Origin of the sequence: Mycobacterium rhizamassiliense (assembly GCF_900157375.1) — a bacterium.
Classification (GTDB): Bacteria; Actinomycetota; Actinomycetes; order Mycobacteriales; family Mycobacteriaceae; genus Mycobacterium; species Mycobacterium rhizamassiliense.
In genome coordinates this window covers 4,972,816-5,030,486 of sequence record NZ_LT721901.1, presented here as the reverse complement: position 1 = coordinate 5,030,486, position 57,671 = coordinate 4,972,816, and the positions used below count along the sequence as shown (strand labels likewise).

The 57,671-nt window shown below is 69.6% G+C and carries 41 protein-coding genes (2 of these 41 only partly in view); 35 read left to right on the top strand and 6 right to left on the bottom strand.

Annotated features, from left to right (window positions below):
* The 14 genes from pheT to MRAB57_RS23880 form a co-directional block, all read left to right on the top strand.
* On the top strand, nucleotides 1–1,434 hold the 3' portion of the coding sequence (gene pheT, locus MRAB57_RS23945; RefSeq protein WP_077089552.1) for a phenylalanine--tRNA ligase subunit beta. Its footprint begins 1,062 nt before the window's first position; only the last 1,434 of its 2,496 coding nucleotides appear in the window; its start codon lies off the left edge, out of view; the stop codon is at nucleotides 1,432–1,434.
* 52 nt (nucleotides 1,435–1,486) lie between these two features.
* Complete coding sequence (argC, locus tag MRAB57_RS23940) at nucleotides 1,487–2,530, top strand: N-acetyl-gamma-glutamyl-phosphate reductase (RefSeq protein WP_077089551.1); 1,044 nt, start codon at nucleotides 1,487–1,489, stop codon at nucleotides 2,528–2,530.
* Complete coding sequence (gene argJ / locus MRAB57_RS23935; RefSeq protein WP_077089549.1) at nucleotides 2,527–3,741, top strand: bifunctional glutamate N-acetyltransferase/amino-acid acetyltransferase ArgJ; 1,215 nt, start codon at nucleotides 2,527–2,529, stop codon at nucleotides 3,739–3,741. Before argC ends, argJ begins: the two co-directional genes overlap by 4 nt.
* Entirely contained in the window at nucleotides 3,738–4,679 is a 942-nt protein-coding gene (argB, locus tag MRAB57_RS23930) for an acetylglutamate kinase (RefSeq protein WP_077089548.1), read from the top strand. The genes argJ and argB overlap by 4 nt, the downstream gene beginning before the upstream one ends.
* Complete coding sequence (locus MRAB57_RS23925) at nucleotides 4,676–5,866, top strand: acetylornithine transaminase (RefSeq protein WP_077089547.1); 1,191 nt, start codon at nucleotides 4,676–4,678, stop codon at nucleotides 5,864–5,866. The genes argB and MRAB57_RS23925 overlap by 4 nt, the downstream gene beginning before the upstream one ends.
* A complete protein-coding gene (gene argF, locus MRAB57_RS23920) occupies nucleotides 5,863–6,786 on the top strand; it encodes an ornithine carbamoyltransferase (protein WP_077089546.1) in 924 nt (307 codons plus the stop codon). Before MRAB57_RS23925 ends, argF begins: the two co-directional genes overlap by 4 nt.
* Nucleotides 6,786–7,280: an arginine repressor gene (locus MRAB57_RS23915; RefSeq protein ID WP_077089545.1), complete on the top strand. Its 495-nt coding sequence runs from the start codon at nucleotides 6,786–6,788 to the stop codon at nucleotides 7,278–7,280. Before argF ends, MRAB57_RS23915 begins: the two co-directional genes overlap by 1 nt.
* Before the next feature lie 31 nt (nucleotides 7,281–7,311).
* Nucleotides 7,312–8,520 carry an argininosuccinate synthase gene (locus MRAB57_RS23910; protein ID WP_077089543.1) on the top strand — a complete coding sequence of 403 codons (1,209 nt, stop codon included), beginning with the start codon at nucleotides 7,312–7,314 and terminating at the stop codon, nucleotides 8,518–8,520.
* Nucleotides 8,517–9,926, top strand: a complete 1,410-nt coding sequence (gene argH, locus MRAB57_RS23905; protein WP_077089542.1) for an argininosuccinate lyase — start codon at nucleotides 8,517–8,519, stop codon at nucleotides 9,924–9,926. The genes MRAB57_RS23910 and argH overlap by 4 nt, the downstream gene beginning before the upstream one ends.
* 121 nt (nucleotides 9,927–10,047) lie before the next feature.
* Nucleotides 10,048–11,109: a type III polyketide synthase gene (locus MRAB57_RS23900; protein WP_077089541.1), complete on the top strand. Its 1,062-nt coding sequence runs from the start codon at nucleotides 10,048–10,050 to the stop codon at nucleotides 11,107–11,109.
* A gap of 221 nt (nucleotides 11,110–11,330) precedes the next feature.
* Nucleotides 11,331–17,726 (top strand): type I polyketide synthase, encoded by a 6,396-nt coding sequence (locus MRAB57_RS23895; protein WP_077089540.1) that lies wholly within the window; start codon nucleotides 11,331–11,333, stop codon nucleotides 17,724–17,726.
* Between the two features lie 18 nt (nucleotides 17,727–17,744).
* Complete coding sequence (locus tag MRAB57_RS23890; RefSeq protein ID WP_077089539.1) at nucleotides 17,745–24,110, top strand: type I polyketide synthase; 6,366 nt, start codon at nucleotides 17,745–17,747, stop codon at nucleotides 24,108–24,110.
* Between the two features lie 22 nt (nucleotides 24,111–24,132).
* Nucleotides 24,133–27,204: a type I polyketide synthase gene (locus MRAB57_RS23885; RefSeq protein ID WP_077089538.1), complete on the top strand. Its 3,072-nt coding sequence runs from the start codon at nucleotides 24,133–24,135 to the stop codon at nucleotides 27,202–27,204.
* 145 nt (nucleotides 27,205–27,349) lie between these two features.
* Nucleotides 27,350–28,411: a type III polyketide synthase gene (locus MRAB57_RS23880; RefSeq protein WP_077089537.1), complete on the top strand. Its 1,062-nt coding sequence runs from the start codon at nucleotides 27,350–27,352 to the stop codon at nucleotides 28,409–28,411.
* A gap of 19 nt (nucleotides 28,412–28,430) precedes the next feature.
* On the opposite strand, the gene MRAB57_RS23875 is transcribed toward MRAB57_RS23880, so the two are convergent.
* Nucleotides 28,431–30,221, bottom strand: a complete 1,791-nt coding sequence (locus tag MRAB57_RS23875; RefSeq protein WP_077089536.1) for an ABC-F family ATP-binding cassette domain-containing protein — start codon at nucleotides 30,219–30,221, stop codon at nucleotides 28,431–28,433.
* Nucleotides 30,222–32,079: 1,858 nt separating this feature from the next.
* Here MRAB57_RS23875 and MRAB57_RS23870 point away from each other — a divergent pair.
* Entirely contained in the window at nucleotides 32,080–35,076 is a 2,997-nt protein-coding gene (locus MRAB57_RS23870; protein ID WP_077089535.1) for an acyl-CoA synthetase, read from the top strand.
* Nucleotides 35,069–35,296 (top strand): Trm112 family protein, encoded by a 228-nt coding sequence (locus MRAB57_RS23865; RefSeq protein ID WP_077089533.1) that lies wholly within the window; start codon nucleotides 35,069–35,071, stop codon nucleotides 35,294–35,296. Before MRAB57_RS23870 ends, MRAB57_RS23865 begins: the two co-directional genes overlap by 8 nt.
* Here MRAB57_RS23865 and MRAB57_RS23860 read toward each other — a convergent pair.
* The 4 genes from MRAB57_RS23860 to MRAB57_RS23845 form a co-directional block, all read right to left on the bottom strand.
* Nucleotides 35,262–35,888, bottom strand: a complete 627-nt coding sequence (locus tag MRAB57_RS23860; RefSeq protein ID WP_077089532.1) for a TetR/AcrR family transcriptional regulator — start codon at nucleotides 35,886–35,888, stop codon at nucleotides 35,262–35,264. The two genes, MRAB57_RS23865 and MRAB57_RS23860, sit on opposite strands and share 35 nt — an antisense overlap.
* 43 nt (nucleotides 35,889–35,931) lie before the next feature.
* Nucleotides 35,932–36,747: an ABC transporter permease gene (locus MRAB57_RS23855; protein WP_077089531.1), complete on the bottom strand. Its 816-nt coding sequence runs from the start codon at nucleotides 36,745–36,747 to the stop codon at nucleotides 35,932–35,934.
* Nucleotides 36,684–37,445: an ABC transporter ATP-binding protein gene (locus MRAB57_RS23850; RefSeq protein ID WP_077089530.1), complete on the bottom strand. Its 762-nt coding sequence runs from the start codon at nucleotides 37,443–37,445 to the stop codon at nucleotides 36,684–36,686. The genes MRAB57_RS23855 and MRAB57_RS23850 overlap by 64 nt, the downstream gene beginning before the upstream one ends.
* Nucleotides 37,446–37,541: 96 nt before the next feature.
* The gene (locus MRAB57_RS23845) at nucleotides 37,542–38,810 is read right to left on the bottom strand and encodes an ammonium transporter (RefSeq protein WP_077089529.1); all 1,269 of its coding nucleotides are present in this window, start codon (nucleotides 38,808–38,810) and stop codon (nucleotides 37,542–37,544) included.
* A 73-nt stretch (nucleotides 38,811–38,883) separates the two neighbouring features.
* Here MRAB57_RS23845 and MRAB57_RS23840 point away from each other — a divergent pair, with 73 nt between their 5' ends.
* The 14 genes from MRAB57_RS23840 (at nucleotide 38,884) to xerD (ending at nucleotide 52,958) form a co-directional block, all read left to right on the top strand.
* Nucleotides 38,884–39,507, top strand: a complete 624-nt coding sequence (locus MRAB57_RS23840) for a DNA-3-methyladenine glycosylase (protein WP_108638133.1) — start codon at nucleotides 38,884–38,886, stop codon at nucleotides 39,505–39,507.
* A 105-nt stretch (nucleotides 39,508–39,612) separates the two neighbouring features.
* On the top strand, nucleotides 39,613–40,875 hold the full coding sequence (gene tyrS, locus MRAB57_RS23835) for a tyrosine--tRNA ligase (protein ID WP_077089527.1): 1,263 nt from the start codon (nucleotides 39,613–39,615) through the stop codon (nucleotides 40,873–40,875).
* Between the two features lie 366 nt (nucleotides 40,876–41,241).
* A complete protein-coding gene (locus MRAB57_RS23830) occupies nucleotides 41,242–41,616 on the top strand; it encodes a DUF732 domain-containing protein (protein ID WP_077089526.1) in 375 nt (124 codons plus the stop codon).
* 62 nt (nucleotides 41,617–41,678) lie between these two features.
* Nucleotides 41,679–42,500 carry a tetratricopeptide repeat protein gene (locus MRAB57_RS23825; protein ID WP_077089525.1) on the top strand — a complete coding sequence of 274 codons (822 nt, stop codon included), beginning with the start codon at nucleotides 41,679–41,681 and terminating at the stop codon, nucleotides 42,498–42,500.
* Nucleotides 42,493–43,512 (top strand): HAD-IIA family hydrolase, encoded by a 1,020-nt coding sequence (locus MRAB57_RS23820; RefSeq protein ID WP_077089524.1) that lies wholly within the window; start codon nucleotides 42,493–42,495, stop codon nucleotides 43,510–43,512. The genes MRAB57_RS23825 and MRAB57_RS23820 overlap by 8 nt, the downstream gene beginning before the upstream one ends.
* Before the next feature lie 24 nt (nucleotides 43,513–43,536).
* On the top strand, nucleotides 43,537–43,722 hold the full coding sequence (locus MRAB57_RS23815) for a hypothetical protein (RefSeq protein WP_077089523.1): 186 nt from the start codon (nucleotides 43,537–43,539) through the stop codon (nucleotides 43,720–43,722).
* An 8-nt stretch (nucleotides 43,723–43,730) separates the two neighbouring features.
* Nucleotides 43,731–44,540, top strand: coding sequence for a TlyA family RNA methyltransferase (locus tag MRAB57_RS23810; RefSeq protein WP_077089522.1), 810 nt, complete (start codon nucleotides 43,731–43,733; stop codon nucleotides 44,538–44,540).
* Nucleotides 44,537–45,460 carry an NAD kinase gene (locus MRAB57_RS23805; protein WP_077089521.1) on the top strand — a complete coding sequence of 308 codons (924 nt, stop codon included), beginning with the start codon at nucleotides 44,537–44,539 and terminating at the stop codon, nucleotides 45,458–45,460. Before MRAB57_RS23810 ends, MRAB57_RS23805 begins: the two co-directional genes overlap by 4 nt.
* Before the next feature lie 22 nt (nucleotides 45,461–45,482).
* The gene (gene recN, locus MRAB57_RS23800; protein WP_077089520.1) at nucleotides 45,483–47,234 is read left to right on the top strand and encodes a DNA repair protein RecN; all 1,752 of its coding nucleotides are present in this window, start codon (nucleotides 45,483–45,485) and stop codon (nucleotides 47,232–47,234) included.
* A 129-nt stretch (nucleotides 47,235–47,363) separates the two neighbouring features.
* Complete coding sequence (gene steA, locus MRAB57_RS23795) at nucleotides 47,364–48,545, top strand: putative cytokinetic ring protein SteA (protein WP_077089519.1); 1,182 nt, start codon at nucleotides 47,364–47,366, stop codon at nucleotides 48,543–48,545.
* Nucleotides 48,546–48,578: 33 nt separating this feature from the next.
* Nucleotides 48,579–49,523 (top strand): copper transporter, encoded by a 945-nt coding sequence (locus MRAB57_RS23790; protein ID WP_077089518.1) that lies wholly within the window; start codon nucleotides 48,579–48,581, stop codon nucleotides 49,521–49,523.
* Nucleotides 49,524–49,652: 129 nt separating this feature from the next.
* Nucleotides 49,653–51,404: a CTP synthase gene (locus tag MRAB57_RS23785; RefSeq protein ID WP_077089517.1), complete on the top strand. Its 1,752-nt coding sequence runs from the start codon at nucleotides 49,653–49,655 to the stop codon at nucleotides 51,402–51,404.
* Nucleotides 51,397–52,020 (top strand): NUDIX domain-containing protein, encoded by a 624-nt coding sequence (locus MRAB57_RS23780; RefSeq protein WP_077089516.1) that lies wholly within the window; start codon nucleotides 51,397–51,399, stop codon nucleotides 52,018–52,020. Before MRAB57_RS23785 ends, MRAB57_RS23780 begins: the two co-directional genes overlap by 8 nt.
* Nucleotides 52,017–52,958, top strand: coding sequence for a site-specific tyrosine recombinase XerD (gene xerD, locus MRAB57_RS23775; RefSeq protein ID WP_077089515.1), 942 nt, complete (start codon nucleotides 52,017–52,019; stop codon nucleotides 52,956–52,958). The genes MRAB57_RS23780 and xerD overlap by 4 nt, the downstream gene beginning before the upstream one ends.
* Nucleotides 52,959–53,042: 84 nt before the next feature.
* Here xerD and MRAB57_RS23770 read toward each other — a convergent pair whose 3' ends face one another.
* A complete protein-coding gene (locus MRAB57_RS23770; protein ID WP_077089514.1) occupies nucleotides 53,043–53,795 on the bottom strand; it encodes an O-methyltransferase in 753 nt (250 codons plus the stop codon).
* A 124-nt stretch (nucleotides 53,796–53,919) separates the two neighbouring features.
* Between MRAB57_RS23770 and MRAB57_RS23765 the strand changes: the two genes are divergently transcribed.
* The 5 genes from MRAB57_RS23765 to MRAB57_RS23745 all read left to right on the top strand — a co-directional run.
* The gene (locus tag MRAB57_RS23765; RefSeq protein ID WP_077089513.1) at nucleotides 53,920–54,984 is read left to right on the top strand and encodes a PrpF domain-containing protein; all 1,065 of its coding nucleotides are present in this window, start codon (nucleotides 53,920–53,922) and stop codon (nucleotides 54,982–54,984) included.
* A gap of 132 nt (nucleotides 54,985–55,116) precedes the next feature.
* A complete protein-coding gene (locus MRAB57_RS23760) occupies nucleotides 55,117–55,980 on the top strand; it encodes a ParA family protein (RefSeq protein WP_077089512.1) in 864 nt (287 codons plus the stop codon).
* Nucleotides 55,977–56,804, top strand: coding sequence for a segregation/condensation protein A (locus tag MRAB57_RS23755; RefSeq protein WP_077089511.1), 828 nt, complete (start codon nucleotides 55,977–55,979; stop codon nucleotides 56,802–56,804). Before MRAB57_RS23760 ends, MRAB57_RS23755 begins: the two co-directional genes overlap by 4 nt.
* Nucleotides 56,804–57,523, top strand: coding sequence for an SMC-Scp complex subunit ScpB (gene scpB, locus MRAB57_RS23750; RefSeq protein ID WP_077089510.1), 720 nt, complete (start codon nucleotides 56,804–56,806; stop codon nucleotides 57,521–57,523). The genes MRAB57_RS23755 and scpB overlap by 1 nt, the downstream gene beginning before the upstream one ends.
* On the top strand, nucleotides 57,523–57,671 hold the 5' end (the start) of the coding sequence (locus tag MRAB57_RS23745; protein ID WP_077089509.1) for a pseudouridine synthase. The gene runs 595 nt beyond the window's last position; only the first 149 of its 744 coding nucleotides appear in the window; its start codon is at nucleotides 57,523–57,525; its stop codon lies beyond the right edge, outside the window. Before scpB ends, MRAB57_RS23745 begins: the two co-directional genes overlap by 1 nt.

Below are 57,671 nucleotides of genomic sequence, written 5' to 3'. Positions count from 1 at the left end.
CGCACGCAGCGCCGGCTGCACCTGCCCAGCGAGGCCGCCCGCCGCTACGAGCGCGCGGTGGACCCGGTCATTTCGGTTGCGGCCCTGGATCGTTGCGCCGCGCTGCTCGCCGACATCGCCGGGGGAGTCGCGGAGCCCACTCTGACTGATTGGCGGGGTGAGCCGCCCCGCGAGGAGTGGTCGATGCCCGCGATCCGGATCGCCGCCGACCTGCCCGACCGCTTGGCCGGAGTGGAGTACGCGCCGGGCGCGACCGCGCGCCGGCTGACCCAAATCGGTGCGACGGTCGCCCAAGACGGCGACGCGCTGATCGTGACGCCGCCGAGCTGGCGGCCCGATCTGCTGCAGCCCGCCGATCTGGTCGAGGAGGTGCTGCGGCTGGAGGGGCTGGAGGCCATCCCGTCCGTGCTGCCGGCGGCCCCCCCGGGTCGCGGGCTGACTGCCGGCCAAAAGCGTCGCCGCGCGATCGGCAAGTCGCTGGCCGGCTCCGGGTATGTCGAGGTGCTGCCGGCGCCGTTCCTGCCGGCCGGCGTGTTCGACCTGTGGGGCCTGCCTGCCGACGACCCCCGGCGTGCTACCACCGAGGTGCTCAACCCGCTGGAGGCCGACCGCCCGGCCCTGGCCACCACCCTGCTGCCCGGGCTGCTGGAGGCGTTGGGGCGCAACGTTTCTCGCGGCTTGGTCGACGTCGCGCTGTATGCCATCGCCCAGGTGGTCCAGCCGACCGAGCAGACGCGCCGCCTCGAGCTCATCCCCGTGGATCGCCGCCCGACCGACGCCGAGATCGCGGAGCTCGACGCGTCGCTGCCTCGGCAACCGCAGCACGTGGCCGCGGTTTTGGCGGGGCTGCGTGAGCCGCGCGGCCCCTGGGGCCCCGGCCGCAAGGCGGAGGCCAGCGACGCCTTCGAGGCGGTGCGAATCATCGCCCGCGCCAGCGGGTGTGCCGTCACGCTGCGCGCCGCCCAGCAGCTGCCGTGGCACCCGGGACGGTGCGCCGAGGTCCTCGTCGGCGACACGCCCGTCGGCTACGCCGGGCAGCTGCATCCGGCCGTCGTCGAACGCTCGGGCCTGCCGAAGGGCGCCTGCGCCATCGAGCTGAACCTCGACGCGATCCCGATCGTCGAAGCGTTGCCGGCGCCGCGGGTGTCGCCGTTCCCGGCGGTGTTCCAGGACGTCAGCCTGGTGGTGCCTGCCGACGTGCCGGCGGCCGCGGTGGCGGATGCGATCACCGATGGCGCCGGGGAGTTGCTCGAGCACGTGGATTTGTTCGACGTCTTCACCGGCGCGCAGGTCGGCGAGGGCCGCAAGTCGCTGACGTTCGCCCTGCGATTCCGCGCGCCGGATCGCACGCTGACCGAGGACGACGCCAGCGCGGCCCGCGATGCGGCGGTGCGGCGCGCCGCCGAGGTGGTCGGCGCAGAATTGCGCGCCTGACCGACTCGGCATGGATTTGCAAACAACTGCATAACCATGCAGAATGGCCCGAATGGCCGACGTGAAGAAGGTGGCGGTTGCCGGTGCGAGCGGCTACGCGGGTGGCGAGATTCTGCGCCTGCTGCTCGGGCACCCGGCCTACGCCGACGGCCGGCTGACGATCGGAGCGCTGACCGCGGCGGCCAGCGCCGGCAGCACGCTCGCCGAGCATCATCCGCACCTGACACCGCTGGCCCAGCGCGTGGTCGAGCCCACCGAGCTGTCCGTGCTGCAGGGCCACGACATCGTGTTTCTCGGCCTGCCGCATGGGCATTCGGCCGCGCTGGCCGAACAACTCGGTCCCGAGACGCTCGTCATCGACTGCGGGGCGGACTTCCGTCTCACCGACGCGGCGGCGTGGGAGCGGTACTACGGGTCGCCGCACGCGGGCAGCTGGCCCTACGGGCTGCCGGAGCTGCCCGGCGCACGGGAGCGGCTGCGCGGCGCCAACCGGGTCGCGGTCCCGGGCTGCTACCCGACCGCGGCGCTGCTGGCGCTGCTGCCCGCGCTGGCCGAGGACCTCGTCGACCCCGCGGTGACCGTCGTGGCCGTCAGCGGCACCTCCGGGGCGGGCCGCGCCGCCAAGACCGACCTGCTCGGCTCGGAGGTCATCGGGTCGGCCCGCGCCTATAACATCGCCGGCGCGCACCGGCACACCCCCGAGATCGCCCAGGGCCTGCGGACCGTCAGCGACCGCGAGGTCACCGTGTCCTTCACCCCGGTGCTCATCCCGACGTCCCGGGGCATCCTGGCCACCTGCACCGCGCGCACCCGCTCGCCGCTGTCGCAGCTGCGGGCGGCCTACGAAAAGGCTTATGACGCAGAGCCGTTCGTTCATCTGCTGCCGGAGGGGCAGCTGCCGCGCACCGGTTCGGTGATCGGCAGCAACGCCGCCCATGTCGCGGTCGCGGTAGACGAGGACGCCGAGACGTTCATCGCGATCGCGGCGATCGACAACCTGGTCAAGGGCACCGGTGGTGCCGCGGTGCAGTCGATGAACCTGGCGCTGGGTTGGCCGGAGACGGAAGGACTTTCGGTTGTCGGAGTGGCGCCATGACTGAGGCAGTGGCCGCGCGGCTGGTACGCGCCCAGGGCGTCACCGCACCCGGCGGATTTCGGGCGGCCGGGATCGCGGCCGGGATCAAGAAATCCGGGGCCCGCGACCTCGCGCTCGTCTTCAACGAGGGACCCGACTACACCGCGGCGGGGGTGTTCACCCAAAACCAGGTCAAGGCCGCGCCGGTGCTCTGGAGTCAGCAGGTGCTGACCACCGGGGCGCTGCGCGCGGTGATCCTCAACTCCGGCGGGGCCAACGCCTGCACGGGGCCGGCCGGCTTCCAGGACACCCACGCGACCGCGGAAGCCGTCGCCGCCGCGTTGTCGGACTGGGGAACCGAGACCGGGGCCATCGAGGTCGCCGTCTGCTCGACCGGGCTGATCGGCGACCGGCTGCCGATGGACAAGGTGCTGGCCGGGGTCACGAACGTCGTGCACGAGATGGCCGGCGGCCTGTCCGGTGGGGACGAGGCCGCGCAGGCCATCATGACCACCGACACCGTGCCCAAACAGGCTGCGCTGCACCATCCGGAAAACTGGACGGTCGGCGGCATGGCCAAGGGCGCGGGCATGCTGGCGCCCTCGCTGGCGACCATGCTGTGCGTGCTGACCACCGACGCGGTGGCCGACCACGCGGCGCTCGACGGGGCGTTGCGCCGCGCTTCGGCCCGCACGTTCGACCGGCTCGACATCGACGGCTGCTGTTCGACCAACGACACCGTGCTGTTGCTCGCGTCGGGCGCCAGCGGAGTCGCTCCGGCACAGGAGGATCTCGACGACGCCGTGCTGCGGATCTGCGACGACCTGTGCGCACAGTTGCAGTCCGACGCCGAGGGTGTCACCAAGCGTGTCACCGTGACCGTGACCGGGGCGCGCTCGGAGGACGACGCGTTCATGGCTGCCCGCTCGGTGGCCCGCGACAGCCTGGTCAAAACCGCGATGTTCGGCTCGGACCCCAACTGGGGCCGGGTGGTGGCGGCCGTCGGCCTGGCGCCCGGAGTGATCATCGAGCCCGATCGAATTACCGTGTCGTTCAACGGTTCCGTCGTATTCACCGACGGCACGGGTACCCCGGACTCCCGCGAGGTCGACCTGTCGGGGCCCGACATCCAGGTAGTCGTCGACCTCGGCCTGGGCGACAGCCAGGTCTCCATCCGGACCACCGACCTCTCGCACGCCTACGTCGAAGAGAATTCGGCCTACAGCACATGAGCACCGAAACCGACGCGCTCTCCACTCAGGTCAAGGCCCAGGTGCTGGCCGAGGCCCTGCCCTGGCTCAAGCAGCTGCACGGCAAGATCGTCGTGATCAAGTACGGCGGCAACGCCATGACCGACGAGGCGCTGCGCCACGCGTTCGCCGCCGACATGGCGTTCCTGCGCAACTGCGGTGTGCATCCGGTGGTGGTGCACGGCGGCGGCCCGCAGATCACCGCCATGCTGCGTCGTCTCGGCATCGACAAGGGTGACTTCAAGGGCGGATTCCGGGTTACCACACCGGAAGTGCTCGACGTCGCGCGGATGGTGCTGTTCGGTCAGGTGGGTCGCGAACTGGTCAACCTGATCAACGCGCACGGCCCCTACGCCGTGGGCATCACCGGCGAGGACGCCCAGCTGTTCACCGCGGTGCGGCGCAGCGTCACTGTCGACGGTGTGGCCACCGACATCGGCCTGGTCGGCGACGTCGACACCGTCAACACCGCGGCGGTGCTGGATCTCATTGCGGCGCGGCGTATTCCGGTGGTCTCCACGCTGGCGCCCGATGCCGAAGGCGTGGTGCACAATATCAACGCCGACACCGCCGCCGCGGCGTTGGCCGAAGCCTTGGGAGCGGAGAAACTGTTGATGCTCACCGATGTTGAAGGCCTCTACACCAGCTGGCCGGACCGGGGTTCGTTGGTCAGCGAAATCGACACCGCCACACTGGCGCAACTGCTGCCCACCCTCGAGACGGGCATGATCCCGAAGGTCGAGGCATGCCTGCGGGCGGTGACCGCCGGCGTGCCCAGCGCCCACGTCATCGACGGCCGCGTCGAGCACTGCGTGCTGGTGGAGCTGTTCACCGATGCGGGTACCGGCACCAAGGTGGTGCGCGCCGGCGACGATGCAGAGCGCAGCGATGAGGAGGAGCGGCGCAGGTGGAAAGCATGACGAACACCGACACCATGAAGCAGCGCTGGGAAGCCGTGATGATGAACAACTACGGCACCCCGGCGGTCGCGCTGGCCAGCGGTGAGGGCGCCGTCGTGACCGACGTGGACGGACGTGACTACCTGGATCTGCTGGGCGGCATCGCGGTCAACGTGCTCGGTCATCGTCACCCGGCCATCATCGAAGCCGTCACGCAACAGATTTCGACGCTGGGCCACACCTCGAATTTCTATGCCACCGAACCGAGTCTGGCGCTGGCCGAGGAACTCGTGGCCCTGCTGGGCGCCGACAGCCAGACCCGGGTGTTCTTCTGCAACTCCGGGACCGAGGCCAACGAGCTGGCGTTCAAGCTGTCGCGGCTCACCGGGCGCACGAAACTGGTTGCCGCGCAAGAGGGTTTTCACGGTCGGACGATGGGCTCGCTGGCGCTGACCGGCCAGCCGGCCAAGCAGGCGCCGTTCGAGCCGCTGCCCGGCCACGTCACGCACGTGCCCTACGGCGACACCGAGGCGCTGGCCGCCGCCGTCGACGGCGGTACCGCCGCGGTGTTCCTGGAACCGATCATGGGGGAGAGCGGCGTCGTCGTCCCGCCCGCGGGCTACCTCGCCGCCGCCCGCGACATCACCGCGCGGCAGGGCGCGCTGCTGGTGCTCGACGAGGTGCAGACCGGGATAGGCCGCACCGGAGCGTTTTACGCACACCAACACGACGGCATTACCCCCGACGTGATCACCCTGGCCAAGGGGCTGGGCGGTGGCCTGCCGATCGGCGCGGTGCTGGCCGTCGGGCCCGCCGCTGACCTGTTGACGCCCGGCCTGCATGGCAGCACCTTCGGCGGCAACCCGGTGTGCACCGCCGCGGCCCTGGCGGTGGTGCGGACACTGGCCGCCGAGGATCTGGTGCGCCGCGCCGAGGTGTTGGGAAAGTCGTTGCGGCACAGCGTCGAATCGCTCGGCCATCCGCTGATCGACCACATGCGCGGCCGCGGGCTGCTGCAGGGTCTGGTGCTGACCGCGCCGCGCGCCAAGGAGACCGAAGCCGCGGCCCGCGACGCCGGATTCCTGGTCAACGCGCCCGCCCCCGACGTCATCCGGCTGGCGCCCCCCCTGGTGATCACCGAGGCCCAGCTCGACAGCTTCGTCACCGCCTTGCCCGGCATCCTCGACACAGTGGGGAGCTCCGCATGACCCGCCACTTCCTGCGCGACGACGCGCTGTCACCGGCCGAGCAGGCCGAGGTGCTCGAGCTGGCCGCCGAGCTGAAGAAGAACCCGTTCAGCCGGCGTCCGTTGGAGGGGCCGCGCGGTGTCGCGGTCATCTTCGACAAGAACTCCACCCGCACCCGGTTCTCATTCGAGGTGGGCATCGCGCAGCTCGGTGGGCATCCCGTCGTCGTCGACAGCAGCAGCACCCAGCTGGGCCGCGACGAGACGTTGCAGGACACGGCGCGGGTCCTGTCCCGCTACGTCGACGCCATCGTCTGGCGCACGTTCGGCCAGGACCGCCTCGACGCGATGGCCTCGGTGGCGACCGTGCCGGTGGTCAACGCGCTGTCCGACGAGTTCCATCCCTGCCAGGTGCTGGCCGACCTGCAGACCATCGCCGAGCGGAAGGGCTCGCTGAAAGGCTTGCGGCTGAGCTACTTCGGCGACGGCGCCAACAACATGGCGCACTCGCTGTTGCTCGGCGGCGTGACCGCGGGCATCCACGTCACCGTCGCCGCGCCCGAGGGCTTCGCGCCCCACCCCGCGTTCGTGGCCGCGGCCGAAGAGCACGCGCTGGAGACCGGCGCGTCGGTGACCGTGACCGCCGACGCCGATGCGGCCGCCGCGGGCGCCGACGTCCTGGTGACCGACACCTGGACGTCGATGGGCCAGGAGAGCGACGGGCTGGACCGCGTCAAACCGTTCCGCCCGTTCCAGGTCAACCAGCGCCTGCTCGGGTTGGCTGACGCGGAAGCCATTGTGCTGCACTGCCTTCCGGCGCATCGCGGCGACGAGATCACCGACGAGGTGATGGACGGGCCGGCCAGCGTGGTGTGGGACGAGGCCGAGAACCGGCTGCACGCCCAGAAGGCGCTGCTGGTGTGGCTTTTGGAGCGGTCCTGATGACCCGTTCGAAGACCACTACCGAAACCACCCGCGCCGGGCGGCAGGCCCGCATCGTCACCATCCTGTCGTCGTCGTCGATCAGCAGCCAAAGCGAGCTGGCGGCCCGGCTGGCCGACGACGGGGTCGACGTCACCCAGGCCACGCTGTCCCGCGATCTCGAAGAGCTCGGCGCGGTGAAGCTGCGGGGCGCGGACGGCGGCGTAGGGGTCTACGTGGTTCCCGAGGACGGCAGCCCGGTGCGCGGGGTATCCGGCGGCACCGCCCGGTTGTCCCGGCTGCTGAGTGAGCTGCTGGTGTCGACCGACTCCAGCGCCAACCTTGCGGTGCTGCGAACTCCGCCCGGCGGAGCTGACTATTTGGCCAGCGCACTCGATCGTGCGGCGTTACCGTACGTCGTCGGCACCATCGCCGGCGATGACACCGTCTTCGTGGCTGCACGGGAGCCGATGACGGGCGCCGAGCTGGCCAGCACACTGGAAAACCTGAAATAAAGCCGCACGGCTTGGGATTGGAGATTGATCGATGTCAGAACGCGTCATCCTGGCGTATTCCGGCGGTCTGGACACCTCGGTGGCGATCAGCTGGATCGGCAAGGAGACCGGCCGTGAGGTCGTGGCGGTGGCGATCGACCTCGGCCAGGGCGGCGAAGACATGGAGCTCATCCGCCAGCGGGCCCTGGACTGCGGGGCTGTCGAGGCCGTCGTCGTCGATGCCCGCGACGAGTTCGCCGAGGGTTACTGCCTGCCGACCATCCTGAACAACGCGCTGTACATGGACCGCTACCCGCTGGTGTCGGCGATCAGCCGGCCGTTGATCGCCAAGCACCTGGTCGAGGCGGCCCGCCAGCACGGCGGCACCATCGTCGCGCACGGCTGTACCGGCAAGGGCAACGACCAGGTCCGCTTCGAAGTCGGATTCGCCTCGCTGGCACCGGATCTCGAGGTGCTGGCCCCGGTCCGCGACTACGCGTGGACGCGGGAGAAGGCGATCGCGTTCGCCGAGGAGAACGCCATCCCGATCAACGTCACCAAGCGCTCGCCGTTCTCGATCGACCAGAACGTGTGGGGCCGCGCGGTGGAAACCGGTTTCCTGGAACACCTGTGGAACGCCCCGACCAAGGACGTCTACGACTACACCGAAGACCCCACGCTCAACTGGAGCACCCCGGACGAGGTGATCGTCGGCTTCGAACGCGGTGTCCCCGTGTCGATCGACGGCAAGCCGGTGTCGATGCTGGAGGCCATCGTCGAGCTCAACGCCCGCGCCGGCGCGCAGGGAGTCGGGCGCCTCGACGTCGTCGAGGACCGGCTGGTGGGCATCAAGAGCCGCGAGATCTACGAGGCGCCCGGCGCGATGGTGTTGATCACCGCGCACGCCGAACTCGAACACGTCACCCTCGAACGCGAGCTGGGCCGGTTCAAGCGGACCACCGACCAGCGCTGGGCCGAGCTGGTGTACGACGGGCTGTGGTTCTCGCCGCTGAAGACCGCGCTGGAGAGTTTCGTCGCCACGACGCAGGAACACGTCTCGGGCGAGATCCGAATGGTGTTGCACGGCGGCCACATTGCGGTCAACGGCCGGCGCAGCGCCGAATCGCTCTACGACTTCAACCTGGCCACCTACGACGAGGGCGACAGCTTCGACCAGTCCATGTCGAAGGGGTTCGTCTACGTGCACGGGCTGTCGTCGAAGATCGCGTCGCGCCGGGACCTGGCCACCGAGGACAAGTGAGCACTCGCGAGGGATCTTTGTGGGGCGGGCGGTTCGCCGACGGGCCGTCCGAGGCGCTGGCTGCGCTGAGCAAGTCCACCCACTTCGACTGGGTGCTGGCGCCCTACGACATCACGGCGTCGCGGGCGCACACCATCGTGCTGTTCCGGGCCGGGCTGCTGACCGAGGAGCAGCGCGACGGGCTGCTGGCCGGGCTGGACAGCCTGGCCTCCGACGTGGCCGACGGCAGCTTCTCGCCGCTGGTCACCGACGAGGACGTGCACGGGGCGCTGGAGCGCGGGCTGATCGACCGGGTCGGGCCGGACCTGGGCGGGCGGCTGCGCGCGGGCCGGTCCCGCAACGACCAGGTGGCCACGCTGTTCCGGATGTGGCTGCGCGACGCGGTGCGCCGGGTGGCCGCCGGGGCGCTGGACGTCGTCGCCGCACTGGCCGCCCAGGCCGGCGCGCATCCGGACGCGATCATGCCTGGCAAGACCCACCTACAGGCCGCCCAACCGATCCTGCTGGCCCACCACCTGCTGGCACACGCGCACCCGTTGCTGCGCGACGTCGATCGCATCGTCGACTTCGACAGGCGCGCGGCGGTGTCGCCGTACGGCTCCGGGGCGCTGGCCGGCTCGTCGCTGGGCCTGGACCCCGACGCGATCGCCGCGGACCTGGGCTTCGCTACCGCCAGCGAGAACTCCGTCGACGCGACCGCCGCCCGGGATTTCGCCGCCGAGGCCGCGTTCGTGTTCGCCATGATCGGCGTCGACCTGTCCCGGCTGGCCGAGGACATCATCCTGTGGAGCTCGACGGAGTTCGGCTACGTCCGGCTGCACGATTCGTGGTCGACGGGCAGTTCGATCATGCCGCAGAAGAAGAACCCCGACATCGCCGAGCTGGCCCGCGGTAAGTCCGGCCGGCTGATCGGAAACCTGGCCGGGCTGCTGGCCACGCTGAAGGCCCAGCCGCTGGCGTACAACCGCGACCTGCAGGAAGACAAGGAGCCGGTGTTCGACTCGGTGGCCCAGCTGGAGCTGCTGCTGCCCGCGATGGCGGGGCTGGTCGGCAGCCTGACCTTCGACGTCGACCGGATGGCCGCGCTGGCCCCGGCCGGCTACACGCTGGCCACCGACATCGCCGAGTGGCTGGTGCGCCAGGGCGTCCCGTTCCGCTCCGCGCACGAGGCCGCCGGCGCGGCGGTGCGCACCGCCGAGGGCCGCGGGGTGGGCCTCGATGAGCTCACCGACGACGAGCTGGTGGCGATCAGCCCCGAGCTGACGCCCGAGGTCCGCGAGGTGCTGACGATCGAGGGGTCGGTGTCGTCCCGCGACGCCCGGGGTGGTACCGCGCCCGGCCGGGTGGCCGAGCAATTGAGCGCGCTGCTGCAGGCCAGCGCGACGCTGCGGGACCGGCTGAACTAGCCTGCGGCCTGCGCTTTGCCCACGTTCTTTGCCGAAGCCTTTCTAGGACGACTAAACTTCCAGCTCACAGGGACCGTTTGAACCGTTCGACCTAGATTTGCGTACCCAAGGGGTGGGAACCATGAGCGTCATCGCAGGTGTATTTGGTGCGTTGCCGCAATACCGATACTCCCAGCGCGAACTCACCGACTTCTTCGTCAGCATTCCCGAGTTCGAAGGCTACGAGGACATCGTCCGGCAGCTGCACACCAGCGCCAAGGTCAACAGCCGCCACCTGGTGATGCCGCTGGAGCGGTATCCCGCGCTCTCCGACTTCGGCACCGCCAACGCGATCTTCATCGAAAATGCCGTTGAGCTCGGCGCTGAGGCGCTGCGCGGCGCGCTCGACGAGGCCGGCCTGCGGCCCCAGGACCTGGACGCGCTGTTCACGACGACGGTCACCGGGCTCGCGACGCCGTCGATCGATGCCCGGATCGCTGGGCGGCTGGGGCTGCGCGACGACCTGCGGCGGGTGCCGATGTTCGGCCTGGGCTGCGTGGCCGGGGCGGCGGGCGTGGCCCGGATGAACGACTACCTGCTTGGCGCGCCCGACAGTGTCGCCGCGCTGATCTCCGTCGAGCTGTGCTCGCTGACCTACCCGGGATACAAGCCGTCGCTGGCCGGCATGGTCGGCAGCGCGTTGTTTGCTGACGGGGCCGGGGCCGTGGTGGCCGTCGGCGACCGGCGCGCCGAGCAGATCGGCGCCAGCGGACCCGACGTCCTCGATTCGCGCAGCCACCTGTACCGCGACTCGCTGCGCACGATGGGCTACGACGTGGGGGCCACGGGGTTCGAGCTCGTGCTGTCGAAGGACGTCGCGGCCATCGTCGAGCAGTACATCGAAGCCGACGTCAGCGCGTTCCTGGGGGACCACGACCTGAGCACGAGCGACGTCGGCGCCTTCGTCAGCCACCCAGGCGGCCCCAAGGTCATCGAGGCGATCAACACCGCACTCGGCCTGCCCGCGGATGCCCTCGAACTGACGTGGCGTTCCCTCGGCGAGGTCGGCAATCTGTCGTCGGCGTCGGTGCTGCACGTGCTGCGCGACACCATCGCCAAGAAGCCGCCCAGCGGCAGCCCGGGCCTGATGCTGGCGATGGGCCCCGGCTTCTGTTCTGAGCTCGTCCTGCTGCGCTGGCACTGATGCATGGCTGTGGACTGCCTGTCGGGGCGTAGGTATCGACGCGCGGAATTGACGGCGATGCAAAAATTGGGGTCAGCGAAAGGCACGGTCGGTGGCCGACTGGGCGAATGACCGCGGGTATCGCGATGCGGCCACTTTGGCGCTCGAGTGGCACGGACCTCGATATCTTTCTTGCAAGCGCGATGGCGCTGCCTTGAGGAGCAGCACGAGAGGCCGGGTCCATGAACAGCACTCATGAAGAGCTAGTCATGGCCCTGCGCAGGTCGCTCAAGGAAAACGAGCGGCTGAAGCGCGAAAACCGCGACTACCTGGCCTTGTTCTCCAGGGAAGCCACCGAGCCGGTGGCGGTCGTGGGCATGGCGTGCCGGTACCCGGGCGGGGCGGATTCCCCGGAAGCGCTCTGGCAGATGGTGGCCGACGGCCGCGACGTGGTCTCTGATTTCCCGGCCGACCGCGGCTGGGACCTGGGTAGGCTGTTCGATCCCGACCCCGACGCAGTGGGCAAGTCCTACACGCGCAGCGGCGGGTTCTTGGCCGGCGCGGCCGACTTCGACGCGGAGTTCTTCGGGATCGCGCCGAGCGAGGCGCTGGCCATGGACCCCCAGCAGCGGCTGCTGTTGGAGGTCTCGTGGGAGGCCCTGGAACGGGCCGGCATCGACCCGGTGCGGCTGCGCGGATCGGCGACGGGTGTCTTCGCCGGGATCTTCCACGGCTCCTACGGCGGACAGGGCCGCGTGCCGGGCGACCTGGAGCGCTACGGGCTGCGTGGCTCGACGCTGAGCGTCGCGTCCGGGCGGGTGGCGTACTCGCTGGGCTTCGAGGGCCCGGCCGTGTCGGTGGACACCGCGTGCTCGTCGTCGTTGGTAGCGCTGCATCTGGCGGCGCAGTCGCTGCGCTCGGGCGAATGCGACATGGCGCTGGTCGGCGGGGCGACGGTGATGGCGACGCCGGCGATGTTCGTGGAGTTCAGCCGGCAGCGGGCGCTGTCCGCCGACGGGCGGTGCAAGGCCTACGCCGGCGCGGCCGACGGAACCGGCTTCTCCGAGGGCGCCGGAGCCCTGGTGCTGGAGCGGCTGGCCGACGCGCAGCGCTTGGGCCATCCGGTGCTCGCGGTGATTCGCGGCTCCGCGGTGAATCAGGACGGCGCCTCCAACGGGCTGGCGACACCGAACGGACCGGCGCAGCAGCGGGTGATCCGCACCGCGCTGGCCAACGCCCGGCTGGGCACGGCCGATGTGGATCTCGTCGAAGGCCACGGCACGGGCACCATGTTGGGGGATCCGATTGAGGCCCAAGCCATTCTGGCCACCTACGGCCAGGACCGGCCGGCCGATCAGCCGCTGTGGCTGGGCTCCATCAAGTCGAACATGGGTCACACATCGGCGGCCGCGGGAGTGGCCGGGGTGATCAAGATGGTGCAGGCGATGCGGCATGGGGTGATGCCCAAGACCCTGCACGTGGATGTGCCGACGCCGCATGTGGATTGGGCGGCCGGGGCGGTCTCCCTGTTGACCGAGCAGCGGGCCTGGCCGGTGGTGGATCGCCCGCGCCGCGCGGCCGTGTCATCGTTCGGCATCAGCGGCACCAACGCGCACGTGATCCTGGAGCAGCCGCCTGCGGTGGAAGGCGTTGGTACGTCCGGTGATAGCGACACGCCGGTGGTGCCGTGGCTGCTGTCGGCCCGGTCGGCCGAGGCGTTGGCCGGTCAAGCGCGGCGGTTGTTGAGCCATGTGGGCGCCCGACCCGAGCTGAGCGCGACGGACGTGGGGTGGTCGCTGGCCTCGACGCGTTCGACGTTCGAGCACCGCGCGGTGGTCGTCGGAGCGGACCACGAGCAGCTGCTGGCGGGGGTGGCCGGGTTGGCCGCCGGCGAGCCGGGAGTGAACGTGGTCGCGGGGCGCGCCCGCACGCCCGGCAGGACGGTGTTCGTGTTTCCCGGCCAGGGCTCGCAGTGGGTCGGGATGACGGCCGAGTTGCTGGACACCTCAAGGGTTTTCGCCGACCACATGGACCGCTGCGACAAGGCGCTCGCCGAACACGTGGACTGGTCGCTGATCGACGTCGTCCGCGGTGTGGCGGGCGCCCCGGGGCTGGATCGCGTCGACGTCGTGCAGCCGGCCCTGTGGGCGGTGATGGTGTCGCTGGCCGAGCTGTGGCGCGCGCTGGGCGTGCAACCCGATGCGGTGATCGGCCATTCGCAGGGCGAGATCGCGGCGGCCTACGTCGCGGGCGCCCTGTCGCTCGAGGATGCGGCCCGGGTCGTGGCGCTGCGCAGCCGGCTGCTGGTCCAGCTGTCCGGCGCTGGCGGCATGGTGTCGCTGGCCTGCGGGCTGGCTCAGGTTCGCGAGCTGTTGACCGCGTGGGGCGATCGGCTGAATATCGCCGCGGTGAACGGGGTATCGGCCGTCGTCGTGTCCGGCGAGGTGCGCGCGTGCGAGGAGCTGGTCGCCCGCTGCGAGGCCGACGGCGTGCGTGCCCGCCGGATCGACGTCGACTACGCGTCGCACTCGGCGCAGGTCGACGCCATCCACGACGCGCTAATCGAGGCGCTGGCGGGCATCGAGCCCCATTCGTCGCCGGTGGCCTTCTTCTCGACGGTCAGCGGTCAGCGGATGGACACCGCCGGCCTCAATGCCGAGTACTGGTACCAGAGCATCCGGCAGACGGTGCAGTTCGAACACGCGGTCCGCGCCGCGCGGGAGGCCGGGTATCAGGCGTTCATCGAATCCAGCCCGCACCCGGTCTTGACCACCGCCATCGAGGAGACCTGCGCGGCCGCCGCGGGCCGCGATGACATCGACGCGACCGTCATTCCCTCCCTGGGCCGCAACGACGGCGGGCTGGACCGATTCCTGCTGTCCGCGGGCCAGGCCCACACCGCGGGCGTGGCGGTGAACTGGCCGGCGGCCTTTGTGGGCGGCGGCCAGGTGGAGCTGCCGACGTATGCCTTTGCACACCGGCGGTTTTGGCTGCCCATGGTCGGCGCCGGTGGCGCGGACCCGAGCGGCCTGGGCCTGGCCGGAGCCGAGCACGGGCTGCTGGGCGCGGTGGTGCAGCGGCCGGATTCCGGCGGCGTGGTGCTGACCGGGCGGCTGTCCACCGCCGCGCAGCCCTGGCTGTCCGATCACGCCGTGGCCGGGGTGGTGCTGTTCCCCGGCGCGGGGTTCGTGGAGTTGGCGCTGCGCGCCGGCGACGAGGTCGGCTGCACGGTGGTCGAGGAGCTCACGCTTTCGGCGCCGTTGCTGCTGTCGTCGGCGGACGGGGTTCAGGTGCAGGCGGTCGTCGGTGCCGCCGACGGTTCGGGCCGCCGCGCCCTGTCGGTCTATTCGCTTGACGCCCAGCCCGATTCGGAGTGGAGCCTGCACGCCGAGGGCGTGCTGAGCGCGGGGGAGCCAACGCGTACCGCGGACCTGTCGGTGTGGCCACCCGCGGGGGCGGCGCCGGTGGATGTGAGCGACGCGTACCGGCGGCTGGCCGAGCGCGGCTACGAATACGGCCCGGCGTTCCGCGGCCTGCACGCGATGTGGCAGCTCGGCAACGAGGTGTTCGCCGAAGTTGCCGTCCCGCAGGACGGGGGGCAGCCGGTCGGCGCGTTCGGGATTCACCCGGTGCTGGTGGATGCGGCGCTGCACGCGATGGGCGTCGCAGGCGAGCAGTCCCAGACGATGCTGCCGTTCTCGTGGCAGGGCGTGTGCCTGCACGCGGCCGGCGCATCGCGGGCCCGGGTCCGGATAGCGCCCGTCGGGGTGGCGGCGGTGTCGGTAGACCTGGCCGACGCGGCGGGCCTGCCGGTGTTGTCGGTGCGCGAGTTGGTGGTTCGCCCCGTCTCGACCGCGCAGCTCTCCGTGGCCGCGCCGCGGGCCGGGGGCCGGTTGCTCGAGGTGGGCTGGTCGCCGGTGGTGCTGGACGGCAACAGTGTTGGCGACGGCGTGGTGATCTGGGAGCCGAGTGCCGGTTCCGACGCGGTGGTGGGGTCGGTCTACGCGGCCACGCACGAGGCGCTGGGGATGCTGCAGTCGTGGCTGGCCGGTGACGGCTCCGGGGTGCTGGTGGTGCTGACCCACGGCGCCGTCGGGCTGCCCGGCGAGGATGTCACAGATCTTGCGGGTGCCGCGGTATGGGGCCTGGCGCGCTCGGCGCAGGCCGAGCATCCCGGCCGGTTGGTCTTGCTCGATTCGGACGGATCACTGGATATCGCCGAGGTAATCGGTTGCGGGGAAAAGCAATTGGTGGTGCGCTCCGGTGTGGCGCACGCGGCGCGGCTGACCCCCAGCGAGACTGCGCTCGAGCTGCCGACGCGGGGCTGGCGGATGCGCGCCGGGGGCGCGGGAACCTTTGAGGACCTGGCCGTGCAGCCCATCCCGGCGACGGACTTGGCCGCCGGGGAGGTCCGGGTGGCGGTGGGCGCGGTCGGGGTGAACTTCCGGGATGTGTTGGTGGCGTTGGGCATGTACCCCGGCGGCGGTGAGATCGGCGTCGAGGGCGCCGGCGTCGTCACCGAGGTCGGTCCCGGGGTGACCGGGCTGGCCGTGGGCGATGCGGTGATGGGCCTGCTGGGCGTGGTGGGTTCCGAGGCCGTGATCGATGCGCGGCTGGTGACCGCGGTGCCCGCGGAATGGTCGCTGCTGCAGGCCGCCGGCGTGCCGGTGGTGTTCCTGACCGCGCTGTACGGGTTGTCGGTGCTGGCCGGTGTCAAGGCCGGCGACCGCGTGCTGGTGCATGCCGCCACCGGTGGCGTCGGGATGGCGGCGGTGCAGCTGGCCCGGCACTGGGGCGCGGAGGTGTTCGCCACAGCCAGTCGCGGCAAGTGGGACACGTTGCGCGCCATGGGTTTCGACGACGACCACATCGCTGATTCGCGCTCGCTGGAATTCGAGCAGAAGTTCCTGGCCACCACCGGCGGCGCCGGCGTCGACGTGGTGCTGGACTCGCTTGCCGGTGAATTCGTCGACGCGTCGCTGCGGCTGCTGGTCGGCGGTGGGCGCTTCATCGAGATGGGCAAGACCGACCTGCGCGACGCCGATTCCATGCCGGCCGGCGTGATGTACCGGGCGTTCGACCTGATCGAGGCCGGCCCCGACCGCATGGCGGCGATGTTCGGTGAGTTGATGGCGCTGTTCGCCGATGGCACCCTGAAGCCGTTGCCGATCAAGGCGTTTGACGTGCGCTGCGCGCCGGCGGCGTACCGCTTCGTCAGCCAGGCGCGTCAGATCGGCAAGGTGGTGCTGAGCCTGCCCGACGGCCCCGGCGACCGGGTGCTGGTGGGTGCCGGGGCCGGGCTGGCGGGCTCGACGGTGCTGATCACCGGCGGCACCGGGATGGCCGGCTCGGCGCTGGCCGAACATCTGGTGGCCCGCTACGGCGTGGCGCACGTGGTGCTGGCCAGCCGCAGCGGTTCGGCCGCCGAGGATTTGGTGGACCGGCTACAGGAGGCCGGCGCACAGGTGTCGGTGGTGACCTGCGACGTCGCCGACCGTGCCGCGCTGGGCGCGCTGCTGTCCGGGCTGGACCCGCGCTACCCGCTCAAGGGTGTCTTCCACGCCGCGGGCGTGCTCGACGACGGGCTGATCGCCTCGTTGACCCCGCGGCGGGTGGATGCGGTGCTGCGGGCCAAGGTCGACGGCGCGTGGAACCTGCACGAGCTCACCCAAGACCTGGATCTGACGGCGTTCGTGCTGTTCTCGTCAATGGCCGGCATCCTGGGCACTCCCGGGCAGGGCAACTACGCGGCGGCCAACAGCTTCCTCGACGCGCTGGCGGAGTATCGGAACGGCCATGGCCTGGCGGGGCTGTCGGTGGCCTGGGGGCTGTGGGAACAAGCCTCGGCAATGACCCAACACCTGGGCGACCGCGACAGGGCCCGGATGAGCCGGGTCGGGGCCGCACCGCTGTCCACCGAGCAGGCGTTGCGATTGTTCGACACCGCAATGCTTTCCGACCGGCCCCTGGTGGTGGCCGCGCGCCTCGACCCCCGCGCGCTGGCCGAGCACAGCGCCGGGCTGCCGCCACTGCTGAGCCAGTTGGTGGCCCGGCCCACCCGGCGCGTGATCGCCGAGGCCGACACCACGGCCGCCTCGACGACCACGCTCGTCTCGCGGCTGCAGGGCCTGTCCGCCGAGGAGCGTCACCGCCAGCTCGTCGACCTGGTGTCCACCAACGCCGCAACCGTGTTGGGTCGCTCCAACGCCGCGGACATCAACGCCGCCAGCGTCTTCCAGGACCTCGGGTTCGACTCCCTGACTGCGGTCGAACTGCGGAACCGGCTGAAAACCGCGACCGGGCTCACGCTTTCGCCCACGCTGATCTTCGACTACCCCACGCCGACCGCGCTGGCTGAACACCTCGACACCCGCCTCGAGGTCAGCACCGGCGCCGTCGACCAACTCGGTGCGCTGGACCGCTTCAACGACATCACCCGCGAGCTGCAATCGCTGCTCAACCAACCGGATTGGAAACCCGAAGACAAGACCCATCTCGTCGCGCGTATCCAAACCCTGCTCACCACCCTGGGGGCCCACACCGATCCCGACGACTACCTCGCCGCCGACGACGCCGACATCTTTTCCGCATCCGAAAGCCAGCTCTTCGCAATCCTCGACGAAGAGCTCGGCTCCTGATCCCTACAAGGAAAGCAAGTGCAGGGCACTGACAAGCACGTCGACTACCTAAAACGCCTGACGGCAGATCTGCGCCGCAGTCGGCGGCGAATCGCGGAGCTGGAAGGCAAGCTGTCCGAACCGGTGGCGGTGGTGGGCATGGCGTGCCGGTACCCGGGCGGAGTCGACTCGCCCGAGGCGTTGTGGGACATGGTGATCGAGGGCCGCGACGCGGTGTCCGACTTTCCCGCGGACCGGGGCTGGGACGTGGCCGGGCTGTACGACCCGGACCCCGACGCACCGGGCAAAATGTATGTACGCCAGGGTTCCTTCCTCAAGAACGCGGGCGACTTCGACGCCGGATTCTTCGGCGTGGGTCCCAGCGAGGCGCTGGCGATGGACCCGCAGCAGCGGGTGATGCTCGAGCTGTCCTGGGAAGCCTTGGAGCGGGCCGGGATTGACCCGACGGGGCTGCGCGGCTCCGCGACCGGGGTCTTCGCGGGCGTGATCCACGCCGGCTACGGCGGCTGGGTGGAGGGCGAGCTGGAGGGCTACGGCCTCACCGGCTCGACGCTGAGTGTGGCCTCGGGCCGGGTGTCGTATGTGCTTGGGCTGGAAGGCCCGGCGGTCTCGGTCGATACGGCGTGTTCGTCGTCGTTGGTGGCGCTGCATCTGGCCGCGCAGTCGTTGCGTTCGGGGGAGTCGGATCTGACCCTGGTCGGCGGGGTGACGATCATGGCCACGCCCGCCGCGTTCGTCGAATTCAGCCGCCAGCGCGCCCTGGCCGAAGACGGCCGGTGCAAGGTGTACGCGGGGGCCGCCGACGGCACCGCGTGGTCTGAAGGCGCGGGCGTCCTGGTCGTGGAGCGCCTGGCCGACGCGGTGCGGCTGGGGCATCCGGTGTTGGCTCTGGTGCGGGGTTCGGCCGTCAACCAGGACGGCGCCTCCAACGGCCTCACCGCGCCCAACGGCCCCTCGCAGCAGCGGGTCATCCGGGCGGCGCTGGCCAGCGGCGGGCTGACGACGGCCGACGTCGACATCGTCGAGGGCCACGGGACCGGAACCGTGCTCGGCGATCCCATTGAGGCGCAGGCACTCCTGGCCACCTATGGGCAGGATCGCCCGGCGGATCGGCCGCTATGGCTGGGATCCATCAAGTCCAACATCGGACACACGTCGGCGGCCGCGGGGGTGGCCGGGGTGATCAAGATGGTGCAGGCGATCCAGCACGAGGTCCTGCCGGGCACGCTGCACGTGGATGTGCCGTCACCGCATGTGGATTGGACGGCGGGTGAGGTGTCACTGCTGACCGAATCCCACCCCTGGTCCGCAACCGGCCCGCGCCGAGCCGGGATCTCCTCCTTCGGCATCAGCGGAACCAACGCGCACGTGATCATCGAGCAGCCCCCGCTGCTGGAAAGCGAAAGCGTTACCCCCGACGGCGAAGACACGACCACGGCATGGGTGCTGTCGGCCCGCTCGGAGCAGGCCCTGGCCAACCAGGCCAGGCTGTTGCTCGCGCACGTCGCCGCAAAACCGGATCTGCGGCCGGGCGATGTCGGCTGGTCGTTGGTGACGACTCGGGCGGTGTTCGACCATCGAGCCGTCGTGGTCGGCGCCGACCGAGACCGCTTGCAGCAAGGGCTGATCGAGCTCGCGGCCGGTGAGCCAGGCGCGGGCGTCGTCGCCGGGCGTGCCCGGTCGGCAAGCAAGACGGTGTTCGTATTTCCCGGGCAGGGCGCCCAGTGGCTGGGGATGGGCCAGCAGCTCTACGACCGGTATCCCATGTTCGCCAAGGCATTCGACGAGGCATCCGCGGCGCTGGATCCGCACCTGCGAGTCCCGCTGCGGCAAGTGGTGTGGGGCGCCGATGCCGCGCTGCTGCAGAGCACGGAATTCGCCCAGCCGGCGCTCTTCGCCGTCGAGGTCGCGCTGGCCGCGCTGCTGCAGCACTGGGGCGTGGTGCCCGATGTGGTGACCGGACATTCGGTGGGCGAGATCACCGCGGCCTACGTGGCGGGCGTGCTGTCGCTGTCCGACGCCGCCAGGGTCGTCGCGGGACGGGGCCGCATGATGGCGGAGCTGCCGACGGGCGGCGTGATGGTGGCGGTGGCCGCCAGCGAGTCCGACGTGGCGCCGTGGCTGACCGACGACGTCAACCTCGCGGCGATCAACGGCCCCGACGCCGTGGTGATCTCGGGCGCCGACGCGCCCGTGACCGCGGTGGCCGAAGCCCTGGCGCAGCAGGGCCGGCGCACCCATCGATTGGCCGTCTCGCACGCGTTTCATTCGGTCCTCATGGAGCCGATGCTCGACCGGTTCGCGCAACTGCTCGCCGGCGTAGCGGCCGCGCCACCACGAATACCGTTGGTGTCCAACCTGACCGGGCAGCTGGCCGGACCCGGGTACGGGTCGCCGGAATACTGGGTCGAGCATGTGCGCCGGCCGGTGCGCTTTGCCGACGGGGTGCGCGCTGCCGAGTCGGTGGGCGGCGGCGTCTTCGTCGAAGTCGGCCCCGGGCGCGGGCTCACCGTGGCGGTGGAGCAATCGCTGGCCGCCGAACAACCGACGTCGGTCATCACCCTGGCCAAGGACCGCCCCGAGGACGAGTCGGTGCTGGCGGCGCTCGGGCGGCTGTTCGCCAACGGCGGTCGCGTCGATTGGCACGCGGCACTCGGCGGCGGCCAGCGGGTGGACCTACCGACCTATGGCTTTGTACGGCAACGGTTCTGGCTGCCCCTCGGGGCCGTGGGGTCCGGGAGCGCCAGCGGCGTCGGCTTGGCCCGGGCCGGTCACCCGTTGTTGGGCGCGGTGGTGGAACGACCGGACACCGGCGGCGTGGTGCTGACCGGCTCGTTGTCCGTGGGGGAGTCGCCATGGCTGGCCGATCACGTCGTCGACGGGGTGATGCTGTTTCCCGGCGCGGGCTTCGTGGAATTGGTGCTGCGCGCGGGTGACGAGGTCGGCTGCTCGGTAGTCGACGAGCTGACGCTGTTGGCCCCGCTGGTGCTGCCGCAGGGTAAGACGGCCCGCGTGCAGGTCGTCGTCGACGCGGCCGGCGAATCGGGGTCGCGCGGCGTCTGGGTGTATTCGCGTGGGGCCGGTTCGGATTCGGTGTGGGTGCTGCACGCGCAGGGCGCCCTGAGCGCCGCGCAGCCCGACGCCGGCACCGACCTCTCGGTGTGGCCGCCTGCCGGGGCCACCGCGGTGGAGGTCGGTGACGCATACGACGTGCTGGCGGCCCGCGGCTACGACTACGGCCCCGCGTTCCGCGGCCTTCGTACCATGTGGCGGCGCGGGCAGGAGGTTTTCGCCGAGGTGGCCGCCGGCGAGGGCGTGACCATGGGCGGCTTCGGGATTCATCCCGTCGTGCTGGATTCGGCCCTGCACGCCTTGGGAATCGCCGAGGGCGGCGACGCGACGATGCTGCCGTTCTCCTGGCAGGGGGTCTGCCTGCACGCAGCCGGGGCGTCACGGGTCCGGGTGCGCTTCGCGCCGGGCGGCACCGGCGGGGTCTCGGTCGACCTGGCCGACGGCTCGGGCCTGCCGGTTCTGTCAGTGCGGGAGTTGATCGTTCGCCCCATCACCGTCGGCGCGCTGTCGGCCGCGTTGGCGGCCGCGGCCGGTGGGGGCGGCGGCCTGTACGAAGTCGGGTGGACGCCGGTCTCGTTGGAGCCCAGGCCAATTGACGACGACAGCCTCACGGTGTGGGAACCGGCTCCGGCGGCCGGGGATGCGGTCGGCTCGATCTACGCGGCCACTCATGCGGCCTTGGGCGAGCTGCAGTCGTGGCTGGCCGGTGACGGCTCCGGGGTCTTGGTAGTCCTGACGCACGGCGCGGTCGGCCTGACGGGCGAGGATGTCACCGACCTGGCGGGTGCGGCGGTCTGGGGGTTGGCGCGCGCGGCGCAGGCCGAGCAGCCGGGCCGAGTGGTGCTGGTCGATTCGGACGGCTCGCTGGACATTGTCGAGGCCATCGCTGCCGGTGAGCCGCAAGTGGTGGTGCGTTCCGGCGTCGCGCACGCGGCCCGGCTGGGCACGGTCGGCGCCGGCGCGGTGCTGGAGCTGCCGGTCGGCGGCTGGCGGCTGGCCGCAGGCGGTGGCGGGACGCTGGAAGACGTGGTGGTTGCCCCCGCCGCACCGACGGAACTGGGTGCCGGGCAGGTGCGGGTGGCGGTGGCCGCGGTCGGGGTGAACTTCCGGGATGTATTGGTCGCGTTGGGCATGTACCCCGGCGGCGGCGAGCTCGGCGCCGAGGGGACCGGCGTCGTCATCGAGGTGGCCCCCGGGGTCACCGGACTCGCGGTCGGCGATGCGGTGCTGGGCCTGCTGGGGTTCGTCGGTTCCGAGGCCGTGGTCGATGCGCGGCTGGTCACTGCGGTGCCCGCGGGGTGGACGGCGGCGCAAGCGGCCAGCGTGCCGGTGGTGTTCTTGACCGCGCTGTACGGGTTATCGGTGCTGGCCGGTGTCAAGGCGGGCGACCGCGTGCTGGTGCACGCCGCCACCGGCGGGGTGGGGATGGCGGCGGTGCAGCTGGCCCGGCACTGGGGTGCGGAGGTGTTCGCCACCGCCAGCCGCGGCAAGTGGGACACGTTGCGCACCATGGGATTTGACGACGATCACATCGGCGATACCCGCACCCTGGAATTCGAGGACAAGTTCCTGGCCACCACCGGCGGCGCCGGGGTCGACGTGGTCCTCAACTCGTTGGCCGGTGAATTCCTTGACGCCTCGCTGCGGCTGTTGGTCGGCGGCGGGCGCTTCATCGAGATGGGCAAGACCGACCTGCGCGACCCCGATTCCATGCCGGCCGGCGTGATGTATCGGGCGTTCGATCTGATGGAAGCCGGCCCAGACCACATCGCCTCGATGCTGTCAGACCTGATCGGGCTGTTCGATGCCGGGGTGTTGAAGCCCTTGCCGGTCAAGGCATTTGATGTGCGGTGTGCCTCGGCCGCCTATCGGTTCGTCAGCCAGGCCCGCCAGATCGGCAAGGTGGTGCTGACGCTGCCGGACGGCCCCGACGACCCGGTGCTGGCGGGTTCGGGTGGCGGCCTGGCCGGCGGCAGCGTCCTGATCACCGGCGGCACCGGCATGGCCGGCGCGGCGGTTGCCGCACATCTGGTGGGCCGCTACGGCGTGGGCCACGTGGTGTTGCTCAGCCGCAGCGGCGCCGACGGCGACGGCGTGCCGGAGCTGGTGGATCGGCTCGAAGGCGCCGGTGCCGAGGTGTCGGTGGCGGCCTGCGACGTGGGTGACCGGGAGGCGCTCGCGGGCGTGATCGCTCAACTGCCGAGCCGATACCCGCTCAAGGGCGTGTTCCATGCCGCCGGCGTGATCGACGACGGGTTGATCGCGTCGCTGACGCCGGACCGAGTGGATACGGTGTTGCGCAGCAAGGTCGATGGCGCGTGGAACCTGCACGAGCTCACCCGGGACATGGACCTGTCGGCGTTCGTGCTGTTCTCGTCGATGGCCGGCATCGTGGGATCCCCGGGCCAGGGCAACTACGCCGCGGCGAACAGCTTCCTGGACGGGTTGGCCGCGCATCGGCGCGCACAGGGCCGGGCGGGCTTGTCGGTGGCCTGGGGGCTGTGGGAACAGGCCAGCGGCATGACCCAGCATCTCAGCGATCGCGACAAGGCCCGGATGAGTCGCAGTGGGCTCGCGCCCCTGTCCACCCCGCACGCGCTGCAGCTGTTCGACGAGGCCATGCTGGCCGACCGAGCGCTGCTGGTGGCCGCCCGCATCGACGCGGCGGGGCTGGGCGCGAGCGGGGCCGTCCCGCCGGTGTTGCGTGACCTCGTCGCACGACGGGGACGGCGACTGATCATCGATAACGACCCGGGGGCCTCGGCGTCGCGGCTGGCCACCCGGCTACAGGGCCTGAGCTCCGAACAGCGGCACCGTCAGCTGGTGGAGCTGATGTGTACCAACGCCGCAACGGTGTTGGGCCGTTCCACCGCCGACATCGACGCCGATGCGGCGTTCCAGGACCTCGGCTTCGATTCGCTGACGGCCGTGGAGCTGCGCAACCGCCTCAAAGCAACGACCGGACTGACGCTTTCGCCGACGCTGATCTTCGACTACGCGACGCCCGCCGCGCTCGCCGAACATGTCGACGCGCAGCTGCTCGCCGCCACCGCCGGCGCCGGCAAGGCCGCCGCCGAACCCGACCGGCTGGCCCGGTTCAACGACGTCGCGGGCGAGCTCCAAGCGCTGATCAACCGGCCCGGGTGGACCGACGAGGACAAGACGCGGCTCACCGCCCGCATCCGCACCATCCTGGCCGAGCTGACCGCGCCGCCGCTCGAGGTGAGCCAGCCCGACGCGATCGACGACGACATCACCACCGCCACCGAACGCGAGCTCTTCGCCATCCTCGACGAAGACTTCGGTCCCTGATGCGCAACGAGCCGAGGGTGTCGTGTCGCCGACCGACATAGCGATCATCGGGCTGGCATGCAGGTTCCCCGCCGCCGCCGGCCCCCGTGACTTCTGGCAGGTGCTGCGCGACGGACGTGAGGTCGCCCAACTGCCGGGCGACATCGCCGAATTCGACGCGGACTTCTTCAACCTGTCGCCGCGCGAGGCCAGCGCGATGGACCCGAGGCAGCGGCTGGCGCTGGAGCTGGCGTGGGAACTGTTCGAAGACGCCTTCCTGATCCCGGAAACCCAACGCGGCGAACTGGTTTCGGTCTTCCTCGGCGCGATGGGCGACGACTACGCCCTGCTGACGCTGCGCGATGCCGAGGACAACGTCAACCATCACTCGTTCGCCGGGATCAGCCGGGGCATGATCGCCAACAGGATCTCGTACGCCTTCGGGCTGCAGGGCACCAGCATGACCGTCGACTCCGGTCAGTCCTCCTCCCTGGTCGCGGTGCACCAGGCGTGCGAAAGCTTGCGCGCCGGTGCGTCGCGGCTGGCGATCGCCGGGGGGATCCAGCTCAACCTGGCGCCCGAAACCGCCGCGCTCGAAACGGAATTCGGGGCGCTGTCGCCGTCGGGGCACACGTATGCCTTCGATGCGCGGGCGGACGGCTACGTGCGGGGCGAGGGTGGCGCCCTCGTCCTGCTGCAGCCGCTGAGGGCGGCCCTCGAGGACGGGAATCGCGTCCGGGCGGTCATCCGGGGCAGCGCCGTCGGCAACGCCGGGCACAGTTCCGCCGCACAGACCATACCGTCGGTCGCCGGTCAGGCAGACGTGATCCGGTGCGCGCTGGCCAACGCCGGATTGACCCGCGCGGACATCGATTACGTCGAGGCGCACGGGACCGGCACCGAGATCGGCGACCCGATCGAGGCGAGGGCGCTAGGCGACATCTTCTGCGGCCGCGGTGATCGTCCGGTGCGCCTGGGCTCGGTGAAGACCAACATCGGCCACACGGGTAGCGCCGCGGGAATCGCGGGCCTGCTCAAGACGGTGCTGGCGCTCGAAAACGCCGCGATCCCACCGAGCCTCAACTACGTGAGCTCCGGCCCCGATACCGACCTGGCGGCGCTCGGGCTTGAGGTCAACACCGCACTCACGCCCTGGCCGGCCGGGGGCCATCCGCGTCGGGCGGGGGTGTCGTCGTTCGGCATGGGCGGTACGAACGCCCACGTTATCGTCGAACAGTCGCCGCGGCCCGCGGAAGCCGCAGCCGCGGAACATGTTTCGCCCACGCCGGTGGCCTGGGTGTTGTCGGCCCGCTCGGAGCCGGCGCTGGCCCAGCAGGCTGAACGGTTGAGGGCGCACCTGGCCGCCGAGGACGGGATCGACGTCGCCGACGTGGCGTGGTCGCTGGCCACCACGCGCTCGGCGCTCGAACACCGGGCCGTCCTGGTCGGCGACGATCGCGACTCCCTGACGGCGCAATTGGTGGCGCTGGCCGCCGGCACGGCGATGGCCGGCCGGTCGCGGCCAACGGGCAAGACGGCGTTCGTGTTCCCCGGCCAAGGCGCGCAATGGCCGGGCATGGGCGCCCAGTTGTACGAGCGATTCCCGGTGTTCGCCAACGCCTTCGACGGGGCCGCCCTGGCCCTGGATGGCAGGCTGCGATTGCCGCTCAAGGACGTGATCTGGGGGGATAAACCAGATTTGTTGGAGAACACCGAATTCGCCCAGCCGGCGCTGTTCGTCATCGAGGTGGCGCTCGCGGCGTTGCTGCGGGACTGGGGGATGGTCCCGGACGTGGTGCTGGGCCATTCGGTGGGTGAGATCGTCGCGGCCCACGTCGCGGGCGTCCTGACGCTGGACGACGCCGCGACCGTCGTGGTGGCGCGCAGCCGGCTGATGGCGGGGCTCCCGGCGGGCGGGGTGATGATCGCGGTCGCGGCCGGCGAGCAGGACGTGGCGGCGTTGCTCACCGACGGCGTGGCGATCGCGGCGGTCAACGGCCCCAATTCCGTGGTGATTTCGGGTGCCGAAGGCCCGGCGACAGAGGTGGCGAACCTGCTCGCACAGCGAGGGGCGAAGGTGCACCGGCTGGCGGTGTCGCATGCGTTCCATTCGCCGCTGATGGACACCATCACCGACGACCTCGCCGCCCTGGTGGCCGGCGTGACACCCCGCGAGGCGCGAATCACGTTGATATCCAACATGTCCGGTCAGCCCGCCGACGCGGGTTACGGCACGGGACGGTACTGGGTGGAGCACGTGCGTCAGCCGGTTCGCCTGATCGACGGTGTGCGCTCGGCGGAGTCGCTGGGCGCCGAGGTATTCGTCGAGGTGGGTCCGGCCGCCGGCCTGACCGCGGCGGTCGAGCAGTCGCTGCGCGCCGACCGCGGCGCCGCGATCGCGACGCTGACCAAGGACGAGCCCGAAGTCGGGGCGCTGTTCGCCTCGGCCGGACGGGCGTTCACCATCGGGCTGGACGTGAATTGGCCGGCCGCGTTGACCGGCCTGCGCGCCCGCCGGGTGGAACTGCCCACGTACGGGTTCGCCCGGCGGCGGTATTGGTTGGGGGCGAGCGCCAACGCCGCGGGGCCGGTGATCAGCCGGTCCGCGGGCCTGGCCGAGCAGCTGCAAACTCTGTCCCGCGACGAGCAGCGTCGCCAGCTGGTGGAGCTGATCTGCGTGCACTCGGCCGCGGTGCTCGGGCATTCGAGCGGCCGCGACGTCGATGCCGACCGCGCCTTTCAGGACCTGGGCTTCGAGTCGCTTACCGGAGTCGAGCTGCGCAACAGGCTGCGCACCGAAACCGGGTTGGCGCTGTCGCGCACGCTGATTTTCGACTTTCCTACGCCGACGGTATTGGCCGACCACCTGCGCGAAAAGCTGCTGCATGCCGATCGCGAAGAATCGGACGAGGACAAGATCTGGACAACGCTGCGCAAAATTCCGCTTCACGAGCTCCGGCGAACCGGTTTGCTGGACAAACTTTTGCTGCTGGCCGGCGAGCCGGAAGAATTGCCCGCGAATTCGACGGTCAGCGACGAGCTAATCGACTCGTTAAGCGCCGACGCGTTAATCGCGATGGCCCTTGACGACGACGAAGCCGGCGGCGCAGGATGACGAAATCCACGCTCGCAGAAATGGTTCCGCGCATTGGCGTGCTTCGATATTGGACGGCTGTTGAATAGCGATAACTTTGCCGAAGTTCGGCTGACCGCATAAACTTCGGTGCAGCGGGCAATTCTTGGAAGCGCAGAGGTAGGCCATGAGCGTAATCGCAGGTGTGTTCGGCGCGTTGCCTCCTCATCGGTACAGCCAAAGCGAGATTACCGACCAGTTCGTCGAGTTCCCCGCATTGCGGGAACACGAAGAAATTGTTCGGCGACTACACGCCGGCGCGAAGGTCAACAGCCGCCACCTGGTGCTGCCGCTCGAGCAGTACCAATCAGTGAGCGACTTCGGTGCGGCCAACGAGATCTTCATCGACAAGGCGGTCGAGCTCGGCTGCGAGGCGCTGCTCGGCGCGCTGGACGAGGCCGGCCTGCAACCGCAAGACATCGACATGTTCGCCACCACCACAGCGACCGGCGTCGCGGTGCCCTCGCTGGACGCCCGGATCACCGGTCGGCTGGGCCTGCGCCCGGACGTGCGCCGGATCCCGCTGTTCGGCCTGGGGTGCGCGGCCGGGGCGGCGGGGGTCGGCCGGCTGCACGACTATCTGCGCGGCGCACCCGACGGCGTCGCCGCCCTGGTGTCGGTCGAGCTTTGCTCGCTCTCCTTTCCCGGCGTCCGGCCCACGGTGTCGGGACTGGTCGGCACCGCCATGTTCGGCGACGGCGCGGCCGCTGTGGTCGCCGTCGGTGACCAGCGCGCCGAGCAGGTAGTAGCCGCCGGGCCCGACATCCTGGACTCGCGCAGCCGCCTGTACCCGGATTCGCTGAACATCATGGCCTGGAACGTCAGCTCGGCCGGGCTGCAGCCGGTGCTGTCGCCGGAGCTGACCACGCTCATCGAGCGCCACTTGGCCGACGACGTCACTAAGTTTCTTGCCGTCAACGGGCTGACCAGAGACGACATCAAAGCCTGGATGGCCCACCCCGGCGGCCCCAAGGTCATCGACGCGATCGGCAAGACGCTTCAGCTGCGCCCCGAGGCGCTCGAGCTGACCTGGCGGTCGCTCGGCGAAATCGCCAACCTCTCCTCGGCCTCGATCCTGCACATCCTGCGCGACACCATGGCCAAGCCGCCGGCGGCCGGGAGCCCCGGCGTGATGCTGGCGCTGGGACCTGGATTCAACGCCGAACTCGTCCTGCTGCGCTGGCGCTAGGTCGGTACCTCGACGCCGGCTACTCGACGGCGTCGGACAGCTCCAGCCAGCGGGTCTCCAGATCGGCGACCTCGCTTTCGAGCGCCCGCAGCTCCTGGGTCATCCGGGTCAACGCGACATGGTCGGAATGGTCATGGTCGGCCAACTCGTGGTGTTTGGCCGCGATCCGGTCGGCCAGGCGGGCCAGCTGACGGTCGACCGAGGCCAACTCCTTTTCCGCCGCGCGCCGCTGGGCGCCGGACAGAGCCTCGGGCTCGGCCACCGCAGACGAAGACGCAGCCGAATCCCGGCCCGGCGTGGAATGGCTTGCCAGCCGCAGATATTCGTCGATCCCGCCGGGCAGATGCCGCAGCCTGCCGTCGAGAATCGCGTACTGCTGGTCGGTGACGCGTTCCAGTAGATACCGGTCGTGCGAGACGACGATCAATGTGCCCGGCCACGAGTCGAGCAAATCCTCTGTGGCGGTGAGCATGTCGGTGTCCACGTCGTTGGTGGGCTCGTCGAGCAGCAGGACGTTGGGCTCGGAGAGCAGCGTGAGCATCAGCTGCAGCCGCCGGCGCTGGCCACCGGAGAGCTCGCTGACCCGCGCGGAGAGCTGGCCGCTGCCGAAGCCGAGCCGCTCGAGCAGTTGGGTGGGGGTGACTTCGCGGCCCTCGACCTCGTAGCCGCCCCGCAGGCTGCCCAGCACATCGGCGATCCGGTCGTTGGCGACGTCGGCCAACATGTCACCTTGCTGATCGAGCACCGACAGCTGGACGGTCTTGCCGCGCTTGACCCGGCCGCTGTCGGGCGCCACGGTCCCGGCGATCAACCCCAGCAGCGTCGACTTGCCCGCGCCGTTGGCGCCGACGATGCCGGTGCGCTCGCCGGGGCCGATCCGCCATTCGACGTCGCGCAGCACCTGACGCCCTGTAACAGGCGGGTACGAGACGGACACGTCGAGTAGGTCGATAACGTCCTTGCCGAGCCGCGCCGTCGCCAGCTTGGCCAGCTCGACGGTGTTGCGCAGCGGGGGCACGTCGTCGATCAGCTGGTTGGCCGCGTCGATGCGGAACTTGGGCTTCGAGGTGCGCGCCGGCGGGCCGCGGCGCAGCCAGGCCAGCTCCTTGCGCATCAGGTTCAGCCGTTTGGCCTCGGTGGCGGCGGCCTGCCGGTCGCGCTCGACGCGCTGCAGCACGTAGGCCGCGTAGCCGCCCTCGAATGGCTCGACGATGCCGTCGTGCACCTCCCACGTGGCGGTCGCGACCTCGTCGAGGAACCAGCGGTCGTGGGTTACCACCAGCAGGCCGCCGGCGCTGGCGGCCCAGCGCCGCCGCAGGTGCTCGGCCAACCAGGTGATGCCCTCGATGTCGAGGTGGTTGGTGGGTTCGTCGAGGGCGATCACGTCCCACTCGCCGATCAGTAGCTGGGCCAGCTGCACCCGCCGCCGCTGGCCGCCGCTGAGGGTGGAAACCGTTGCATCCCAGTCGATGTCGGATACCAGGCCGCCGACCACATCGCGGATGCGAGGGTCACCAGCCCACTGGTGCTCGGGCTGATCGCCGACCAGTGCCCAGCCGACGGTGTGGGCGGGGTCGAGGGTATCGGCCTGACTGAGCGCGCTGACCCGCACTCCGCTGCGACGGGTGACGCGCCCCGAGTCGGGTCGCAGTTCACCGGTGAGCAGCCGCAGCAGGCTGGACTTGCCGTCGCCGTTTCGCCCGACGATGCCGATGCGGGCGCCCTCGTTGACTCCGAGCGTGACCGAGCCGAACACGACCTGAGTCGGGTATTCCAGGTGAACGGCCTCAGCCCCCAGTAGGTGCGCCACCCGGGCAATTATTCGAGAGTCACCTATGCGTGGTCGACGTGGGTACCGGTGTCGGCCGATGCGGAGCACGCGACGGCGTCCAATAAGCGGTCCGCGACGTCGCGGACCTTGAGGTCCGTTTCCTAAGACCGCCAGACCAGAACCTCCTGCTCGATGCGGGCGCGGGCCCGTCCGCTCCCTTCAACAGCTCGCGCAAGAAATCGCGCCCATTACAGCTCAACGCTTTTGGTCACTTCGGCCGGGTCCTCTGCTGTGGCGCCGGGGGTTTCGTGCGGCCCGCGCGCGGCAGCGGCCCGGTAGCACTCCTCATGCTTCGCCGCCCGGCGAGCTGACGGTCGAACCAGACGGCCGCCGACAGCTGCCGCCGCCGGTCGTGCTGATGAGGTATGAGGTCGTACATCGATCGCCGCCACCCATTGGGCCGCCTCGCTTCTGGAACGAAATACGCTTCGGCGCCCGCTACTTCACCGCCGAGATGGGCCGGTGACACCGAGTTAACCGCTTAAGCGCTCCGCTGGATATTCGACCGAAAGCGGCCCGACGTCCGCACCTTCCCTTGAGACCCGGTCCGGACGTAGGCTAATTGGCAGATGCGCCTATATCTCTAGGCCATCGGGCCGGCCCCGGCGCTCGCCGCGGGAGAAGGATTCTTGCGGCCGCGATCGATTTCGTTGCATCCCAATCAATGTCAGACCGGATTCCGGCGGCACCGCCGCGGGCGGTCCCACCGACCGTACCCAACGGGGGATGGCCTCGAGGCCGTCAGTTCCCGCCGCTGCGCCGATGCGTCCGCCGTTTCGTCTGCGTGGCCGACGCGCGCGACCTTGCCGGCGGCCAACCGAGCCGAGTTAAGGCAACCTAAGTCGGTTCTGAGGGCCTCCGGACCCCCCGATGTCCCGCTGAGCGGGCGAAAAGTCATGGGAAAATAGGCCTTTCGGCAAACGTACTTTGATGCATTACGTTTTGACTTTTACCTTCATCTAGAAGGTAATTGCCCTCCAGTGCAAAGCAGCGGTACGAGGAGCCCGAACCCGGCGCGTTCGGGCCAGATTCGATAAGTGATTGCACTGCAACATATTTCGTAGAAATACGGGTCTGCGGGGCCGCCGTGGCCGTCGGGGCGCTCGCGCGGGGATTGCCGAAATGCGCGCTCCCCGAACGGCATGCGGAACTGACGACGCCGAAAAAAGTTTTGTTGAAATCTATCCAATAAGGCCTTCGGCGACATACGCTAACCGCGTCTCGGGCAACACAATCGGGGATCTGGAAACAGATTGTCCTTGGACGAAGGGGGTAGTAAATGTCTCGTATCAGTAGCAAAGTCGTCATTGCCGTAGTTCTTGGCTTCACTGCGTTGACGGCGTCGGGATGTACGTTCCCGCTCACCGTTTCGTGCGGTGGGACGCCTCCATCCTGCACCACTGGGTAGTAGTCCTGCAGACAAGCGCACGCCGGCAGCTAAAGGTCTGTCCGCCGTCGGGGAGCAGACCGGATTCGGAGGTTTAGTAATGACCGAATATGTCGGCGTGCGCTCACTTGGCATGAAACTGCGGTTCTCAACGTGCGCCAGCCGAATGGCGACCAGAGAACTGCGACCCGGTTTCATGACTTGACCGTGTGGGTGCCCGCCGTAACCCGGCGGGCCCCGTACGGCATCTCGCTGGAAGGCGAATTGGCGACATTACGGGCCGCGGTATTGAGGGGTTACCGAGGTCCGTAATGTCGCCGCTTTTTGCGTCGCGTTAGTGCGGTGCCCAGGGTGGCTCCGCGTGTCCCCGCCGCAGCAAACTGCCTGACCAGAACCGCCGCGCATGGCGATGTGCCATGATGTCCAGGCTGTCAACATTGGGGAGCGGCGGTGGACCTCAACTTTTCGCTGATCACGCGACCGGTCGAACGACTGGTGGCAACGGCGCAAAACGGGCTGGAAGTACTACGCCTGGGCGGCTTGGAAACCGGTAGCGTTCCCTCGCCGTCCCAAATCGTCGAGACCGTACCGATGTACAAGCTCCGTCGGTACTTTCCACCCGACAGCCGTCCCGGCCAGAAGCCGGTCGGACCGCCGGTGCTGATGGTGCACCCGATGATGATGTCGGCGGACATGTGGGACGTCACCCGCGACGAGGGCGCGGTCGGCATCCTGCACTCGCATGGGCTCGATCCCTGGGTCATCGATTTCGGCTCGCCCGACAAGATCGAGGGCGGCATGCGCCGCAACCTCGCCGATCACATCGTCGCGCTCAGCCAGGCCATCGAAACTGTCAGGGAGGCCGCCGGCAGCGACGTGCATCTGGTCGGCTATTCGCAGGGCGGTATGTGGTGCTATCAGGTTGCCGCCTACCGGCGTTCGAAGAGTCTGGCCAGCATCGTGACGTTCGGTTCCCCGGTCGACACCCTGGCCGCGCTGCCGATGGGCATCCCGGCGAACTTCGCCCCGCCGGTCGCCAACTTCATGGCCGACCACGTGTTCAGCCGGCTGGCGATCCCAGGTTGGTTGGCGCGCGCGGGCTTTCAGATGCTGGACCCGCTCAAGACGGCCAAGGCCCGGGTGGACTTCGTGCGTCAGCTGCACGACCGCGAGGCGCTGCTGCCGCGCGAACAGCAGCGCAGATTCCTGGAGTCCGAAGGGTGGATCGCCTGGTCGGGACCGGCCATCTCGGAGTTGCTCAAGCAGTTCATCGCGCACAACCGGATGATGAGCGGCGGCTTCGCCGTGAACGGGCAGCTGGTGACGCTGACCGACATCACCTGCCCGGTGCTGGCCTTCGTCGGAGAGGTCGACGACATCGGCCAGCCGGCCGCGGTGCGCGGCATCCGGCGGGCGGCGCCGGACGCCGAGGTTTACGAATCCCGAATCAGGACAGGACATTTCGGCCTGGTCGTCGGGTCCAAGGCGGCCGAGCAGGGCTGGCCCACCGTGGCCGCGTGGGTGGAGTGGCTCGCCACCGGCGGCGACAAGCCGGCCGCCATAGACCTGATGGCCGATCAGCCGATCGAGCACACCGACAGCGGTGTCGCCCTGAGTTCGCGGCTCGTCCATGGGATCGGTGAGGTCTCCGAGACGGCGCTGGGCCTGGCTCGCGGTGCCGCCGACGCGGTCGTCGCGGCCAACAAGTCGATGCGGACCATGGCCGTCGAGACGGCGCGCACCCTGCCGCGGCTGGCTCGGCTGGGCCAGATCAACGACCACACCCGGATCTCGCTGGGCCGCATCATCAGCGAGCAGGCGAGCGACGCCCCGCAGGGCGAGTTTCTGCTCTTCGACGGCCGGGTGCACACCTACGAGGGCGTCGACCGGCGCATCAACAACGTCGTCCGCGGCCTGATCGAGGTCGGGGTCCGCCAGGGCGACCGGATCGGCGTGCTGATGGAGACCCGGCCCAGCGCACTGGTCGCGATCGCCGCGCTGTCCAGGCTGGGCGCGATCGCCGTCGTGATGCGACCCGACACCGAGCTGGCCGCGTCGGTCCGGCTCGGCGGTGTGACCGAGATCCTGACCGACCCCACCAACCTCGACGCGGCGCGGCAGTGGACGGGCCGGGTGCTGGTGCTGGGCGGCGGTGAGACCCGCGATCTGCACCTGCCCGGGGACGCCCTGGAGCAGGGCCATGTCGTCGACATGGAGAAGATCGACCCCGACGCCGTCGAGCTGCCCGCGTGGTACCGGCCCAACCCCGGCCTGGCCCGCGATTTGGCGTTCATCGTGTTCAGCGCGGTGGGTGGCGAACTGGTCGCCAGGCAGATCACCAACTACCGGTGGGCGGTGTCGGCCTTCGGAACCGCGTCGGCGGCCGGCCTGGACCGCCGCGACACCGTCTACTGCCTCACGCCGCTGCACCACGAGTCCGCGCTGCTGGTCAGCCTGGGCGGCGCGGTCGTCGGCGGCGCCCGGATCGCGCTGTCCCGCGGCCTGCGCGCGGACCGGTTCGTCCAGGAGGTCCGCCAGTACGGCGTCACGGTCGTGTCCTACACGTGGGCCATGCTGCGCGATGTCGTCGACGATCCGGCGTTCGTGTTGCATGGAAACCATCCGGTGCGGCTGTTCATCGGGTCGGGTATGCCGACGGGCCTGTGGGAGCGGGTCATCGACGCCTTCGCCCCCGCCCACGTCGTGGAGTTCTTCGCCACCACCGACGGGCAGGCGGTGCTGGCCAACGTGTCCGGGGCCAAGATCGGCAGCAAGGGCCGGCCGCTGCCCGGCGCCGGCCGGATCGAGCTGGGTGCCTACGACACGGAGAACGACCTGATCCTGGAGGACGACCGCGGGTTCGTGCGGGTCGCCGGGGTCAACGAGGTCGGGATGATGCTGTCGGCGTCCAACGGCCCCATCGATCCGAACGCGTCGGTCAAACGCGGCGTCTTCCGGGCGGGTGACACCTGGATATCGTCGGAAAGCCTGTTCCGCCGCGACGAGGACGGCGACTACTGGTGGTTGGGCCGGCGTCACACGGTGGTGCGCACCGCTCGGGGATTGGTCTACGCCGAGCCGGTCACCGACGCGCTCGGCCTGATCAACGGCGTCGACCTCGCGGTCACCTACAACGTGCCGTTCGGCAACCTGGAGGTCGCGGTGTCGGCGGTGACCCTGCTGCCCGGCGCGAGCATCACCGCGGGGGACTTGACCGAGGCCTTCGCCAAGATGCCCGTCGGGCTGGGACCCGACATCGTGCACGTGTGCCCGGAGATGACGCTGAGCGCGACCTACCGGCCGACGGTCAGCGCGCTGCGCGCGGCCGGGATCCCGAAGGCCAAGCGGACGGCGTGGTATTTCGACACCGCCACCGATCAATTCCGCCAGTTGACGGCGGCCGTGCGGACCGAACTGAGCGCCCGGTATCGAGGCAACGATGATTGACGAGGCCCTGCTGCAGATCCTGGTCTGCCCGGCCGACCGCGGTCCGCTGCTCCTGGTGTCCCAAGAAGGCGGGGCCGAGCTGCTCTACAACCCGAGGCTGCGCCGCGCCTATCGCATCGAGGACGGCATCCCGGTACTGCTCGTTGACGAGGCCCGCGACGTCGACGACGACGAGCACGCCCGGCTCACGGAGCGAGGCCGTCCGGCAGCTCCCCGGTGAGGTAGCGCTGCAGATTCGGCGCGATGGTCTGGGCGACCTGCTCGGCCGGTAGCGAGGCCAATGGCTCGACCTGCACGATGTAGCGGGCCATCACCACGCCCATCAATTGCGATGCGACGAATAGGGCGCGAATCTTGCCGGTTCCCGGGGGATTGTCGACGCGGGAACCCACCTCCTCGACGACGATCTCCTGCAGGAAGGAACGCGCCAGGTTGAGGTCCGCCCCGGATATCAATCCTCGGAGGGTCGCGATCAGCCCCGCGCCCAATTCGGAGTCCCAGATCGGCAACAGCACCGACGGCAGCCGCAGCCCGAGCTCCTCAACGGGGGTCTCCCGCATCGGCACCAACACGGTCATCGGGTCGATCGGGAGACGGATCGCGGCGGCGAACAGCTGTTGCTTGGTGCCGAAGTAGTGATGCACCAGAGCGGCGTCGACTCCCGCCCCCGCGGCTACGGCACGAATCGAGGTGCGGTCGATTCCGTTGCGCGCGAACAGCTCTCGCGCACTGGCCAGGATGCGGTCCCGGGTGTCGGAGTTCCCGGCCGGCCGTCCGGGCCGCCGCCTGCGCCCGGTGTTGGCGGCCGTCACCTGGGCCGTCCGTGTCGACCCGCTGCGCCCCTTGCGATCGCCACTACCCCGTTCGGCGCCGCAGTGTCGCCGCGGCCAGGCACAGCGCGGCGAACGCCGAACCCGCCACGACGGCGATGTCGCGCACCGCGACTCCGGTCAATTCGGTGTGCGAATTCACCTGCTGCAGTGCTTCCAGCGCGTAGCTCGCCGGCATCACGTTGCTGATCCATTGCAGCCATTCTGGCATCGCCGCGCGCGGGACGATGATGCCGGCCAGCAGCAGCTGCGGCACCATCACCAGCGGGATGAACTGCACCGCCTGAAACTCGGTGCGCGCGAACGCACTACACAGCAGGCCCAGGCCGACCCCGAGCACCGCGTTGACGACCGCGATCACGAACACCCACACCCAGCTGCCCTTGGTATCGAAGCCGAGGAACCAGAACGCCACGGTGCAGGCCACCGTCGCCTGCAGGGCCGCGGCGATCGAAAAGGCGGTGCCGTAGGCGATCAGTAGATCGAGCCGGCGCAGGGGAGTGGTCAGAATCCGCTCCAACGTCCCGGACGCCCGTTCGCGCTGCATGGTGATCGCCGTGATGATGAACATCACGAACAGCGGGAAGAGGCCGAGCAGGATCAGGCAGGCGTTGTTGAACGGCGACGGTGTGCCCGGGAAGTGCGGGGCATTGTGAAACATGAAGTACATCAACGTGATAACCAGGACCGGCACGGCGACGATCATCGCGACGCTGCGGTGATCGGCGGCCAGCTGACGCAGAATCCGCGTCGTGGTGGCGGTGTAGCCCTTGATCCCTAGCCGGCTTGGCGCATGCTGCGCTTGATGATGGACAGAAACGCGTCCTCCAGTGACGTGCATCCCGTGTCCTCTCGTAGGTGGGTCGGCGTGGTGTGGGCGACGAGGCGGCCCTCGCGCATCAACAACAGGTCCCCGCAGTGGTCGGCCTCGTCCATCACGTGGCTGGAGACCAGCAACGTGGTTCCGGCCCGGGCGAGCTCGCTGAACTGTTCCCACAGGTCCGCGCGCAGCACGGGGTCCAGGCCCACCGTCGGCTCGTCGAGCACCAGCAGATCGGGCTGGCAGACCAGGGCACAGGCCAGCGAAACCCTGGTGCGCTGGCCACCGGAGAGGTTGGCGCACAACGCGGTTCGATGATCGGTCAGCCCGACCCGGTCGATCGCATCATCGGCGGCGTGGCTGTCGAAGCCGTACAGCGTGGCGAAGTAGCGCACGTTGTCGACGATCCGCAGGTCGTTGTAGATGGTGGGGTCCTGCGGCAGGTATCCGACGCGGCGGCGCAGCTCGGGGGAGCCGGCCGGCCTGCCAAGCACCGTGACCGTGCCGGACGTCACGACCTGGGTACCGACGATGCACCTGATCAGCGTGGTCTTCCCGCAGCCGGAGGGGCCGAGCAGGCCGGTGATGCTGCCGCGCCCGATCTGCACCGAAAAGTCCTGCAGCGCAGCGCGTTTCCCGCGGATCACCCGCAAGTGGTTGATGTCGACGGCAGGCTCCGGACCGCCCCGCGGTAATTCATCGTTCGATGAAATCATCATGTGATGAATAATTCGCCGCTACGGCGGAGTTGTCAAGAGGGCCTGCGGGCGCACGCGCTAGCGCGAGGCGCTAGCGCAAATCAGGACGACGTTGTGTCAGCCCGGCGAACCCGGACGGCGCAGCGGCAGGTGTCCGTGCACGCCTTCGGCGTAGGCGGTCTCCGCGTGCTGGGTGAGGTCGGCCCCGGCGGTCTCGTCCTCGGGGCTGAGCCGGAAGCCCATCACCCGTTCGATCACCTTCCCGAGGACGAACGTCACCGCGAACGCGTACACCGCGACGACCACGATCGCGAGCAGCTGCTTGCCGAGTTGGGCGAAGCCGCCGCCATAGAACAGGCCCTGCGGGCCCGCCGTCATCACCGCCGTGGCGAACAGCCCGATCAGCGATACTCCGACCACGCCGCCGACGAAGTGCACGCCGACCACGTCGAGCGAATCGTCATAGTTGAGGCGCATTTTCGCGGTCACCGCGAACGCGCACACGACGCCCGCCGCGAGGCCGACCGCCGCCGCGCCGAGCGTGTTGACCGTCCCGCACGACGGGGTGATGGCGACCAGGCCGGCGACCACGCCGGAGGCCGCGCCGAACGTGGTGGGCCTGCCGTCGCGGATCTGTTCGACGGTGAGCCAGCCGAGCATGCCCAAGCACCCGGCGACGAGGGTGTTGAGGAAGATCGCCGCCGCGGTTCCGTTGGCCGCCAACGCCGAACCGGCGTTGAAGCCGAACCAGCCGAACCACAGCAGCCCGACGCCGACGAACAGCAACGGCAGGTTGTGCGGCCGCATCGCGTCCTTCTTGAAGCCGATGCGGGGCCCGAGCACCAGCGCCAGGGCCAGCGCGGAAGCGCCGGAGACGATTTCGACCACCAGGCCGCCCGCGTAGTCGAGGACGCCGAGCTTGGCCAGCCAGCCGCCGGGACCCCATACCCAGTGCGCGACAACGGCATACACGACGATCGCCCACGCCGGGACGAACACGATCCAGGCGGCGAACTTGGCGCGGTCGGCGATCGCGCCGCTGACGAGGGCCGCCGTGATGATCGCGAAGGTCAACTGGAACGTGGCGTACAGCAGTTCGGGAACCGTGCCGTGCGCGGTGTCGGGTGTGATGCCGAGCATCCCGATGTGCTTGAGGTTGCCGATGAATCCGCCCGCCCCGTCCTCGGAGAAGGCGAGCGTGTAGCCGACCAGCAGCCACGCCACCGTCACCAGGGGGATGGAGATGAAGCTCATCATCATCATGTTGAGCACCCCGGTGGTGCGGACCATGCCGCCGTAAAAGATCGCCAGCCCGGGGGTCATCAGCAGGACCAGGGCGGTGCTGGCCAGCAGCCACGCGGTGGCGGCAGGGTCGATCGCATGCATTTTTGGGCTCCTTCGCCACGAGGCAACCGGGATATTGCCATGTTTGTGCAGTCGGTAGGTTCGTTGGGTGCGAATCGGTCGTGGCGCGGCCGCCGGCCAGCTGTCGGTCGATCCGGTCGCGGCCGCGAATCGTCTGCTCGGCGCCACACTCACGGGGCGGGGCGTGCGCGCGGTCGTCGTCGAGGTCGAGGCCTATGGCGGTGTGCCCGACGGGCCCTGGCCGGACGCGGCCGCCCACTCCTATCGGGGTCCCAGCGCCCGCAACACGGTGATGTTCGGACCCCCCGGTCGGCTGTACACCTACCGCAGCCACGGCATCCACGTCTGCGCGAACGTGTCATGCGGTCCCGACGGCACCGCCGCGGCCGTGTTGTTTCGGGCCGCCGCTGTCGACGAGGGTTTCGACGTCGCCCAAGCCCGGCGCGGCGCGGCGGTTCGCACCGCAGCGCTGGCGCGCGGCCCGGGAAACCTGTGCTCCGCCCTGGGAATCACCATGTCCGACAACGGGATTGATTTGTTCGACGCCAGCAGTCCGGTGCGGCTGACGCTGAACGGCGCCGAAGGCGCGGTGGCGGGTCCCCGCGTGGGCGTCAGCAAGGCCGCCGACCGGCCGTGGCGGTTGTGGCTGGCGGGCCGGCCGGAAGTCTCGGTGTATCGGCGAAGTCCGCGGGCACCCGCGCCCGGCACCAGCGACTAGCTCGCTCGCGCCGAGCGTCGAGTTGTTGGGCCGACAAGGCCCGAAACTGCGCAACAAGTCGACGCTCGCGGGCTCCGACCGACTGACCTGGGAGACTCTGTAGCCATGATCCTCGACGAGCTGACCTGGCGAGGGCTGATCGCGCAGTCCACCGACCTCGACGCGCTGGCCGCCGAGGCGCAGCGCGGGCCGATGACGGTCTACGCCGGTTTCGACCCGACCGCGCCGAGCCTGCACGCCGGGCACCTGGTGCCGCTGCTGGCGCTGCGGCGCTTCCAGCGCGCCGGTCATCGCCCGATCGTGGTGGCCGGCGGCGCCACCGGCATGATCGGCGACCCCCGCGACATCGGCGAGCGCACCATGAACGAGGCCGACACCGTCGCCGAGTGGACCGACCGCATCCGCGGCCAACTGGAGCGCTTCGTCGACTTCGACGACTCGCCGACCGGCGCGATCGTCGAGAACAACCTCGAGTGGACCCGGGCCATGTCGACGATCGAGTTCCTGCGCGACGTGGGCAAGCACTTCTCGGTCAACGTGATGCTCGACCGCGACACCGTGCGGCGGCGCCTGGAGGGCGACGGGATCTCCTACACCGAGTTCAGCTACATGCTCTTGCAGGCCAACGACTACGTCGAACTGCATCAACGCCACGGCTGCTCGCTGCAGATCGGCGGCTCGGATCAGTGGGGCAACATCATCGCCGGCGTCCGCCTGGTCCGCCAGAAGCTCGGCGCGGCGGTGCATGCGCTGACCGTCCCGCTGGTGACCGCGGCCGACGGCACGAAATTCGGCAAATCCACCGGCGGCGGCAGCGTGTGGCTCGATCCGCAGCTGACCAGCCCCTATGCCTGGTACCAGTACTTCGTCAACACCGCCGACGCCGACGTGATCCGCTACCTGCGCTGGTTCACCTTCCTGCCCGCCGAGGAGCTGGACGAGCTCGAACAGCAGACGGCCGAGCGCCCGCAGCAGCGGGCCGCCCAGCGCCGGCTGGCCGCCGAGCTCACCACCCTGGTGCACGGCGAGGCGGCCACCGAGGCCGTCGAGCACGCCAGCCGGGCGCTGTTCGGCCAGGGCGAGCTGGATCGCCTGGACGAGTCGACGCTGTCCGCGGCGCTGCGCGAGACGTCGGTCGCGCAGCTCACGCCCGGCGACCCCGACGGCATCGTCGACCTGCTGGTGGCCAGCGGCCTGTCGGCCAGCAAGGGCGCCGCGCGGCGGACGATCGGCGAGGGCGGCGTGTCGGTCAACAACGTTCGGGTCGACAGCGACGAATGGGCCCCGCAGCCTTCGGATTTCCTGCATGGCCGGTGGCTGGTGCTGCGCCGCGGCAAGCGCAACATCGCCGGCATCGAAAAGGTCTAGAAAAGGGCTAGGGAAGGTGTAGAAGCGGGGACCTCGTCTCGGAAGGAGAAGCCAAGCTCGAGGAGGGGGGACTCGAGGGAAGTTTGACGAGGTCCCCGCTGCACCACTTATCTTTCGACGTTTCGGCGCGGCGCGCTATCCCACGAACGGCTGAATCCCCGGCGGAAATCCGTTGTCCCCTAATTGGGGGACAGGACGTAAGATGGCACCAAACACGCTGCGCCTCTTGGCTTTCCGAAAGTCTGTTCGGTCGGCGCCACTGCACAAAGCGGCCGAACATGATCCACCCGGCAGCGTCGGGGAAGTGCCTGCAAAACGCGGTGGTTTGCAAACCTTAATCTCATCGTGTCCTGAATGTGACACTCGTTGACCAGTCTTGTCACAGTGATCTGCGCCCCCAAGACACCCACCCTGTGGCTCATCGTGTTGACCGCGGCCCTGGCCGCCGCGGCCGCGACGCTGGCGGCCCCGATCCGCGCCGACATGATCGGCAACACGTTTCTCAACGCTCTGACCAGCGCCGGCGTTCCGTATACCCAGCCGGCATCCACCACGGCCGCGGGCGAATCGGTCTGCCCGATGATCATCGCGCCGGGCGGCGATTTCGACTCCGTCGTCTCCAAAATGGCGGCCGGGAACGGCATGTCCCAGAAGACGGCGGGCATTTTCACCATCGTCGCGATCGCGACGTACTGCCCGGCGATGATCGCGCCGCTGGTGCCCAACCGCCTGAAGGGCTAGCTCGCCCGGCCGTGCCCGTATCCTTTGCAGGGTGCAGGAGGCAAACGAGGTGAGCGGCGCGAGTGGTCGACGACAGTAAGCGCCGCGGCGGCGACCGGCGACCGCACACATCCTCGGGGGGTGCCCCGCGACGCGGACCCCGCACCGAGCGGGACGACCGTTGGTCCGGACCCGGGCGGACGCGCTCGGCTCAGCCGCAGCAGACCGACGGCGATCGCGCGCCCCAAGGGCCCGCGATACCGGCCGAGGTGGACGCCAAGGATTTACCGCCGGAGGCCCGCCGCGAGCTGAGCACGCTGGACCGCGCCACCGCCGACGCCGTGGCACGTCACCTGGTGGCCGCAGGCGAGCTGCTCGACGAGGACCCGCAGGAAGCGCTGAACCACGCCCGCGCGGCCCGCGCCAGAACCAGCAGGATCGCCGCGGTCCGTGAAGCCGTCGGCATCGCCGCTTACCGCTGCGGGGATTGGGCGCAGGCGCTGTCCGAATTGCGTGCCGCCCGCCGGATGGGCAGCAAGTCGTCACTGCTGGCGCTGATCGCCGACTGCGAACGCGGCCTCGGCCGTCCGGAACGTGCGATCGAGTTGGCGCGTGGGCCCGAGGCGGCCGACCTCAACGAGGACGACGCCGACGAGTTGCGCATCGTCGCCGCGGGCGCGCGCTCCGATCTGGGGCAGCTGGAGCAGGCGCTGGTCGTGTTGTCGACCCCGCAGCTGGACCCGAGCCGCAGCGGCTCGACCGCGGCCCGGCTGTTCTACGCCTACGCCGATACCCTCCTGGCGCTGGGCCGCGACGACGAGGCGCTGCAATGGTTTCTGCGTTCGGCGGCCGCCGACATCGACGGCGTGACCGACGCCGAAGAACGGCTCAGCGAACTTGGCTGACACGAAACCCATTGCGCAGGAATATGATTGCCTGCTGATCGATCTCGACGGGACGGTGTTTCGCGGCCGTCAGCCCACCGACGGCGCGGTACAGACGCTGGACGAGATCACCAGCCGAAAGCTGTTTGTCACCAACAACGCCTCCCGCAGCGCCGAGGAGGTGGCCGCGCACCTGCGCGAGCTCGGTTTCACCGTCACCGGCGAGGACGTCGTCACCAGCGCGCAAAGCGCCGCGCACCTACTCTCCGAAAAGTTGCCGGCGGACTCGGCGGTGCTCATCGTCGGCACCGAGTCGCTGGCCAACGAAATCTCCGCGGTGGGGCTGCGCCCGGTGCGCAGCTTCGACGACGACCCCGCGGCCGTCGTCCAGGGGCTGTCGCAGACCATCGCGTGGCCCGATCTCGCCGAGGCCGCGCTGGCGATCCGGGCCGGGGCGCTGTGGGTGGCCGCCAACGTCGACACCACGCTGCCCACCGAGCGCGGTCTGCTGCCCGGCAACGGCGCCCTGGTGGCGGCGCTGCGGGCCGCGACCGGCTCCGAGCCCACGGTCGCCGGCAAGCCCGCGCCCACGCTGCTCAACGACGCGGTGGCCCGCGGCGACTTCCACGCACCGCTGGTGGTCGGCGATCGGCTCAACACCGACATCGAGGGCGCCAACGCCGCCGAATTGCCCAGCCTGATGGTGCTCACCGGGGTCAACAGCGCCCTGGACGCCGTCTGCGCCAAACCCGAACAGCGGCCCACGTATATCGGCCAGGACCTGCGGTCCCTGCGGCGGGACAGCGCGCTGCTCGCGGTGGGCCCGCAGCCCGCCTGGCGGGTCGACGTCGACGGCCAGACGGTGACGGTCAGCGGCAACGGCGGCGACGACCCCGACGGGCTGTCGATTGTCCGCGCAGTCGCCCACGCGGTGTGGGAAGCGGGGCTCGACGGTGGATCGCCTCGCATCGAGGCGGCCGACGACGCGGCGCGCGACGCGCTGCAACGCTGCGCTTTGGTGCGCGGCGACTGACGGATGACTTAGCGTAGAAACGCCATGAATATCGATCCTGATCAGATTCGCGCCGATATCGACTCCCTGCTCGCGCAGCTGCCCCAAGCCGGTGACCCGGAAAACCCGGAAAGCGGGCCCTCGCTGTCCGAGCTCGAAGACATCGCACGCCGCCTTTCCGAGGCCCACGACGTGCTGCTGGCTGCGCTGGAGTCGGCGGAGAGGGGCTGAGAGCGCCCATGCCTCGACGCGCCCGCGTTGACGCCGAGCTGGTCCGGCGCGGCCTGGCCCGGTCGCGGCAGCAGGCGGCCGAACTGATCGGCGCGGGCAAGGTCCGCATCGACGGCATGCCCGCGGTCAAACCCGGCACCGCCGTCGCCCTCACGTCGGCCTTGATCGTGGCCGACGACGGGGAACGCAGCTGGGTATCGCGCGGCGCGCACAAGCTGATCGGCGCGCTGGACGCGTTCGACATTCCCGTCGCCGGCCGTCGCTGCCTGGACGCCGGCGCATCCACGGGTGGTTTCACCGAGGTGCTGCTGGACTGCGGCGCCGTCGAGGTGGTCGCGGCCGACGTGGGCTACGGCCAGCTGGCCTGGTCGCTGCGCTCCGACCCGCGGGTGGTCGTCATCGAGCGGACCAACGCGCGTGAGTTATCGCCCGAGGCGATCGGCGGGCCGGTCGACCTCGTGGTGGCTGACCTGTCGTTTATCTCGTTGGCCACCGTGTTGCCCGCGCTGACTGGATGCGCTTGCGCGGACGCGGATATCGTTCCCATGGTGAAGCCGCAGTTTGAGGTGGGGAAGGGCCAGGTGGGTGCTGGCGGGGTGGTTCACGACCCTGGGTTGCGTGCCGAGGCGGTGCTGGGCGTCGCCAGGCGCGCCGGCGAACTGGGCTGGCACACCGTCGATGTCACCGCCAGCCCGCTGCCGGGCCCGTCGGGCAACGTCGAATACTTCCTGTGGCTGCGCGCCGAGACCGATCGGGCGCTGTCCGGCGACGGACTGGTCGGCGCGGTGCGGCGCGCGATAGCCGAGGGCCCGCAATGAGCGAGGAACGCACCGTCCTGCTGGTCGCGCACACCGGTCGCGACGAAGCGGCCGAAACCGCGCGGCGCGTGCAGAAAGTGTTGAGCGACAACGGGATTGCACTTCGCATGCTGTCCGCCGAGGGAGTGGACCGGGGGCCGCTGCGGCTGGTGCCCGACGACATGCGGGCGGTCGGCGCCGGCATCGAGGTCGTCGACGCCGATCCGGACGCCGCCGATGGCTGCGAACTGGTGTTGGTCCTCGGCGGCGACGGCACGTTCCTGCGCGCGGCCGAGCTGGCGCGCAACGCCGACATCCCGGTGCTCGGCATCAACCTGGGCCGCATCGGCTTCCTGGCCGAGGCCGAGGCGGAGGCCATCGACTCGGTGCTCGAGCACGTGATCGCCAAGGACTACCGCGTGGAAGAACGCCTGACGCTCGACGTCGCGGTGCGCCGGGGCGGTCACATCATCGACCAGGGCTGGGCGCTCAACGAGGCCAGCCTGGAAAAGGGCCCGCGGCTGGGCGTCCTGGGCGTGGTCGTCGAGATCGAGGGGCGTCCGGTGTCGACGTTCGGCTGCGACGGGGTGTTGGTGTCGACGCCGACCGGGTCGACGGCCTATGCGTTCTCGGCGGGCGGCCCGGTGCTGTGGCCTGACCTGGAGGCGATCCTGGTGGTGCCCAACAACGCTCACGCGCTGTTCGGCCGCCCGATGGTCACCAGCCCGGACGCCACCATCGCCATCGAGATCGAAGCGAGCGGCAACGACGCCCTGGTGTTCTGCGACGGCCGGCGCGAGATGCTGGTGCCAGCGGGCGGGCGGCTCGAGGTGACCCGGTGCGGTACGCCGGTGAAATGGGCCCGGCTGGACAGCGCGCCGTTCACCGACCGCCTGGTGCGCAAGTTCCGGTTGCCGGTGACCGGCTGGCGCGGACAGTAACGCCGCTGCGGGTGCTGACTGAATGCTGACCGAAATCCGCATCGAGTCGCTCGGTGCCATCAGCTCTGCGGTCGGGGAGTTCGGCCGCGGCCTGACGGTGCTGACGGGCGAGACCGGAACCGGCAAGACCATGGTGGTGACCGGGCTGCACCTGCTCGGTGGCGCCCGCGCCGACGCCACCCGGGTGCGCTCGGGGGCTGAGCGGGCGGTCGTCGAAGGGCGTTTCACCACAACCGATTTCGACGACTCGGCGGTCGCCGGTCTGGACGGCATGCTGGACGCGGCGGGCGCCGAGCGCGACGAGGACGGCAGCGTGATCGCGCTGCGCTCGGTCAGTCGCGACGGACCGTCGCGCGCCTACCTCGGCGGCCGCAGCGTGCCCGCCAAGTCGCTGGGCGACTTCACCGCCGAGCTGCTGACGTTGCACGGGCAGAACGATCAGCTGCGGCTGATGCGGCCCGAGGAGCAGCGCGGCGCCCTGGACCGCTTCGCCAAGGCCGGCCCCGCGCTCGAGCGCTACCGCAAGCTGCGCGACGCGTGGTCGTCGGCGCGCCGCGACCTGTTCGACCGCCGCAACCGGGCCCGCGAACTCGCCCTGGAGGCCGACCGGCTGAAGTTCGGGCTCGACGAGATCGAGGTCGTCGACCCGAAGCCCGCCGAGGACGAGGAACTGGTCGCCGAGATCCTGCGGCTGTCCGAACTGGGCACCCTGCGCGAGGCCGCGGCCTCCGCGCGCGCGTCGCTGTCCGCGGACGATGCCGACGGATTCGGCACCACCGCCACCGACAGCCTCGGACGGGCAAGGGCCGCACTGGAATCCACCGACGACAGCACCCTGCAGGCGCTGGGCAAACAGGTCGGCGAGGCGCTGACGGTGGTCGCCGATGCGGCGCGCGAGCTCGGCTCCTATCTGGACGAGCTGCCGACCGACGCCAGCGCGCTGGAGTCCAGGCTGGCCCGTCAGGCCGAGCTGCGCACGCTGACCCGCAAGTACGCGGCCGACATTAGCGGCGTCCTGCAGTGGGCGGCGGAATCCCGCGAGCGGCTGGCCCAACTCGACGTCTCGGAGGAGGGGCTGGCCGCGCTGGACCGCCGCGTCGACGAGCTGGCAGGCGAATTAGCCGAAGCAGCAGTCGATCTCAGCGCAATCCGGCGCAAGGCCGCCAAGCGACTGGCCAAGGAGGTCACCGGGGAGCTGTCCGGGCTGGCCATGGCCGACGCCCAGTTCTCCATCACGGTGACGGTCGATCCGGCGCCGGCCGCCGACGACCCGGCAACGATCGCGCTGCCCTCCGGCGAGCTGGTGCGGGCCGGCGCCGACGGCGCCGATCAGGTCGAGTTCGGTTTCGCCGCGCACCGCGGGATGGACCAGCTGCCGCTGGCCAAGAGCGCATCCGGTGGCGAGCTGTCCCGGGTGATGCTGGCGCTGGAGGTGGTGCTGGCCGCGTCGGCGGCGGGCACCACCATGGTGTTCGACGAGGTCGACGCCGGCGTCGGCGGCCGGGCGGCGGTGCAGATCGGGCGGCGGCTGGCGCAGCTGGCGCGCAGCCATCAGGTCATCGTGGTCACCCACCTGCCACAGGTTGCCGCCTACGCCGACGTACACCTCGTGGTGCACGGCGCGGGCCCGAAGGGGACCAGCGTGGTGCGGCGGGTGACCGACGACGAGCGGGTCGCGGAGCTGGCGCGGATGATGGCCGGGTTGGGCGAATCCGACAGCGGCCGCGCCCACGCCCGCGAGCTATTGGACGCGGCGCAGAACGACCAGATCTAACCGTCGCTTCCCCGTTCGAGACCACATCGTCGCGGGCCTGTTACAGATGTGACTCTAGATAACTTATGAGGCGGATGTTACGGCGCGCCTCCCGGCCTCGGCCGGGCATCGCGGACAGAATCAGCCTCCATGAGGATGTCTGGTCTGCTAACACGTAACACCTCCCGACCGGGTCTGACCGGCACCGCTCGGGTGGATCGCAACATCGACCGCCTGCTGCGCCGAGTGTGCCCCGGCGACATCGTGGTGCTCGACGTCCTCGATCTGGACCGCATCACCGCCGACGCGCTCGTGGAGGCCGACGTCGCTGCCGTCGTGAACGCGTCGCCGTCGGTCTCGGGCCGCTACCCCAACATGGGCCCCGAGGTCCTCGTCAACAACGGCGTCACGCTGATCGACGAGACCGGGCCGGACATCTTCAAGAAGGTCAAGGACGGCGCCAAGATCCGCCTGCACGAGGGCGGGGTGTACGCGGGGGAGCGTCGGCTGATCCGCGGCACCGAGCGCACCGACCACGACATCGCCGACCTCATGCGCGAAGCCAAGAGCGGCCTGGCCGCCCACCTGGAGGCGTTCGCCGGCAACACGATCGAGTTCATCAAGAGCGAAAGCCCGCTGTTGATCGACGGCATCGGCATCCCCGACATCGACCTCGACCTGCGCCGCCGGCACGTGGTGATCGTCGCCGACGAGCCCAGCGCCGAGGACGACCTGAAGTCGCTCAAGCCCTTCATCAAGGAGTACCAGCCGGTGCTCATCGGGGTGGGCTTCGGCGCGGATGTGTTGCGCAAGGCCGGATATCGCCCGCAGCTCATCGTCGGCGACCCCGCGGACATCAGCAACGAGGCCCTCAAGTGCGGCGCCCACGTCGTGCTGCCCGCGGACGCCGACGGCCACGCGCCCGGCCTGGAGCGGATCCAGGACCTCGGCGTCGGGGCGATGACGTTCCCGGCCGCGGGCTCGGCGGTCGACCTGGCACTGCTGCTGGCCGACCACCACGGCGCCTCGCTGCTGGTGACGGCCGGCCACACCGCCAACATCGAGACGTTCTTCGACCGGACGCGGACCCAGAGCAACCCGTCGACGTTCCTGACCCGGCTGCGGGTCGGCGAGAAGGTGGTCGACGCCAAGGCGGTCGCCACTCTGTACCGCAACCACATCTCGGCAGGCGCGATCGCGCTGCTGGCGCTGACCATGCTGATCGCGGTCATCGTCGCCTTGTGGGTGTCCCGCACCGACGCGGCGGTGCTGCATTGGATCACCGACTACTGGAACCACTTCTCCCTGTGGATTCAGCACCTGATCTCTTGATTATTTGAGGTTCAAAGAGGGGGCCGGGAGCTCATGATCTCGTTACGCCAACATGCGTTCTCGCTGGCTGCGGTCTTTCTGGCGTTGGCCGTGGGAGTTGTGCTGGGTTCCGGCTTCCTGTCGGACACCCTGCTGTCGAGCCTGCGCGACGAGAAGCGCGACCTGCACACGCAGATCAGCGGGCTCAACGACCAGAAGAACGTCCTGAACGAAAAGCTCAGTGCGGCAAACAATTTCGACAACCAGCTGGTCGGCCGCATCGTGCATGACGCGCTGGGCGGCAAGTCGGTTATGGTCTTCCGCACACCGGACGCCAAGGACGACGACGTCGCGGCGGTGTCGAAGATCATCGGGCAGGCCGGCGGCACGGTCACCGGCACGGTGGCGCTCACGCAGGAGTTCGTCGACGCCAACTCCGCGGAGAAATTGCGGACCGTGGTGAACTCGTCGGTCCTGCCCGCGGGACAGCAGCTCAGCACCAAGATGGTCGACCAGGGCTCGCAGGCCGGTGACTTGCTGGGCATCGCGCTGCTGATCAACAGCAACCCGGCGGTCCCGCCGGTCGACGACCTGCAGCGCGACACGGTGCTGGCGGCCCTGCGCGACACCGGGTTCATCACCTACACGCCCAGCGACCACCTGGGCGCGGCGAACACCGCCCTGATCGTCACCGGCGGCGCCCTGCCGCAGGACGCCGGCAACCAGGGGGCCAGTGTGGCCCGATTCGCGGCCGCGCTGGCGCCGCACGGTTCGGGCACGCTGCTCGCCGGGCGGGACGGCTCGTCGACCGGCGGCGCGGCGGTGGCCGTGGCCCGCGCCGACGCCGGTATCAACGCCGCGATCAGCACCGTCGACGACGTCGAGTCCGCGCCCGGGCGCATCACCACGGTCCTGGGCCTGCATGAGCTCCTCAACGGCGGCCACGCCGGGCAGTACGGCACCGGCCACGGCGCGACAGCGATCACGGTGCCTCAGTAGCCGACGCTCGGGCGTGTTAGCCACCGCTTCGGGCGGTGGATGTTAGGGTAAATTTCCGTGGGTCGGCAGGCCCAAGCTGGTCAAAGCTAGACGAAAATGACGCCCTGCCCGTCTTCACGGAGGCCGCCTGTGCGAAAGCACCCGCAAACCGCCACCAAGCACCTCTTCGTCAGCGGTGGGGTCGCCTCATCGCTCGGTAAGGGATTGACCGCGAGCAGTCTCGGTCAATTGCTCACCGCCCGAGGGTTGCATGTGACGATGCAAAAGCTCGATCCGTACCTCAACGTCGATCCGGGCACGATGAACCCGTTCCAGCATGGCGAGGTGTTCGTCACCGAGGACGGCGCGGAAACCGACCTCGACGTCGGACACTACGAGCGCTTCCTGGACCGCGACCTGTCCGGCTCTGCGAATGTGACTACCGGGCAGGTTTATTCGGCCGTGATCGCCAAGGAGCGGCGCGGCGAGTATCTCGGCGACACCGTCCAGGTGATCCCGCACATCACCGACGAGATCAAACGCCGCATCCTGGAGATGGCCGAGCCGGACGCCGACGGGCGCCGCCCGGACGTCGTGATCACCGAGATCGGCGGCACGGTCGGCGACATCGAATCGCAGCCCTTCCTGGAGGCGGCGCGGCAGGTCCGCCACGACGTCGGCCGCGAGAACGTCTTCTTCCTACACGTGTCGCTGGTGCCGTATCTCGCGCCGTCCGGCGAACTCAAGACCAAGCCGACCCAGCACTCGGTGGCGGCGCTGCGCAGCATCGGTATCAGCCCGGACGCGCTGATCCTGCGCTGCGACCGTCCCGTGCCCGAGCCGCTGAAGAACAAGATCGCGCTGATGTGTGACGTCGACATCGACGGCGTCATCTCCACCCCGGACGCCCCGTCCATCTACGACATCCCCAAGGTGCTGCACCGCGAGGAGCTGGACGCGTTCGTGGTGCGCCGCCTCAGCCTGCCCTTCCGCGACGTCGACTGGACGCAGTGGAACGACCTGCTGCAGAGGGTCCACGAGCCACACGAGACCGTGCGAATCGCCTTGGTGGGCAAGTACGTTGACCTGTCCGATGCCTACCTCTCGGTGACCGAGGCGTTGCGCGCCGGCGGGTTCAAGCACCACGCCAAGGTCGAGATGGTGTGGGTGCCCTCCGACGACTGCGCGAGCGCCGCGGGCGCCACGTCGTCGCTAGGCGACGTGCACGGTGTGCTGATTCCCGGCGGGTTCGGCATCCGCGGCATCGAGGGCAAGATCGGCGCCATCCGCTACGCGCGGTCGCGCGGGCTGCCGGTGCTGGGGCTGTGCCTGGGGCTGCAGTGCATCGTGATCGAGGCCGCCCGCTCGGTGGGCATCACCGAGGCGAACTCGGCCGAATTCGAGCCGTCGACCCCGGATCCGGTGATCTCCACGATGGCCGACCAGGAAGAGATCGTCGCCGGCGAGGCCGACCTCGGCGGGACGATGCGACTGGGCGCCTACCCGGCTGTACTTGAGCCGGATTCGATTGTGGCCCAAGCGTATGAGTCCACCCACGTGTCCGAGCGGCACCGGCACCGCTACGAGGTCAACAACGCCTACCGGGACAAGATCGCCGAGAGCGGCCTGCGGTTCTCCGGGACCTCGCCCGACGGTCATCTGGTGGAGTTCGTCGAATATCCGGCGGACATCCACCCGTTCATCGTCGGCACCCAGGCCCATCCCGAGCTGAAGAGCCGGCCCACCCGGCCGCACCCGTTGTTCGCGGCGTTCGTCGGGGCCGCGCTTGATTACCGGGCGGGCGAGCAGCTTCCGGTGGAGATCCCGGAGCACACGTCCAACGGCAACCAGCACCGCGAGAGCGCCGAGCGGCAGCGACCCGAACCAGCCACTCGTGGCTGAGCACGTTTTCGAAACCGCTTCTAGCGAAACGCTATTCACGGGAAAGATTTTCGCGCTGCGTCGCGACCACGTGCGAATGCCGGGCGGTAAGGAAGCCGTTCGCGAGGTCGTCGAACATTTCGGTGCGGTCGCCATCGTCGCGCTCGACGACGACAACAACATCCCGCTGGTCTACCAGTACCGCCACCCGCTCGGGCGGCGGCTGTGGGAGCTGCCCGCCGGGCTGCTCGACGTCGGCGGCGAACCCCCGCACCTGACCGCGGCCCGCGAACTCAAGGAGGAGGCGGGGCTAGAGGCCGACACCTGGCAGGTGCTCGTCGACCTCGACTCCACGCCCGGCTTCAGCGACGAATCGGTGCGCGTGTATCTGGCCACCGGGCTGCGCAAGGTCGACCGGCCCGAGGCGCACGACGAAGAAGCCGACATGAGGCTCGAGTGGTATTCGCTCGCCGAGGCGGCCCGCTTGGTGCTCGGCGGCGACATCGTCAATGCGATTGCGGTCGCGGGAATTCTGGCCGCGCACGCGGTCGGCACCGGCTTCGCCGAGCCCCGCCCGCTGGACAGCCCGTGGGTCGACAAGCCGACTGCCTTCGCGGAGCGACGGGCCGCGCAATGACGGTGGCGGTCCTGGACACACAGATGCAGGGCTACCTCGAGCACCTGACGATCGAGCGCGGCGTGGCGGCCAACACGCTGAGCTCGTATCGGCGCGACCTGCGGCGGTACTCAAAGCATCTGTCCGACAGGGGTATTCACGACCTCGCCAAGGTGGGTGAGGACGATGTCAGCGAGTTTCTGGTGGCACTGCGGCGCGGCGATCCCGAATCCGGGGCCGTCGCGTTGTCGGCGGTGTCGGCCGCGCGGGCGCTGATCGCGGTGCGCGGGCTGCACCGGTTCGCCGCCGCCGAAGGGCTGGCCGAACTGGACGTGGCGCGCGCGGTGCGGCCGCCGACGCCCGGGCGCCGGCTGCCGAAGAGCCTGACCCTCGACGAGGTGCTGGCGCTGCTGGAAGGGGCCGGCGGCGACAGCCCGGCCGACGGTCCGCTGACTCTGCGCAACCGGGCGCTGCTGGAGCTGTTGTATTCCACCGGATCCCGGATCTCCGAGGCCGTCGGCCTGGACGTCGACGACATCGACGCGCAGGCCAGGACGGTGCTGCTGCGCGGCAAGGGCGGCAAGCAGCGGCTGGTGCCGGTCGGGCGTCCGGCGGTACAGGCACTGGACGCCTACCTGGTGCGCGGGCGCTCGGAGCTGGCGCGGCGCGGCCGCGGAACACCGGCGATCTTCCTCAACGTGCGCGGCGGCCGGCTGTCGCGGCAGAGCGCGTGGCAGGTGCTGCAGGACGCCGCCGCACGCGGGGGCATCACGTCGGGGGTGTCGCCGCACATGCTGCGGCATTCGTTCGCCACCCATCTGCTGGAGGGCGGCGCCGACGTCCGGGTCGTGCAGGAGTTGCTCGGCCACGCCTCGGTGACGACGACCCAGATCTACACGTTGGTCACCGTGCACGCGCTGCGCGAGGTGTGGGCCGGGGCCCACCCGCGCGCCCAGTAGCGGCGGCCGACTCTCGCGCCGAACGTCGAGTTGTTGGGGCGATACGCCCGAAATCCTCGCAACTAGTAGACGTTCGGCGGCCGCTCAGCCGAGGTAGTCCGATTCGAGCACCAGATCGGACAGCATCGACTGGTACTCGACGTGCGCCTTGTGCTCGACGGTGTTGAACAGTTTGCCCTGCTGGTCGTGCATGTAGGCGCGGTACTTCGGAGCGCCCGGCACCCGGACGTTGTCGGCGACCACGATCGAGCCGGGATGCAGCCAGCCCCGGTCCAGGATGCTGTGCAGGTCGGCCAGGTACGCGTCCTTGTCGTGATCGAGGAACACGAAATCCAATGTTCCCGAGGCGAACCCGTGGTCGTTTGCCAGGGCGTCCAGCGTCCGGCCCCCGTCCCCGATGGTGCCGACCACGCACGTCACCCGGTCTGCGACCCCGGCATGCGCCCAGATCTGCCGGGCGTTGGCCGCGTTTGCCTCGGCGAGTTCGACGGAATACACCTTGGCGTTCGGCGCCGCGCGCGCGATCCGCAGCGCGCCGTAACCGCAATAGGTGCCGAGCTCCAGCGCGAGCGCGGGCTGAGCGCGGCGCACGGAAGCGTCTAGCAATAGGCCTTTTTCGTCGCCCACGTTAATTAGTAGGGATTTCTCGTAGGCGAATTTGTCAATGGTGGCCAGCACGTCGTCAATGTCGCCGGGCCGGGCATTTTTCAGCACGTAGGCGACCGCTGCCGCCTCGCGCCCGTCGCCGATCTGGCCCGTGGTGGTGATGTTGCGTGTTGCGGTGGCCATCCGCCAAACCGACCAACGCAGTAGCGGTATTCGCCGCTTCAGATTCATGGAAAACCACCCTAGGCCGCCCCCGAAAATAACGGTCCTGTGGAGGGCCGTAAAAAATTGTGACGTTTTGGTCCTTTACTCGGGGGACTGTGGTATCTACTCTGCTTTCCGGAGGGGGGAACGAATGATTTCGTTACGCACGATGATGATGCGTGGCGGTACCTCTTCGGGTGTCTACCTACTCAAGTCGGATATCGACGAGACCGGTGTTGATCCGGATGTGTTGCTGTCGGTCATTCTCGGGTCTCTGAATCGGGCCCAAATCGATCGGCTCGGCGGCGACGGAGCGACCACCAGCAAGGTGGCGATCGTGGGCCCCTCGACGCGGCCCGATTGCGACGTCGACTATCTGTTCGCGCAGGTTGATCTCGGTACCTTGTGGGTGGACTGGAATCTGACGTGTGGCAATCTGCTCGCTGGAGTCGCGTCGTTCGCGATCGAGCGTGGACTGGTGCTGAAGGCCCACCCGGCCACCGCGGTTCGAGTACACGTAGTGAATAGTGGTGCGGCGGTTACGGTTTCGGTCGGCAGCGGCGGGGTGACCGGGCGGTCGGCGCCGGTCGAGCTGATGTTCGACAACTTCTGCGGCGGTCGCACGGGGAAATTGTTCCCCACCGGTCGCCCGGTCGACCACCTCGGAGACGTGGCGATCACGGCGATCGACGCCGGCGTGTGCGCGGTCATCGCCGAGGCCCGCGAGTTCGGGCTCACCGGTGGCGAGTCGCCCCAGCAGCTCAACAGCGATACGCGATTGCTCGACCGGCTCGAGCGCCTGCGCCTGCGGGCGGCGGTAGCTATGGGCCTGGGCGACTCGCGTGGGTACGTCCTGCCCAAAGTCATGCTGGTGTCGGAATCGCACCGCGCGGATCTTCGATCGCGCTATTTCGTGCCCGACGGTTGCAACGACGGCCACGCGGTCGCGGGCGCGGTGTGTCTGGCGACCGCGGCGGCGGTTTCCGACACGGTGGCCGGAAAACTGCTCGGGCGTCCGGCCGGCATCCGGCCCCTGCTGCTCGAGGACGCGACGGGAACCGTGAGCGTCGACATCAACCGGATCGGCAGCGGCGATCTCAAGATCGGAGCGTCGGTGCGCAGCATGGCGCGCAAGCTGTTCGACGGCTACGTCTTCGCCGATATGCATAGGGAACCCTGCCTGATCGGTGATACTGCTGAGGCCGGTGTGACGTGAGATCACGGTCGGCGCGCCAGCAACACATATCGGCCATATTCGCTGGTGAGATTGCCTGCGGGTCGCCGGGTCTAGGTGCGCTCAGCCGCTAGACTTTCCAGCGATGTTCACCTTTCGAACACCCGCCCGGCGATGACCGACCCGCCCGACAGCGATGTCGTCATCGGCCTGACCGGACGCCCGCCGCGGGCGATCCCGGAGCCTCAGCCGCGCACCGCACACGGCCCCGCCAAGGTCGTCGCGATGTGCAACCAGAAGGGCGGCGTCGGCAAGACCACGTCGACCATCAACCTGGGCGCCGCCCTCGCCGAGTACGGCAGGCGCGTGCTGCTCGTAGACATGGATCCGCAGGGCGCGCTGTCGGCGGGCCTCGGCGTGCCGCACTACGAGCTGGAGAAGACGATCCACAACGTCCTGGTGGAGCCGCGGGTGTCGATCGACGACGTGCTGCTGTCCACTCGCATCAAGTACCTCGATCTGGTGCCCAGCAATATCGACCTCTCCGCGGCCGAGATCCAGTTGGTCAACGAGGTGGGCCGCGAGCAGACGCTGGGCCGGGCGTTGCATCCGGTGCTGGATCGCTACGACTACGTGCTGATCGACTGCCAGCCGTCGCTGGGTCTGTTGACGGTCAACGGCCTCGCGTGTTCCGACGGCGTCGTGATCCCGACCGAGTGCGAGTTCTTCTCCCTGCGCGGCCTGGCGTTGCTGACCGATACCGTCGACAAGGTGCGCGACCGGCTCAACCCGAAGCTGGAGATCAGCGGCATCCTGCTGACCCGCTACGACCCGCGCACCGTCAACGCGCGCGAGGTGATGGCCCGGGTGGTGGAGCGGTTCGGTGATCTAGTCTTCGACACCGTGATCACGCGCACCGTCCGTTTCCCGGAGACCAGTGTCGCGGGCGAGCCCATCACCACCTGGGCGCCGAAGTCCGCGGGAGCCATGGCCTATCGCGCCCTGGCCCGCGAATTCATCGACCGATTTGGCGCGTGAACGCGACCGCAAACGGTGAGGCGCCACCCGAGGCCGGCAGCCCGACCGGTTTCCAAGTCCGCCTGACCAACTTCGAGGGCCCGTTCGACCTGCTGCTGCAGCTGATCTTCGCGCACCGCCTCGACGTCACCGAGGTCGCGCTGCACCAGGTCACCGACGACTTCATCGCCTACACGCGCGAGGTCGGTTCGCAGCTGGATCTCGAGGAGACCACCGCGTTCCTCGTGGTCGCGGCGACGTTGCTCGACCTCAAGGCGGCCCGGCTGCTGCCGGCCGGGCGGATAGACGACGAGGAGGACCTGGCGCTGCTGGAGGTGCGCGACCTACTGTTCGCGCGGCTGCTGCAGTACCGCGCGTTCAAGCACGTCGCGGAGATGTTCGCCGAGCTGGAGGCCACCGCGCTGCGCAGCTATCCGCGCTCGGTGGCGCTGGAGGACCGGTTCACCGAACTGCTGCCCGAGGTGATGATCGGTGTCGACGCCCAGCGCTTCGCCGAGATCGCCGCCGTGGCATTCAGCCCGCGGCCCGTCCCGACCGTGTCCATCACGCACCTGCACGAGCTGCAGGTCTCGGTTCCCGAGCAGGCGCAAAGGTTGTTGTCGATCCTGCAGGCGCGGGGCCATGGTCAGTGGGCCACCTTTTCCGAGCTGGTCGCCGACTGCGAGGCGCCGATGGAAGTCGTCGGGCGGTTCCTGGCGCTGCTCGAGCTGTACCGGTCGCGGGCGGTAGCATTCGACCAGTCAGAGCCGCTTGGCGTGCTCCAAATTTCGTGGACCGGGGATCGTCCGGCCAGCGAAGCCTTGTCAGAAGTACGGGACGAATAATGAGTGAAGAACTGCCTGACGTCGGCCTGCCCGACGTCGATCTCGACCCGGATATTCAAGGCATCCCGGAGATCGCCGAGGCAGCACCGCTGGACGACGACGAGCTGGGCTCCGTCCTCGAGGCGCTGTTGCTGGTGGTCGACACCCCCGTCAGCGAGGAAGCCCTGGGCGCGGCCACGCAGCAACCCGTCTACCGGATTGCCGCCAAGCTGCACGTGCTGGCCGACGAGCTCACCGGGCGCGACAGCGGCATCGACCTACGGCAGAACAGTGAGGGCTGGCGGTTGTACACCCGCGCCCGATTCGCGCCGTACGTGGAGAAGCTGCTGCTGGACGGCGCGCGCTCCAAGCTCACCCGCGCCGCGCTGGAGACGCTGGCCGTGGTCGCCTACCGCCAGCCGGTGACCCGCGCCCGGGTCAGCGCGGTGCGCGGCGTCAACGTCGATGCCGTCATGCGCACCCTGCTGGCGCGCGGTCTGATCACCGAGGCCGGCGTCGACGAGGACACCGGCGCGACCACGTTCGCCACCACCGAGCTGTTCCTGGAGCGGTTGGGGCTGGAGTCGCTGACCGACCTGCCCGACATCGCGCCGCTGCTTCCCGACGTCGACGCCATCGAGGATCTGAGCGAATCCCTGGACAGCGAACCACGTTTCATCAAGCTGGCGGGCGGTCAGTCGTCCGAGCAGGCGCTGTCGTTCGACGTGGACCAGGATTGATGCTCGACGATCAGGGAATCCGGCTGCAGAAAGTGTTGTCCCAGGCCGGAATTGCGTCGCGCCGGGCGGCCGAGAGGCTGATCGTCGAGGGCCGCGTCGAGGTGGACGGCCAGGTGGTGACCGAGCTGGGCACCCGGGTCGACCCCGC

Bases quoted from the DNA above. Each gene is read 5' to 3' on its own strand.
- argJ (WP_077089549.1), top strand. From the start codon at position 2,527: ATGACTGAGGCAGTGGCCGCGCGGCTGGTACGCGCCCAGGGCGTCACC.
- scpB (WP_077089510.1), top strand. From the start codon at position 56,804: ATGAGTGAAGAACTGCCTGACGTCGGCCTGCCCGACGTCGATCTCGAC.
- xerD (WP_077089515.1), top strand. From the start codon at position 52,017: ATGACGGTGGCGGTCCTGGACACACAGATGCAGGGCTACCTCGAGCAC.
- MRAB57_RS23865 (WP_077089533.1), top strand. From the start codon at position 35,069: ATGATTGACGAGGCCCTGCTGCAGATCCTGGTCTGCCCGGCCGACCGC.
- MRAB57_RS23925 (WP_077089547.1), top strand. From the start codon at position 4,676: ATGACGAACACCGACACCATGAAGCAGCGCTGGGAAGCCGTGATGATG.
- tyrS (WP_077089527.1), top strand. From the start codon at position 39,613: ATGATCCTCGACGAGCTGACCTGGCGAGGGCTGATCGCGCAGTCCACC.
- steA (WP_077089519.1), top strand. From the start codon at position 47,364: ATGAGGATGTCTGGTCTGCTAACACGTAACACCTCCCGACCGGGTCTG.
- argC (WP_077089551.1), top strand. From the start codon at position 1,487: ATGGCCGACGTGAAGAAGGTGGCGGTTGCCGGTGCGAGCGGCTACGCG.
- MRAB57_RS23855 (WP_077089531.1), bottom strand. From the start codon at position 36,747: ATGCACGTCACTGGAGGACGCGTTTCTGTCCATCATCAAGCGCAGCAT.
- MRAB57_RS23895 (WP_077089540.1), top strand. From the start codon at position 11,331: ATGAACAGCACTCATGAAGAGCTAGTCATGGCCCTGCGCAGGTCGCTC.
- MRAB57_RS23900 (WP_077089541.1), top strand. From the start codon at position 10,048: ATGAGCGTCATCGCAGGTGTATTTGGTGCGTTGCCGCAATACCGATAC.
- MRAB57_RS23845 (WP_077089529.1), bottom strand. From the start codon at position 38,810: ATGCATGCGATCGACCCTGCCGCCACCGCGTGGCTGCTGGCCAGCACC.
- MRAB57_RS23770 (WP_077089514.1), bottom strand. From the start codon at position 53,795: ATGAATCTGAAGCGGCGAATACCGCTACTGCGTTGGTCGGTTTGGCGG.
- MRAB57_RS23810 (WP_077089522.1), top strand. From the start codon at position 43,731: ATGCCTCGACGCGCCCGCGTTGACGCCGAGCTGGTCCGGCGCGGCCTG.
- MRAB57_RS23850 (WP_077089530.1), bottom strand. From the start codon at position 37,445: ATGATGATTTCATCGAACGATGAATTACCGCGGGGCGGTCCGGAGCCT.
- argF (WP_077089546.1), top strand. From the start codon at position 5,863: ATGACCCGCCACTTCCTGCGCGACGACGCGCTGTCACCGGCCGAGCAG.
- MRAB57_RS23760 (WP_077089512.1), top strand. From the start codon at position 55,117: ATGACCGACCCGCCCGACAGCGATGTCGTCATCGGCCTGACCGGACGC.
- recN (WP_077089520.1), top strand. From the start codon at position 45,483: ATGCTGACCGAAATCCGCATCGAGTCGCTCGGTGCCATCAGCTCTGCG.
- MRAB57_RS23915 (WP_077089545.1), top strand. From the start codon at position 6,786: ATGACCCGTTCGAAGACCACTACCGAAACCACCCGCGCCGGGCGGCAG.
- MRAB57_RS23880 (WP_077089537.1), top strand. From the start codon at position 27,350: ATGAGCGTAATCGCAGGTGTGTTCGGCGCGTTGCCTCCTCATCGGTAC.
- MRAB57_RS23910 (WP_077089543.1), top strand. From the start codon at position 7,312: ATGTCAGAACGCGTCATCCTGGCGTATTCCGGCGGTCTGGACACCTCG.
- MRAB57_RS23805 (WP_077089521.1), top strand. From the start codon at position 44,537: ATGAGCGAGGAACGCACCGTCCTGCTGGTCGCGCACACCGGTCGCGAC.
- MRAB57_RS23815 (WP_077089523.1), top strand. From the start codon at position 43,537: ATGAATATCGATCCTGATCAGATTCGCGCCGATATCGACTCCCTGCTC.
- argB (WP_077089548.1), top strand. From the start codon at position 3,738: ATGAGCACCGAAACCGACGCGCTCTCCACTCAGGTCAAGGCCCAGGTG.
- MRAB57_RS23765 (WP_077089513.1), top strand. From the start codon at position 53,920: ATGATTTCGTTACGCACGATGATGATGCGTGGCGGTACCTCTTCGGGT.
- MRAB57_RS23790 (WP_077089518.1), top strand. From the start codon at position 48,579: ATGATCTCGTTACGCCAACATGCGTTCTCGCTGGCTGCGGTCTTTCTG.